59 protein-coding genes and 1 tRNA gene (1 of these 60 only partly in view) are annotated in these 56,325 nt (G+C 54.5%); 31 read left to right on the top strand and 29 right to left on the bottom strand.

Going from position 1 to position 56,325, the window contains the following annotated elements; translation table 11 throughout:
- The 3 genes from ACKVOS_RS06915 to msrA all read left to right on the top strand — a co-directional run.
- Positions 1–550, top strand: partial view of a pyridoxal phosphate-dependent aminotransferase gene (locus tag ACKVOS_RS06915; protein WP_409211281.1) — the 3' end only. The gene continues 656 nt to the left of window position 1, outside the view; 550 of the gene's 1,206 nt are visible here — the last part of the coding sequence; its start codon lies beyond the left edge, outside the window; it ends in the stop codon at positions 548–550.
- A 124-nt stretch (positions 551–674) separates the two neighbouring features.
- Positions 675–857, top strand: a complete 183-nt coding sequence (locus ACKVOS_RS06910) for a hypothetical protein (RefSeq protein ID WP_409211280.1) — start codon at positions 675–677, stop codon at positions 855–857.
- Positions 832–1,512 (top strand): peptide-methionine (S)-S-oxide reductase MsrA, encoded by a 681-nt coding sequence (gene msrA, locus ACKVOS_RS06905; RefSeq protein ID WP_409211279.1) that lies wholly within the window; start codon positions 832–834, stop codon positions 1,510–1,512. Before ACKVOS_RS06910 ends, msrA begins: the two co-directional genes overlap by 26 nt.
- Before the next feature lie 29 nt (positions 1,513–1,541).
- Here the strand turns inward: msrA and ACKVOS_RS06900 are convergent, their stop codons facing one another.
- The 14 genes from ACKVOS_RS06900 to rho form a co-directional block, all read right to left on the bottom strand.
- Complete coding sequence (locus ACKVOS_RS06900) at positions 1,542–2,318, bottom strand: molybdopterin-dependent oxidoreductase (protein ID WP_409211278.1); 777 nt, start codon at positions 2,316–2,318, stop codon at positions 1,542–1,544.
- Positions 2,315–3,175, bottom strand: a complete 861-nt coding sequence (locus ACKVOS_RS06895) for a cytochrome b/b6 domain-containing protein (protein WP_409211277.1) — start codon at positions 3,173–3,175, stop codon at positions 2,315–2,317. Before ACKVOS_RS06895 ends, ACKVOS_RS06900 begins: the two co-directional genes overlap by 4 nt.
- Before the next feature lie 1,082 nt (positions 3,176–4,257).
- Positions 4,258–4,626, bottom strand: coding sequence for a hypothetical protein (locus ACKVOS_RS06890; RefSeq protein ID WP_409211276.1), 369 nt, complete (start codon positions 4,624–4,626; stop codon positions 4,258–4,260).
- Positions 4,627–5,046: 420 nt separating this feature from the next.
- Positions 5,047–7,749, bottom strand: coding sequence for a collagen binding domain-containing protein (locus tag ACKVOS_RS06885; protein WP_409211275.1), 2,703 nt, complete (start codon positions 7,747–7,749; stop codon positions 5,047–5,049).
- 32 nt (positions 7,750–7,781) lie between these two features.
- Positions 7,782–8,636, bottom strand: a complete 855-nt coding sequence (locus tag ACKVOS_RS06880) for a molecular chaperone (protein ID WP_409211274.1) — start codon at positions 8,634–8,636, stop codon at positions 7,782–7,784.
- 185 nt (positions 8,637–8,821) lie between these two features.
- Positions 8,822–9,316, bottom strand: coding sequence for a DUF4402 domain-containing protein (locus ACKVOS_RS06875; RefSeq protein WP_373476599.1), 495 nt, complete (start codon positions 9,314–9,316; stop codon positions 8,822–8,824).
- Positions 9,317–9,590: 274 nt separating this feature from the next.
- Positions 9,591–10,523 (bottom strand): ParB/RepB/Spo0J family partition protein, encoded by a 933-nt coding sequence (locus ACKVOS_RS06870; protein ID WP_409211273.1) that lies wholly within the window; start codon positions 10,521–10,523, stop codon positions 9,591–9,593.
- Entirely contained in the window at positions 10,520–11,299 is a 780-nt protein-coding gene (locus ACKVOS_RS06865) for a ParA family protein (RefSeq protein WP_158901510.1), read from the bottom strand. The genes ACKVOS_RS06870 and ACKVOS_RS06865 overlap by 4 nt, the downstream gene beginning before the upstream one ends.
- The gene (rsmG, locus tag ACKVOS_RS06860) at positions 11,296–11,961 is read right to left on the bottom strand and encodes a 16S rRNA (guanine(527)-N(7))-methyltransferase RsmG (RefSeq protein ID WP_409211272.1); all 666 of its coding nucleotides are present in this window, start codon (positions 11,959–11,961) and stop codon (positions 11,296–11,298) included. The genes ACKVOS_RS06865 and rsmG overlap by 4 nt, the downstream gene beginning before the upstream one ends.
- Positions 11,958–13,838, bottom strand: a complete 1,881-nt coding sequence (mnmG, locus tag ACKVOS_RS06855; RefSeq protein WP_409211271.1) for a tRNA uridine-5-carboxymethylaminomethyl(34) synthesis enzyme MnmG — start codon at positions 13,836–13,838, stop codon at positions 11,958–11,960. The genes rsmG and mnmG overlap by 4 nt, the downstream gene beginning before the upstream one ends.
- Before the next feature lie 65 nt (positions 13,839–13,903).
- Positions 13,904–15,196, bottom strand: coding sequence for a tRNA uridine-5-carboxymethylaminomethyl(34) synthesis GTPase MnmE (mnmE, locus tag ACKVOS_RS06850; RefSeq protein ID WP_409211270.1), 1,293 nt, complete (start codon positions 15,194–15,196; stop codon positions 13,904–13,906).
- A gap of 8 nt (positions 15,197–15,204) precedes the next feature.
- Positions 15,205–15,465: a DUF6489 family protein gene (locus ACKVOS_RS06845; RefSeq protein WP_160354297.1), complete on the bottom strand. Its 261-nt coding sequence runs from the start codon at positions 15,463–15,465 to the stop codon at positions 15,205–15,207.
- A 186-nt stretch (positions 15,466–15,651) separates the two neighbouring features.
- Positions 15,652–16,380, bottom strand: coding sequence for a YjbE family putative metal transport protein (locus tag ACKVOS_RS06840; protein ID WP_409211269.1), 729 nt, complete (start codon positions 16,378–16,380; stop codon positions 15,652–15,654).
- Positions 16,381–16,398: 18 nt separating this feature from the next.
- On the bottom strand, positions 16,399–17,655 hold the full coding sequence (gene rho, locus ACKVOS_RS06835) for a transcription termination factor Rho (RefSeq protein WP_409211268.1): 1,257 nt from the start codon (positions 17,653–17,655) through the stop codon (positions 16,399–16,401).
- Between the two features lie 357 nt (positions 17,656–18,012).
- On the opposite strand from rho, the gene ACKVOS_RS06830 reads away from it, so the two are divergent.
- Positions 18,013–18,882, top strand: coding sequence for an OmpA family protein (locus tag ACKVOS_RS06830; protein ID WP_409211267.1), 870 nt, complete (start codon positions 18,013–18,015; stop codon positions 18,880–18,882).
- 35 nt (positions 18,883–18,917) lie between these two features.
- Here ACKVOS_RS06830 and ACKVOS_RS06825 read toward each other — a convergent pair whose 3' ends face one another.
- Both ACKVOS_RS06825 and hemE read right to left on the bottom strand, forming a co-directional pair.
- Positions 18,918–19,361, bottom strand: a complete 444-nt coding sequence (locus ACKVOS_RS06825) for a CopD family protein (RefSeq protein ID WP_409211266.1) — start codon at positions 19,359–19,361, stop codon at positions 18,918–18,920.
- Between the two features lie 18 nt (positions 19,362–19,379).
- A complete protein-coding gene (gene hemE / locus ACKVOS_RS06820) occupies positions 19,380–20,411 on the bottom strand; it encodes a uroporphyrinogen decarboxylase (protein WP_409211265.1) in 1,032 nt (343 codons plus the stop codon).
- Between the two features lie 297 nt (positions 20,412–20,708).
- Here hemE and ACKVOS_RS06815 point away from each other — a divergent pair, with 297 nt between their 5' ends.
- The 10 genes from ACKVOS_RS06815 to ACKVOS_RS06770 all read left to right on the top strand — a co-directional run bounded on the left by ACKVOS_RS06815 (position 20,709) and on the right by ACKVOS_RS06770 (position 27,220).
- Positions 20,709–21,539 (top strand): pyruvate, water dikinase regulatory protein, encoded by an 831-nt coding sequence (locus ACKVOS_RS06815; RefSeq protein ID WP_409211264.1) that lies wholly within the window; start codon positions 20,709–20,711, stop codon positions 21,537–21,539.
- Entirely contained in the window at positions 21,536–22,132 is a 597-nt protein-coding gene (locus ACKVOS_RS06810; protein WP_409211263.1) for a Maf family protein, read from the top strand. The genes ACKVOS_RS06815 and ACKVOS_RS06810 overlap by 4 nt, the downstream gene beginning before the upstream one ends.
- Positions 22,129–22,938, top strand: a complete 810-nt coding sequence (locus ACKVOS_RS06805) for a shikimate dehydrogenase family protein (RefSeq protein WP_409211262.1) — start codon at positions 22,129–22,131, stop codon at positions 22,936–22,938. The genes ACKVOS_RS06810 and ACKVOS_RS06805 overlap by 4 nt, the downstream gene beginning before the upstream one ends.
- Positions 22,935–23,540: a dephospho-CoA kinase gene (gene coaE, locus ACKVOS_RS06800; RefSeq protein WP_409211261.1), complete on the top strand. Its 606-nt coding sequence runs from the start codon at positions 22,935–22,937 to the stop codon at positions 23,538–23,540. Before ACKVOS_RS06805 ends, coaE begins: the two co-directional genes overlap by 4 nt.
- Positions 23,541–23,565: 25 nt before the next feature.
- Entirely contained in the window at positions 23,566–24,276 is a 711-nt protein-coding gene (gene dnaQ, locus ACKVOS_RS06795) for a DNA polymerase III subunit epsilon (RefSeq protein ID WP_409211260.1), read from the top strand.
- 12 nt (positions 24,277–24,288) lie between these two features.
- Positions 24,289–24,864 (top strand): ribosome hibernation-promoting factor, HPF/YfiA family, encoded by a 576-nt coding sequence (hpf, locus tag ACKVOS_RS06790; RefSeq protein ID WP_409211259.1) that lies wholly within the window; start codon positions 24,289–24,291, stop codon positions 24,862–24,864.
- A gap of 90 nt (positions 24,865–24,954) precedes the next feature.
- Positions 24,955–25,422 carry a PTS sugar transporter subunit IIA gene (locus ACKVOS_RS06785; protein WP_409211258.1) on the top strand — a complete coding sequence of 156 codons (468 nt, stop codon included), beginning with the start codon at positions 24,955–24,957 and terminating at the stop codon, positions 25,420–25,422.
- A complete protein-coding gene (locus ACKVOS_RS06780) occupies positions 25,419–25,763 on the top strand; it encodes a DUF1491 family protein (RefSeq protein ID WP_409211257.1) in 345 nt (114 codons plus the stop codon). Before ACKVOS_RS06785 ends, ACKVOS_RS06780 begins: the two co-directional genes overlap by 4 nt.
- A 225-nt stretch (positions 25,764–25,988) precedes the next feature.
- Positions 25,989–26,651: a cell wall hydrolase gene (locus ACKVOS_RS06775; RefSeq protein ID WP_409211256.1), complete on the top strand. Its 663-nt coding sequence runs from the start codon at positions 25,989–25,991 to the stop codon at positions 26,649–26,651.
- A gap of 80 nt (positions 26,652–26,731) precedes the next feature.
- Positions 26,732–27,220, top strand: coding sequence for an MmcB family DNA repair protein (locus ACKVOS_RS06770; protein ID WP_409211255.1), 489 nt, complete (start codon positions 26,732–26,734; stop codon positions 27,218–27,220).
- Between the two features lie 484 nt (positions 27,221–27,704).
- Here ACKVOS_RS06770 and ACKVOS_RS06765 read toward each other — a convergent pair whose 3' ends face one another.
- The 3 genes from ACKVOS_RS06765 to ACKVOS_RS06755 all read right to left on the bottom strand — a co-directional run bounded on the left by ACKVOS_RS06765 (position 27,705) and on the right by ACKVOS_RS06755 (position 31,599).
- Positions 27,705–29,642, bottom strand: a complete 1,938-nt coding sequence (locus tag ACKVOS_RS06765) for a DUF3604 domain-containing protein (protein WP_409211254.1) — start codon at positions 29,640–29,642, stop codon at positions 27,705–27,707.
- A 65-nt stretch (positions 29,643–29,707) separates the two neighbouring features.
- Positions 29,708–30,499 (bottom strand): sterol desaturase family protein, encoded by a 792-nt coding sequence (locus tag ACKVOS_RS06760; RefSeq protein WP_409211253.1) that lies wholly within the window; start codon positions 30,497–30,499, stop codon positions 29,708–29,710.
- Between the two features lie 5 nt (positions 30,500–30,504).
- Complete coding sequence (locus ACKVOS_RS06755) at positions 30,505–31,599, bottom strand: alkene reductase (protein ID WP_409211252.1); 1,095 nt, start codon at positions 31,597–31,599, stop codon at positions 30,505–30,507.
- 73 nt (positions 31,600–31,672) lie between these two features.
- Here ACKVOS_RS06755 and ACKVOS_RS06750 point away from each other — a divergent pair, with 73 nt between their 5' ends.
- Genes ACKVOS_RS06750 through ACKVOS_RS06720 form a run of 7 tightly spaced genes read left to right on the top strand, consistent with a single transcriptional unit; the run spans position 31,673 to position 38,121 of the window.
- Complete coding sequence (locus ACKVOS_RS06750) at positions 31,673–32,545, top strand: DMT family transporter (RefSeq protein ID WP_409211251.1); 873 nt, start codon at positions 31,673–31,675, stop codon at positions 32,543–32,545.
- 38 nt (positions 32,546–32,583) lie between these two features.
- Positions 32,584–33,249: a COQ9 family protein gene (locus ACKVOS_RS06745; protein ID WP_409211250.1), complete on the top strand. Its 666-nt coding sequence runs from the start codon at positions 32,584–32,586 to the stop codon at positions 33,247–33,249.
- Between the two features lie 39 nt (positions 33,250–33,288).
- Positions 33,289–33,540 carry a ferrous iron transport protein A gene (locus ACKVOS_RS06740; RefSeq protein WP_409211249.1) on the top strand — a complete coding sequence of 84 codons (252 nt, stop codon included), beginning with the start codon at positions 33,289–33,291 and terminating at the stop codon, positions 33,538–33,540.
- A complete protein-coding gene (gene feoB, locus ACKVOS_RS06735; protein WP_409211248.1) occupies positions 33,537–35,390 on the top strand; it encodes a ferrous iron transporter B in 1,854 nt (617 codons plus the stop codon). The genes ACKVOS_RS06740 and feoB overlap by 4 nt, the downstream gene beginning before the upstream one ends.
- A 35-nt stretch (positions 35,391–35,425) precedes the next feature.
- Positions 35,426–35,944 (top strand): single-stranded DNA-binding protein, encoded by a 519-nt coding sequence (gene ssb / locus ACKVOS_RS06730; RefSeq protein ID WP_409211247.1) that lies wholly within the window; start codon positions 35,426–35,428, stop codon positions 35,942–35,944.
- A gap of 46 nt (positions 35,945–35,990) precedes the next feature.
- Complete coding sequence (locus ACKVOS_RS06725) at positions 35,991–36,668, top strand: TVP38/TMEM64 family protein (RefSeq protein ID WP_409211246.1); 678 nt, start codon at positions 35,991–35,993, stop codon at positions 36,666–36,668.
- Complete coding sequence (locus ACKVOS_RS06720) at positions 36,661–38,121, top strand: dihydrolipoyl dehydrogenase family protein (RefSeq protein WP_409211245.1); 1,461 nt, start codon at positions 36,661–36,663, stop codon at positions 38,119–38,121. Before ACKVOS_RS06725 ends, ACKVOS_RS06720 begins: the two co-directional genes overlap by 8 nt.
- Before the next feature lie 8 nt (positions 38,122–38,129).
- Here the strand turns inward: ACKVOS_RS06720 and ACKVOS_RS06715 are convergent, their stop codons facing one another.
- Genes ACKVOS_RS06715 through ACKVOS_RS06705 form a run of 3 tightly spaced genes read right to left on the bottom strand, consistent with a single transcriptional unit; the run spans position 38,130 to position 39,787 of the window.
- On the bottom strand, positions 38,130–38,732 hold the full coding sequence (locus tag ACKVOS_RS06715) for a CDP-alcohol phosphatidyltransferase family protein (protein WP_409211244.1): 603 nt from the start codon (positions 38,730–38,732) through the stop codon (positions 38,130–38,132).
- 6 nt (positions 38,733–38,738) lie between these two features.
- Positions 38,739–39,269 (bottom strand): YceD family protein, encoded by a 531-nt coding sequence (locus ACKVOS_RS06710; protein ID WP_409211243.1) that lies wholly within the window; start codon positions 39,267–39,269, stop codon positions 38,739–38,741.
- Positions 39,263–39,787 (bottom strand): ubiquinol-cytochrome C chaperone family protein, encoded by a 525-nt coding sequence (locus ACKVOS_RS06705; protein WP_409211242.1) that lies wholly within the window; start codon positions 39,785–39,787, stop codon positions 39,263–39,265. The genes ACKVOS_RS06710 and ACKVOS_RS06705 overlap by 7 nt, the downstream gene beginning before the upstream one ends.
- A 110-nt stretch (positions 39,788–39,897) precedes the next feature.
- Between ACKVOS_RS06705 and ACKVOS_RS06700 the strand changes: the two genes are divergently transcribed.
- Positions 39,898–40,371: an outer membrane protein assembly factor BamE gene (locus tag ACKVOS_RS06700; RefSeq protein WP_409211241.1), complete on the top strand. Its 474-nt coding sequence runs from the start codon at positions 39,898–39,900 to the stop codon at positions 40,369–40,371.
- 38 nt (positions 40,372–40,409) lie between these two features.
- On the opposite strand, the gene ACKVOS_RS06695 is transcribed toward ACKVOS_RS06700, so the two are convergent.
- Positions 40,410–42,671, bottom strand: a complete 2,262-nt coding sequence (locus ACKVOS_RS06695; RefSeq protein WP_409211240.1) for an NADP-dependent malic enzyme — start codon at positions 42,669–42,671, stop codon at positions 40,410–40,412.
- A gap of 105 nt (positions 42,672–42,776) precedes the next feature.
- On the opposite strand from ACKVOS_RS06695, the gene mutS reads away from it, so the two are divergent.
- Positions 42,777–45,383, top strand: coding sequence for a DNA mismatch repair protein MutS (gene mutS / locus ACKVOS_RS06690; protein ID WP_409211239.1), 2,607 nt, complete (start codon positions 42,777–42,779; stop codon positions 45,381–45,383).
- Between the two features lie 5 nt (positions 45,384–45,388).
- Here the strand turns inward: mutS and ACKVOS_RS06685 are convergent, their stop codons facing one another.
- The gene (locus tag ACKVOS_RS06685) at positions 45,389–46,651 is read right to left on the bottom strand and encodes a NupC/NupG family nucleoside CNT transporter (RefSeq protein ID WP_409211238.1); all 1,263 of its coding nucleotides are present in this window, start codon (positions 46,649–46,651) and stop codon (positions 45,389–45,391) included.
- An 85-nt stretch (positions 46,652–46,736) separates the two neighbouring features.
- Here ACKVOS_RS06685 and ACKVOS_RS06680 point away from each other — a divergent pair, with 85 nt between their 5' ends.
- From ACKVOS_RS06680 to ACKVOS_RS06655, 6 genes are all read left to right on the top strand, one after another.
- Positions 46,737–47,393 carry a queuosine precursor transporter gene (locus ACKVOS_RS06680; protein ID WP_409211237.1) on the top strand — a complete coding sequence of 219 codons (657 nt, stop codon included), beginning with the start codon at positions 46,737–46,739 and terminating at the stop codon, positions 47,391–47,393.
- Between the two features lie 2 nt (positions 47,394–47,395).
- The gene (argB, locus tag ACKVOS_RS06675) at positions 47,396–48,286 is read left to right on the top strand and encodes an acetylglutamate kinase (RefSeq protein WP_409211236.1); all 891 of its coding nucleotides are present in this window, start codon (positions 47,396–47,398) and stop codon (positions 48,284–48,286) included.
- Between the two features lie 70 nt (positions 48,287–48,356).
- Positions 48,357–48,659 carry a YggT family protein gene (locus ACKVOS_RS06670; RefSeq protein WP_158901572.1) on the top strand — a complete coding sequence of 101 codons (303 nt, stop codon included), beginning with the start codon at positions 48,357–48,359 and terminating at the stop codon, positions 48,657–48,659.
- Positions 48,656–49,552 (top strand): bifunctional methylenetetrahydrofolate dehydrogenase/methenyltetrahydrofolate cyclohydrolase FolD, encoded by an 897-nt coding sequence (folD, locus tag ACKVOS_RS06665; protein WP_409211235.1) that lies wholly within the window; start codon positions 48,656–48,658, stop codon positions 49,550–49,552. Before ACKVOS_RS06670 ends, folD begins: the two co-directional genes overlap by 4 nt.
- 4 nt (positions 49,553–49,556) lie before the next feature.
- The gene (locus ACKVOS_RS06660) at positions 49,557–50,243 is read left to right on the top strand and encodes a hypothetical protein (RefSeq protein ID WP_409211234.1); all 687 of its coding nucleotides are present in this window, start codon (positions 49,557–49,559) and stop codon (positions 50,241–50,243) included.
- A complete protein-coding gene (locus ACKVOS_RS06655; RefSeq protein WP_409211233.1) occupies positions 50,240–50,860 on the top strand; it encodes a MarC family protein in 621 nt (206 codons plus the stop codon). The genes ACKVOS_RS06660 and ACKVOS_RS06655 overlap by 4 nt, the downstream gene beginning before the upstream one ends.
- Positions 50,861–50,877: 17 nt before the next feature.
- Here ACKVOS_RS06655 and ACKVOS_RS06650 read toward each other — a convergent pair whose 3' ends face one another.
- Together ACKVOS_RS06650 and ACKVOS_RS06645 are read right to left on the bottom strand one after the other, a co-directional pair.
- Positions 50,878–51,495, bottom strand: coding sequence for an LON peptidase substrate-binding domain-containing protein (locus tag ACKVOS_RS06650; protein WP_409211232.1), 618 nt, complete (start codon positions 51,493–51,495; stop codon positions 50,878–50,880).
- Positions 51,492–52,400 (bottom strand): tetratricopeptide repeat protein, encoded by a 909-nt coding sequence (locus ACKVOS_RS06645; RefSeq protein ID WP_409211284.1) that lies wholly within the window; start codon positions 52,398–52,400, stop codon positions 51,492–51,494. Before ACKVOS_RS06645 ends, ACKVOS_RS06650 begins: the two co-directional genes overlap by 4 nt.
- A gap of 212 nt (positions 52,401–52,612) precedes the next feature.
- Here ACKVOS_RS06645 and ACKVOS_RS06640 point away from each other — a divergent pair.
- Positions 52,613–52,687 (top strand) — tRNA-Gly (locus ACKVOS_RS06640).
- 316 nt (positions 52,688–53,003) lie between these two features.
- On the opposite strand, the gene ACKVOS_RS06635 is transcribed toward ACKVOS_RS06640, so the two are convergent.
- The gene (locus ACKVOS_RS06635) at positions 53,004–54,320 is read right to left on the bottom strand and encodes a hypothetical protein (RefSeq protein ID WP_409211231.1); all 1,317 of its coding nucleotides are present in this window, start codon (positions 54,318–54,320) and stop codon (positions 53,004–53,006) included.
- An 80-nt stretch (positions 54,321–54,400) separates the two neighbouring features.
- Complete coding sequence (locus ACKVOS_RS06630; protein ID WP_409211230.1) at positions 54,401–54,637, bottom strand: helix-turn-helix domain-containing protein; 237 nt, start codon at positions 54,635–54,637, stop codon at positions 54,401–54,403.
- A gap of 113 nt (positions 54,638–54,750) precedes the next feature.
- On the opposite strand from ACKVOS_RS06630, the gene ACKVOS_RS06625 reads away from it, so the two are divergent.
- Complete coding sequence (locus ACKVOS_RS06625) at positions 54,751–55,512, top strand: hypothetical protein (RefSeq protein WP_409211229.1); 762 nt, start codon at positions 54,751–54,753, stop codon at positions 55,510–55,512.
- Between the two features lie 133 nt (positions 55,513–55,645).
- Here the strand turns inward: ACKVOS_RS06625 and ACKVOS_RS06620 are convergent, their stop codons facing one another.
- On the bottom strand, positions 55,646–56,113 hold the full coding sequence (locus tag ACKVOS_RS06620) for a hypothetical protein (RefSeq protein WP_409211228.1): 468 nt from the start codon (positions 56,111–56,113) through the stop codon (positions 55,646–55,648).
- Positions 56,114–56,325 lie beyond the last annotated feature (212 nt).

The raw sequence follows: 56,325 nt of genomic DNA, 5'->3' as shown, positions 1-56,325 counted from the left end.
GACGATGCTGCAAGTGTGCCCCGATCTCTATGACCGCACGCTGACCATGAACGGCGCGTCCAAGGCCTATGCCATGACCGGATGGCGCATCGGTTACGCCGGTGGGCCTGCGTGGTTGATCAAGGCTATGGCTGATTTGCAGTCGCAATCGACCAGCAACCCTTGCTCGATCAGCCAATATGCCGTGCTCGCCGCGCTCAACGGACCGCAGGATTTTCTGCGCGAACGCAATGCCGCATTCAAGGAGCGCCGCGATCTGGTCGTTGCGATGCTGAACGATGCGCCGGGGCTGTGCTGCCCCACTCCGGAAGGCGCTTTCTATGTCTATCCTGACGCCAGCGGCGTCATGGGCAAAGTGACGCCGAAGGGGAAAAAGATCGAAAGCGATGCCGATCTGATCGACTATTTCCTCGACGATTACCGCGTCGCCGCGGTGCATGGCGGGGCCTTTGGCCTGTCACCCGGCTTTCGGATTTCCTACGCCACGTCGGCGGAAATCCTGAAAGAGGCGTGCACCCGCATCCAATCGGCGTGCGCCGCGCTCGTTTGAGCGCATATGAACGCATGATAACAGCCTGTTAAGCGCGGTTTAACGTGCAATCTGCATGAAACCTTTTGCGGGCGCGTAACGTATTTGTTCGTGCTGCCGAATAGGCGTTAACAAGAGAAACCAAATGGACCATATTTTCGACTTTGTACGATCGGAGCTTTTCCTCAGCCTTTTGGGCGGCTTTGCCCTGGGGGTAGCGGGTTTGGCGATGGTCGATCCGGCCAATGCGAACAGCAATGAAACCGAGGCAACAGGATCGATAGTGGTCGGAGCGTCTATACATGAAGAAATTGCATCACCTCGATAAGTTCGCCGCCCTTTTGGCGGCCCTTGCCTTTACAGCCGCCTGCGGTTCTGCCCCCATCGGGATGGCCCATGCCGCAGAAGGCATCAGCATCGCTGCCCCCAAATTGCCGATAACCGAACCCAAAACCACGCAAACCGCTGTGTTCGCTGGCGGCTGTTTCTGGGGCATCGAAGGCGTATTCGAACGCGTCAAGGGCGTAACCAGCGTTGAATCGGGCTATTCGGGCGGCACCAAAGCCAATGCCGATTATGACCTAGTCAGCGGCGGACGCACATCCCATGCGGAATCGGTCCGTATCCGCTACAATCCGGCGGTGGTCAGCTATAATGATCTGCTCCACATCTTTTTTTCCGTGACGCATGATCCCACGCAACTGAACCGTCAGGGTCCAGATAGCGGCAGCCAATATCGCACCGCCATTTTTCCGGCCAACACCGCCCAGCGCAAGGCCGCATCAGCCTATATCGCGCAACTGGGAAAGGCGGGTTACTGGAAAAAGCCCATCGTCACGAAAATCGAAAGCTTCAGCTTCTTTGCGGCCGAAGGCTATCATCAGGATTTCATGGCCAAAAACCCGTCACATCCGTATATCGTGACCTGGGACAAGCCCAAAGTTGCCAATTTGAAACGACTTTTCCCAACCCGCACGCGGTAAGGTTGCTTTTGATGTAACTGGTGCCGGCGTTAAATACCGGCATACCAGTCATAATCATGGGCATCTTCCCAATAGCCGCCCTTGCCCCCGAAAAATTTCCCGAGGTCATCGGTTGCTTCGACCCGCATGACATATTTTGCGTGCTTGTAACCCAATTGCCGTTCGACACGCAGCCGCAAGGGCGCGCCGTGCCGAACCGGCAATACACCGTCGTTCATGCCCCATGCCAATATCGTCTGCGGGTGGAATGCATCAATCAGATCAACGGATTCATAATAAGGAACGCCCGGCCCCCATTGATCAGCGCAATGAAAGACGATGTAACGCGCCTTGGTCGACAGATCCGCCTGCTTTAGCAACATGCCGAGCGGGGTTCCGCGCCATTTTCCAATCGCACTCCATCCTTCCACACAGTCATGCCGGGTAATCTGCTCACGCGAAGGCATCGCCATCAATTTCGCGAGGTCGAGGTTCAGCGGATTGCGTACCATGCCATCGATCCGCAATTGCCAGTCGGTAAATTTGGTTGCCAAATGGGCGGCATATTCCGCCGTGCCCCCCGTTATCGATCCATTCGCCTTGAAAACAGGCGACATGTCGGCTGCGCTAAATTCAGGTGCAAGCGCGCTTCGGTCGGAAATGAGTCGATGTGCGCCCTTATTCAAGGCCTCGCCTGTACGAAGAAAGGACCGGAATCCGGCATCTTCGGTGAGTGCATCACAACCGGACAAAAGCAAACCGCCACCGCCCAACGCCGCTGCGCTCAGGAATTTCCGGCGCGGCAAAATCATCTTGGTATCGCTCATGCTGGCTCTCCTTGCGGTTCTTGCGGTGCAGTGTTTGATTCAACTTTTCCGGGTAGCCGATATCTGCCGGTGATCATCGAGCGCACTTCGTTGATCGGCCCGGCAAGAACAACCATAGCAATATGGACAAAGAAAAAGGCCACCAGCCCGAACGCAGCAATAAAATGAAGCGAGCGGGCGGATTGCCGGCCTCCAAATATGTCCAGCAGCCACGGCCATGCCGCATTCATTGCAGGGGACATCGTCAAACCGGTGAAGATAATCAGCGGCAAAAGAACAAAGAGCACCCCGATGTAGCTAAGTTTCTGTAATATATTATAATCTTTTGCAGCCGCGCCGGTCGGAAAGCGCAGCCGGGCATGTTCTTTGATATCATGCAATATGTGCCGCGGGGACCATTCCCATTTGCGGATGTGCAGATCTTTGAAGACATGTCCGTTCCAAAGCGAACGCGCCATGTAAAGCGTCAGCGCAACCGCCAATATCCACGCAAAGGTAAAATGCCACCGCCGCGCCGCTTGCAGGTCATAAGCCGACGGGATGGTAACCCAGTGCGGAAAAGCGCGGCGCTTGATTTCGCCTTCAGAATTTTTCCAAATGCCCAGAACGCCAGTGGTTTCAACACGCACGCCCGCAATTTCAACGAATCCGGTGTCGCCCGCATCATCAATGATCAACCAGGCCTTGTCATCATTCGCGCCATAATCGCCCCAATACAGACGGGCATGGGCATTGAAGATCATCAATCCGCTCATGAGCATCACAAGCAATGTCAACGCGTTGGTCCAATGCCACAACCGCGTGGACAAGCGATGCCGCTTGATCACGTCCCCCGGTTTCAAGTCTGTATGATCCATCAGTCGCTCCCCTTTTGCAAATATTCTGCCAGAGAAGGTTCGGCGGGAATAGGGTTAAAGTTACAAGCCGCGGGGAAAAAATGCGCGCCCTCTCTCCTTCAGGCGCAGTGGGAGAGGGGGATTTCGCGCACGCACCGCACCGTCGAACCCCTCTCCGCTGCGACTAGCGAATAAATTCGCAAGTCTCGCTCCTCTCCCCTGAAGGGGAGAGGAGGGATTCTCACACAAAGACACAAAGCCGCAAGGAAGAACTGTGCATTTCATCCCCCAACCGTCACCCTGAAGCTTACCGCATGCTTCCTCTCTCCTTTAGGGGAGAGGTACGCAGTCTTATGGCGTTAGCTATTAGACGAAGTGGAGAGGGGGAGTTGAGGCACTGACCTCACCGTTGTAGCCCCTCTCCAACTGCGCCTAGGCCTTTGACCAAGGCTTCGTATCCTCTCCCCTGAAGGTGAGAGGGGAATAGTACAATTTTCTCCACAACCGCCACCTTCTCGGCGAACTCTGCGCTCTCTGCGTGAACGCCATTTACACAAGCTTTTTTGTTTCACGCAGAGAGCGCAGAGTTCGCCGAGATTGGAAATACCGTCACCCGGGACAAATGTCCGGTTTCAGGGTGTCCGAAAAGTATCCGTAACGTCTGGAATGTTGTGGTTAGTGGACATTTGCCCATACCCCGTGACCGAATGACAGCTCAGCCCGTCTCAGCGAAGCAAAAGTAATCGCAGCAACGAGCGTCCCAAGCAAATTTCCAATATTCAAATTCATTCCACCTTTCGAGATCCATTGGGCCATTGAGGCCGACACCAAAAAGGGTCAGGTAAAGTGATCGCTAGGTGTCGTTTTCTCATCGTCTTGAAACCACCACAACGGGGCAACTTTGAAGAAGCCCTGCATTCATTGCTGCTTTGGCGAGCATGGCTGGGTTTGTATTCGGGAATATTGCACGCGTCACCTTAATTCGAATTCGTGTCAACGTAATACCCACCGTAATTCCGTGCGAAGCCGGGATTAATGGTCCGCTCTGTGACAGTTCGCAAGATCGAGGGCATTACGATGAAAAGCAAACCAAAAAAAGAACATCAATCGGATTTTCCAATTCGAAATTTTACAATATTTGATTCATATTTATAAAGGTTATATCCTTCAGTCTCAAGTTTTGCACAATACAAAACATCAGTTTGTGAAGCAACATAATCTACAAAAATTATAGTATCTTCATTGATATTCTTTTTAAAGTCAGGCTCGTAATACATCCTAGAGTTTTTTCTACTGCAAATATATATGGAAACATAAACTTGTCCAGATCCTCTCGAAACGAGGCTATAATCATTTTTGGACATAGAAAAATACACACCACCTCCTTCATCCAATGGTGCAAGACCATAGTAGTTTAGATCAACCTTGTGACTCACAAGGTTGCATGAGCCACAAAATAAAAGAGCGGCCAATGTTGGTATTATTTGCAGGGGCTTATTGTGTCGATTGCGCATAACATTTTCTGTGCATGTATTGATTTCATCATATTAACAAAGTTATCGTGATTCGTGTCAACTTCCTTATGCCCGTTCTTCTCTCCAGTTTATTGATCAACTCAAAATCCGCTCCCAAACCGAGCCGAACGCCACGAATTGAAGCTAAAGATGCTTTGATTGAGAGGCTCATAGTTAATCGAACCTGACAGTGCGGCGCCTCTATGGTGCCTTGCTTGCTGATCTTAGCATTCAACCCAATGTCCGCAATGTTGTCGTATCCCGAAAGTCCGCTTTCAACAGACATTCCGGATTACCCGACATAAAAACGCCATCCCCGCCCCAAATGACGCGCGACGCCTTCTTCCTTTTTGCCTTATTCCTTCTAGCGAAAAAATCTCACGGCCCCTGTGCAGGCGGCGCCAGCCCGGCGACCCGCTGTGCCGCGCGTGCGGTTACAATTCCAAGGTCGATACTACCGCTATTCTTGCCAAGTTCCGCCACCTTAGGCAGCGCCATTTCGACGCCCACGACATTCGCCGAAAGCGCCGTTATTCGCAGGCTATAACGGCCATAAGGGACAAATTCGAACAGAAAGAAACCGTCATATTCGCTGCGCGTCGTCTTGACGACACGGCCGTTCCGGTCGACCAGTTCGATGTCGACACCGTTCAGAATTCGGCCGCCTTCGCGTTGCAAATTGCCCGAAATCTCGCCCGCTGAAACCAGTGGAAGTTCGATAATGACCGGAATGCCCGGACGCGGTGTTACAACCACCCCGCCTGTTGCCGGTTGGACGAACGGATCAGGCAGGGTCGATGCATCTATTCCGATCAATACGGGTTCATAGGGTTGCAGTCCGTCAATAACCGTCCGGCCCTGTGCATCGGTTGGCGGACCGCGCGCCGATAGACCTGCGGTCAATTCGACTTCTTTCTGAACAGTTTCGCCGGCCTGTCTTTTGCCATCGGCATTTTCGTCATGAAACACGACGGCAAAAGCCTGCCCGGCGGATGCCAGTTTTTCGGATGCGAAGCGCATTCCGCCTTTATGCGGGTCGGGCCCGATGCTGAACGCAAGGTTCACACCCGCCGCGACCGAACCGTCGCTGGCGACCTCCAACTGACCCGTGAGCCCGAAATGCCGGAAACGGCGCGTATGACCGAGCGCGAGGCGACCGCGGGAATCGCTGTTTGAATAGCCAGCCTCAACTTTCCAGTCCGAAGTCTCGCCCGCACGCCATTCGCCGGTTATTTTTGACTCCCTGAAACCCCGATCACCCATCAGACCAAGCGTAGCCTCTCCGCGCAATCGAAGACCGCCGATGCGACCGGACAGGCGTAGCGATGTGTCAAGGCGCGTTTCGGGTCCGCCACCGAACGGGCTGTAATCCTTTACCCATTCAAGTTCGATGCTGCTATTTATCTTTTTGATATTAAATGATAATCTCGACTCTGCTTCAAGCCGGTGGCCGCCATCCGTGCGGTCAATATAACGCAATTCGGCGCGCAACGGAAGATAATGGCGCCCGAAGCGCAGGCTGTGATCGACGGATAGACTGTTAAAGTGGCGCACATCGCGATCATATCGCTCGCTTTCATATCCACCGAGCAGCCATGCGCTTTCCCCGCTTACCAATGTTTCACCAACTTGCGCCAAAAGCTGGCCACGTACAGCGTAGCCCCCGACCAAATTTGCGGCGCTGGCCAGTTCGACCAAAGTTGGGCCGATCGCGCGGCGAACCGAACCTTCGAGATAATATTTCCGGTTACCGCGTAAAACCGAGGTGAAAAGCGATGCGGCGACTGACGTCTTGGGGTCAAGGCCTCTCTCAAGGCCAAATCCTCCGCGCACGCCCAGAAAATCGCTCGGGTCGACACTATCCAGATTGATGAGGTCCCGCCCGGAGTCCTGAACCGCGGCCCAATAATAAGTTTCACGCGGCGGTATGGAGCCGAGCCCCACAGGGATCATCTTCACATCGCGGCGGATTTGTCCCTGTGGACCGTAAAGGACAATTTCAAAGCGGTTCTGGCCATAAAACAACTGAACATCGAGAAATTCATAGCGGCCATCACCGCGACTTTGGACATAGCCGATCAATTGTTCATTACGATACAGCTCCGCGTCCCATCCATTGGGCAACTCTCCGCGAAAAACCGTGCGATCAAAACTGTCGGGGCGATTCAGCGGCCGGTTTGTGACATACGCACCGCGACCGGCCGTTGTTTGTATGCCCAGCGGCGTAACATTGGTCGCAACGTCTCCCAAAGCCCAATGCGTGGCTTTTAACGGACCAAGCAAGGCGCCATTCGGGTCGGTACGATATGCACGGACGCGCAAATTTTCGGCGATGCCCCGATCATCCGAGGATAATCGGGCATCAAAAGACGCACCGGCAATTTCTCCACTGGCGTAGATTTCATAGCGCGCCTCGATTCTGCGGCCCACCTGCTTGTCGTGGGCTGCACCGACAGACGCCACGACGTCGATCGACGGTGTGCGGAACATTTTATACGGATCACGCGCTTGTGGCAGGCTGGAAAGGTCAAATTCCTTTTGCGGACGCACTTTGCCGGCTCGGGACTTGCGCTCCTCGGCCAGTTCAAAGGGTAATTTGCGGTCTGCGCTGATGATGAGCAGGGCATTGGATAAATCGGATTTGATATTGACATTGAGCCAGGTGGCGAGGGTTTTGGTGTCGACACACCAGCCTTCGGGTACATCGCGAACATCATTTTCGGCAACCGCAGATGTTTTGTTCATGATTTGTACCAAACGCGATTCACGGTCGAGCGTGAAGGTCCGGCTTTCTTCAAATAACCAGCCAGTTGCGCGGCGCGACTTTTTGTCCAGACGTAACGGCAAATCGAATGCGATAATTACATCGGCGAGATCCACACAGACGCCCGAGTCCGTCTGATACCCCCGGACACCGTCGCCGACACGCCATTGGCCGACGCGGACATCGAACAGCAGCGCATCATCCTCATTCGGTTGCCAGGCCGCCGCATATGCAGAAGCAACGGGAAGAGCGAACATCCCCGTTGCCACGGCCATCGCCGTAAATGCCCTTGCGGCCTTTTGAAGAAATCTGTGCATAGCAGGCTAAAGAAAGAGCCTCAGCCCCTGTTTCAGCGCAGAACCGTGCGTATCTGTGCGATCAACCCGCCACCGGCTTCCGGCGCTTCATAATAAGAGATCACAACCTCGCCCTGCATTTTTGCCGCGACTTCGGGTGAAAGGGGGAGCGAGACAATACGGCTGGCAATCTCGGGATATATCGCAATGCCCTTGGCAACCGAAATGGGTTCGGACTGGCCGGGTTTCGTGACGTGTATTTCGCCGAAGATCGATTTATTGCCCTGACGCGCCATATCGAATTCAAGCGTCGGTCCTTCATTGTCCTTGCCCAGACGAACATTGGTCAACGCCGCAGTGCCTTGCAGATTTCCCTTACGGACAATCACCGGAATGCTGATCCCGTAAATGGGAATCAGCTGTATCCGCAGGCTGTTCGCTGTATCGGCGGTGCCGTCGGCGGCTGGTGTTTTGGGAATGGCGCGGAACAGCATATGGGCGCGATATTCGCCGTCGGGCAGGGCATCTATCGCTTGCAAGCCAATGCGGATCGACTGCGGCTGATTGGGCGGCAAGGTTACACGGCGCGGCGCATAGCGTATGACATCAAGCACTGCCTTTTCCTTGTCATTGGCCGCAACCACGTCGACATCATCAAGCCGGCCCTGATCGTTCATCCGCCGAAGTTCGAGCGTTATCCGGTAAGTCGCTTCTTCATCGCCGATATTGTTCAGGATAACCTCGGTCCCGCGGCGGCCATCGAGGATGACCCGCGTCGGCGCGATGAGCAGATCTCCTGCCGCATGTGCCGGTGCAACCGAACCTGCGGCCATGGCGACCGCCAAAAGTGCACCCAGATTGATCCGGGCAGCAAAGCAGGCAATTGCCTGAAAACGCCATTGGCGCATAAAGTTTCCCCATCCACATAATACGCGCGGAAATCGGCCTGGTCGCCTGTCCGCACTGGTCCATGCTTCGGGCATGCCAAAATATGGTTACCATCCGGCTAACGAACGGATTTTGGGCAAAGAAAAACCCCCGGCAGGGATGCTGCCGGGGGTGCTCTCCTCGTCTTCGCTTTTGGGCGCGACGTTTATTGATAGTCAGCCGAAACGTTGTACGTTCCGGTGTAGGTTCCTGCGGCCTGGTTTGCTGCAATCGCAAGCGAACCGCCAACGAAGAAAACCTCGGCGGCGCCGGTTGAGGTGAATGACGTGATCGATGGATCAAGGGTCAACGCGATGCTGTTGGCGCCTGATGTCAACGTGGTCGATGCAGGAACGGTGACGCCCACTACATAACCCGAAGTCGCGCCGCTTACGGTGAAGCGTCCGCGCAATGCTGTACCGACGCAGGTAACGCCGGCTGAACACGTACGTGCATTCGATGTATTCGGCAACGTAACAGTGCCAGCAGCAGCGCTCGAAGCAACAACACCAAAATCAAGCCCATCATTCTGAGCAAGCTGCACAGCTGCGAGGATATCAACTTCTGCCGTAGCAGTCTGGGTTGCGGCATTGGCGCCGGTCGAAACCAAAGCGGCAGCTGCGATTGCGCCAGCAAGGGCGATTTTCGACTTGTTCAACATATACTGGTCCTTTTGTGACGTAAGCAGATTAGAATGCCCCACTGCATTCAAGTGTCGCTTATGCACATCGAATCATAAGGCTTTGCTGCATGTCATGGTTAATAGAAGCTTACCATTTCAGCTGCGTATCAGACACCCATAGTAGTGGAAACCCGCAGAAGAGAGCCATTTTCGAAAGCTGAAAACAGCAATAGCCCCGCAAAGCGGCGGGCACGAAAGATGTAAATTTTGCAGGAAGAGTCGATCGGAGCCTTAACGCCCCGACCGGAAATTCTCAGAATTTTTCGCCGGTTAGCCGCTGGCACAACATATCGAGCTGGTCGAGACTGCCATATTCGAATGTCACCGACCCCGCCCCGGTGGCGTTGCGCTGGTTGATCTTGACCTTCAGGCCGAGCAAATCACCCAGATGCGTCTCAACCGCATGGATATCGGCATTGTCCGATCCGGCGGACACGCGAGACGAACCACCCTGCCCTTGCGGAGCGCGGCCCGTTTTGACGAGCGCTTCAGTGGCGCGGACCGAAAGGCCCTGCTTGATCACCACCATCGCCAGCCGCACAGCATCATCGCTGCCCAGCAAGGCCCGGGCATGGCCCATGGACAGCTTTTCCTCGATCACCAGGTCGCGAATCGGCGCGGGCAGATCGAGTAACCGCATCATATTGGCGACATGGCTGCGCGATTTGTGCACCAGATCAGCCAGAGCAGCGGCGCTATGCCCGAACAATTCGGTCAGCTTGCGATACGCTTCGGCTTCTTCGATCGGATTGAGGTCCTGCCGCTGGATATTTTCGAGCAGCGCGATTTCCAGAGTTTCGGCATCGTCGAAATTGCGGACAATTGCGGGAACTTCGTGAATCTGCGCACGCTGTGCCGCGCGCCAACGGCGTTCCCCTGCAACAATCTGGTATCCATCGTTCAAGGGCCGCACCACGATCGGCTGGATAATACCATGGCGGCGGATGCTTGCCGCAAGCTCTTCGAGCTTCTCATCGGCAAAATGGCGACGGGGCTGTTCGGGATTAGGCCGGATGCTTGCAACAGCAATCAATGCCACACCCTGTGTGATCAGATTCTCGGCCGCAGGTGCCGGCGCGCTGGAGGATTCCCCGCGAATGGCTTCACCCAACAGCGCGTCGAGGCCCCGACCCAAACCCATTTTCTTACGCAGCGGTGTCTTTTCGACCGATTCGTCCGGAGTCATGCAGCCAATTCCCGTGTCGGCATGCGCCCGATCAATTCGCGCGCCAAATTCATATAGGCTTCGGATCCCGAGCAGCGATGGTCATAGACCAGGGCAGGCAAGCCATGGCTGGGCGCCTCGGACAAGCGGACATTGCGCGGAATCACAGTTTCGAACACCAGAGCGCCCAGACAACTGCGGACATCATCGGCCACCTGGTCGGTGAGCCTGTTCCGGCGGTCGTACATGGTCAACGCCACGCCCATAATTGCCAAATTGGGGTTGAAGCGCTTCTGTATTCGCTCAACTGTTTGTAATAATTGACTTAATCCTTCCAATGCGAAGAATTCGCACTGCAAGGGTACCAATATCGAATCCACCGCGACGAGAGAATTGATCGTGAGCAGGCCCAGCGACGGTGGACAATCGATCAGGCAGATGTCCCAATGCGTATCCGACTTGTCGAAGGCCGCCTTCAGCCGTCCGGTCCGGTCTTCATATTCCACCAATTCGATTTCCGCTCCCGACAGATCAACGGTCGCGGGGACAATATCCAGATTGGGAATCATCGTTGGAATGGCGGCGTCTTTCAACGACGCGTCCCCCAGAAGAAGATCATAGCTGCTATGCACACGCTCGGCCTGCTTCAGCCCGAGACCCGTTGAGGCATTTCCCTGCGGGTCGAGATCGACCAGCACACAGCGCCAGCCACTTGCCGCCAGAGCCGTGGCAAGATTGATCGCGGTCGTGGTCTTGCCTACGCCGCCTTTCTGGTTCGCTATAGCAATTCGAATCATCGTCTCTGATGCCTCTTTGCCGCCGCAGCGGCGTGTTTTTCGTCTTTTACTGTCAAATGCCCGACCAAGATGCCGGCTTCGGCATCGGTCACACTCGACTCGATCCGAAATTCCCCTTTCCAGACCGATTTAACCCCTTCCCATTCCTTAGCCGCATTCCGGCCCTTTGGTAACAGCCATAACGTCTTATTTGTGGAAAATCGTGCGGCAAGATCGAACAACTTGTCCAATGGAGCAAAGGCCCGCGCACTGATGACCGAATATGGGGCAGTTTCAACACGCTCCAACGGCATGCCCGCAACGGTAACCTGCGATTCCAGATCGAGCAAGGCAATGGCGCGCTGGAGATATTCGATGCGCCTTCCACGCGATTCCACCAATGTCACCCGATGCGAGCTAAGCAGCGCAACGACCAACCCCGGAAAGCCTGCTCCGGAACCGAGGTCTATCCATGTCTGCGGACCGTCAGGACAAAAGCGTAAAAGCTGCGCACTGTCGACAATATGGCGATCCCAGATATGATCCAACGTCGATGCAGAGATAAGGTTCTGGCTCTCCGCTTCGCGCTTCAAAAAGGAGATAAAGGCTTCGAGCTTCTCCTCTGTTTCACGTGAAACAGAGAAATGCATTTCCAGCAAGTGGCGGGCTTCGGCTTCGGTCATGCGGCGACGTCGCTGATCTGTTGTGCCCGCTTTGCATGGACCATGATCGCAACCAGCGCCGCCGGAGTGACCCCGCGGACCCGTGCCGCCGCCGCCAGATTCTCCGGACGTGCTGCGTCCAGTCTTTCGACCATCTCGTTCGAGAGACCCGCAATGGCGCGATAGTCAATCCATTCGGGCAGCAAGACCTTTTCATTTGCGGCAATATCGCGAATTTCATTTTCTTGCCGGTCGATATAGGGGGCATAACGCCCGTCTTGCTCGATTTCAGCCAGCAAGGTCGCGTCCCCTTCCCAAGCTGTTTCACGTGAAACAGACAGAAGGTCTCGCAAGGTCACTGAAGGAAAACGGAGCCATTCATAGAGCGACATCCGGCCGGCATCGCGCTTCACATCCAGACCCTTACGGAGCAATTGGTCGGCCGAATATTGCTGTGCGAAATCGGCTTCCAGGGCCTGTTTCTCCCACAAGCGCTGGTTAAACCAAAGCGCACGTTCTTCGCCTACACATCCCGATTGCAAGGCCAATGGCGTCAACCGTGTGGACGCATTGTCGGCGCGAAGCCGCAAACGATATTCGGCGCGTGCGGTCAGCATCCGGTATGGCTCTGTAACGCCCTGCAGGATCAGGTCGTCCACCATGACAGCCAGATAGCTGTTCGATCGGTCCAGTGCAGGCATTTCACGGCCCAAGAGACGGGACGCGGCACCCATACCAGCGATCAGACCTTGTGCGGCCGCCTCTTCATAACCCGTTGTGCCGTTGATTTGTCCGGCACAGTAGAGGCCTTCAAAGCCCCGGACCGCCAGGCTGCTATCCAGCGCACGGGGGTCGATATGGTCATATTCTACCGCATAGCCTGGAACGACGATTTCGCACTGCTCCAGACCGGCCATTGACCGGACCATGGCCATCTGGATATCGGTCGGCAAGGACGTGGAAATGCCGTTGGGATAGATCAGGAAACTGTCCAGGCCTTCAGGCTCCAGAAATACCTGATGTCCGTCGCGATCCCCAAAGCGGAAGATCTTGTCTTCGATAGAGGGGCAGTAACGCGGCCCCTGCCCTGCAATGTCGCCACCGAAAAGCGGCGAACGATCCAAGCCGCTGCGAATGATGTCATGGGTTTCGCTATTGGTACGGCTGACGGCGCAAAAAAGCTGCGGGATATGGCGGCGCGTTGTGAGCGGCGACATGGTCCACGACCCATCATCGGACGGCTGCACATCCAATTTTGCCCAGCTTATAGTCCGGCCATCCAGACGTGGCGGCGTGCCGGTCTTCAGGCGGGCCATGGGTAATCCAGCGCCGCGGATCTGGTCTGCCAGTTTGAGTGCCGAGGATTCGTCTATCCGGCCACCTTCCAGACGCTCTTCCCCGCGGAATAATTTTCCACCCAGAAAGGTTCCGGTCGCCAATATGACGGCGAAACAGCCGATGCTACTGCCATCCGCCAGGTCGACACCGACGACGCGCTGGGCATTGTCCGGCGCAAAACGAAGCGCGGCGGCCTCACCTTCGACGATCGTCAAATTCGGTAAAGAGGCCAACTGACGCTGGATGGACGCCTTGAACAAAGCGCGATCGGCCTGGATACGCGGCCCCTGCACCGCCGCCCCCTTCGATGCGTTGAGCATCCGGTAATGAATCGCCGCATCGTCGGCAGCGCGGGCGATCAAGCCGTCAAAGGCGTCCACTTCGCGTACCAAATGCCCCTTGCCCAGACCACCGATGGCCGGGTTGCACGACATGGCGCCAATGGTTGTCTTGTCGAAATTGACCAGAGCAACACGCGCACCCATCCGCGCCGCAACCGCCGCGGCTTCGGTGCCCGCATGGCCTCCGCCAATAACCAATATGTCCACATCACTGCGCATGGCGTGCGCATAGCGCAGCGCGGCGGCGGGGTCAAAGTGGTTGGGGGTGTTTCACGTGAAACAGATTATTTTCCGACGCAGAATCGGCCAAAAAGCGAATCCAGCAGGTCTTCGGTGTGCGCCCGCCCCGTCAGCGCATCCAAAGCGAGACGTGCCTGACGGAGATGTTCGGCGGTGATCAGCCAGTCGTCGGCCTCCGCAGCCTGGGCCAGTGCGGACGCGCATTGGGCCAACAGGTCGCGCTGACGGGCATTGATCGCAAACTGATCTGGCGGGGGCAAAAGCGTCTTGGCCTTTTCGGTCAGGGTGGCAACCAGTTGGGCCATTCCCTCTTCGGTCTTTGCGGATACGGTAACCGCATCAGGTCCTTTGCGGGCATGGGTGGGATCGTCGGCTTTGGCTGCGATCTCCACCAAATGCGGGTGGGCGGGTCCTGTGCCCTCTTCCCCCAGCCATAACAAGATGTCGGCGTTATCCATCGCGGCCCGAGTGCGTTCAATCCCGATCGCCTCGATCCGGTCGTCGGTCGCATCGCGCAAGCCCGCTGTGTCGAGAAATAGGAAGGCTATGCCGCCGATCGACACCGGTACCTCGATCACATCGCGCGTGGTGCCGGCGATGTCGGACACAATGGCCGCGTCTCGGGCGACCAGCGCGTTGAGAAGTGTCGACTTGCCGCTATTGGGTGAGCCGCCCAGCACGATCTTCAGGCCATCGCGCAGTTTCTCGACCCCCGGGGCCTCGACAATTTGGCGGATGGCGTCATGAAGTTTGATACATCCTTCTGATATTACATGTTTATTCTGAATTTCGACATCGCCTTCATCCGAAAAATCGATCTCGGCTTCGGTTAGCGCGGACAGGGTCAATACCTCCTGCCGCCAGACTTCGATCCGCCGTGTGAATGCACCGCCCATCATGGCTCCTGCAGCGCGGCGTTGCCATTCAGTCTCAGCCGATAATAGGTCGGCCAACCCTTCTGCCTCGTTCAGGTCCATTCGGCCGTTGAGGAACGCCCGGCGGGTGAACTCACCCGCTTCCGCCCGGCGCACACCCAACAGCGCAGCCAACGCTGCCTCAACCGCGCGCACGACCGCCTTACTGCCGTGTAAGTGCAATTCGGCCAAATCCTCACCAGTCGCGCTGTTAGGTCCTGGAAAAGTTAGAACAAGAGCGCGGTCCAACTCGTCCCCTGCCGCGTCGCGTAGCACGGCCAGAGACGCCCGCCTCGCCGACGGCACGCGGCCGGCCAAAGCTTCGACCGCTCCAAATGCGTCCGGGCCACTTATCCGCATCAGGGCGATGGCCGTGGGAGGCGCGCCACTCGACAGTGCGAAAATCGTGTCCGTGGCTCGCATATTGAAGGTTACTTTTTGTCCTTTGGTGACACACCGGAAAAAGCTGCTTTTGCACCTGTTTCAATGAGTTGTTGGAACAGTTGCAAGCCCATCTGCCCCATGGGCGCGATCTGCTTACCCAACTCCTGCAGTTGCTCGATCCCGCCGGCGCCTTTCATCAACTTTGTGATATTCTGTACATAGGCTTCATTTGCCTCAGTCACATCGGGCAATCCCAACAAGGCGCGCGCTTCTTCGGGCGAACAATCAATCTCGATATTCATTTTCATGGGCGCTGGCCCTCCTTCCTCTTCCCTCAATTCACTTACACTATAGAGCGAAAGCATCATCACGCAATTACGCAGAAAACTTGGGGTTTCAGACCATATATGGGAAATACCGGAGAAGGACCATGTTACGACCTCCAATACCGGTCTAACCTGAAAAAAAAGGGCCCCGTTCAGGGCCCTTGATTTTTACATGCCGGCCATTGCCATCACGTGAGGCTGCACCTCATGCCAGCCTTCCCAGATCATTTTGCCTGCAACATAAACAATGACGACAAGTCCGACCCAGGCAATCCAGCGATAACGCTCAATATATTGGGCAATAATGTTCGCGGCCAGGCCCATCAGCGCGACGGCAAAGATCAGGCCTACAATAAGGATTCCTGGATGCTCTCGCGCTGCTCCGGCAACAGCCAAAACATTGTCCAGGCTCATCGATACGTCGGCGACCGCAACGCCCCAAGCCGCCCCGGCAAAGGTCTTGGTGGACTTAATGCCCGAATGTTCGTCGCCCAAAATTTCCGGCGACCCTGCTGATTCGCCCGCATGACCCGCAATATCGCGATACATCCGCCACGCGACCCACAACAGCAATAGGCCACCGGCCAATACCAGACCGACAATACCCAGCAACCATGTGACCATCAGCGCAAAGATAATGCGCAACACCAAAGCGGCCAAAACACCGATCAGAATAACCTTCTTGCGCTGGTCAGCCGGTAATCCGGCCGCAAGCGCACCCACCACAATTGCATTATCCCCGGCGAGTACCAAATCAATCAGAAGAACCTGAATAAATGCGGCAAAGGCAGCAGGTTCGCCAATGTTGGAAAAATCCTTGACGATAGCGGCCCATATTTCAGTTGGCCCACCCAGAGATGTCGCGGTCGTCGCGGTAGCAATCAGAAATTCAAACATAATATCCTGCCTTATGCCTTACTGATTCATCGAATCGAAGAAATCTTCGTTAGTCTTGGAATCCTTCATCTTATCGAGCAAGAACTCCATTGCATCGACCGTTCCCATTTGCATCAGAATACGGCGAAGGACCCACATTTTCTTCAGCTTGCCTTCCTCGACCAGCAACTCTTCCTTTCGGGTTCCAGATTTGCCGACGTCGAGCGAAGGGAAGATACGCTTGTCCGATACCTTGCGGTCGAGCACGATTTCCGAATTGCCCGTGCCTTTGAATTCTTCGAAGATGACTTCATCCATCCGGCTTCCCGTGTCGATCAATGCGGTGGCGATAATCGAGAGCGAACCACCCTCTTCGATATTCCGCGCAGCACCGAAGAACCGCTTTGGACGCTGTAAAGCGTTGGCGTCGACACCGCCGGTCAGCACCTTGCCGGAGCTGGGAACAACGGTATTGTAGGCGCGACCCAATCGGGTGATAGAATCAAGCAGGATAACAACGTCGTGCTTGTGTTCGACCAAACGTTTGGCTTTTTCGATCACCATTTCGGCGACTTGCACGTGGCGTGTGGCTGGTTCGTCAAAGGTTGATGATACCACTTCACCCTTCACCGAACGCTGCATATCGGTCACTTCTTCGGGCCGTTCGTCGATCAGCAAAACGATCAGGAAGACCTCCGGATGGTTGTCGGTAATGGCGCGCGCGATATTTTGCAGCAGGACAGTTTTACCTGTGCGAGGTGGCGCGACGATCAGGGCACGCTGACCCTTGCCCTGCGGACTGACAATGTCGATTACGCGCGCCGACTTGTCCTTGACCGTCGGATCAAGCGAGTCCAGCGTCAGCTTTTCATCGGGATACAGGGGGGTAAGATTATCAAAATTGACGCGATGCCGAACAGCGTCGGGATCATCAAAGTTGATTTTCAAAACCTTCGTCAGTGCAAAATATCGCTCGCCATCCTTGGGAGCACGGATTTCGCCTTCAACCGTATCGCCGGTACGCAGGCCAAATTGACGCACCATATTGGGCGATACGTAAATATCGTCCGGTCCCGCCAGATAATTGGCCTCAGGCGAACGCAGAAAGCCGAAGCTGTCGGGCAGGACTTCGATGGTGCCTAGACCCATGATCTGTTCGCCATCTTCAGCCAATTCTTTCAAAATGGCAAACATCAGATCCTGCTTTCGCAGCGTCGAAGCGCCTTCGACCCCCAGTTCTTCAGCCATCGAAACAAGATCGGCAGGGTTTTTGCTCTTCAGCTCTTTCAAATGCATAGATAATTCCATTGGTGGGACCAAAAAGCCCCTATGGTGGATGGACCAGTGATCCAGAATGACAACCGGATTCAAAAAGACAACCGGGTGAGAAGGAAAGGTGGGCGGTGCGGTTTTTGGTTGGATCGCACCTCACGCCCAGAACGGGCTTAGTTTCTGAATAGTCCCCTTGCCGGCTCACGTCAACTCTATTGGCGTGAGAAAGAGCCGCACAACGGTTTGCCGCAATATGAAGGCATGTTAACCGCAGAGTTTATGGTCTGGTTATATGCGTTCATGTACCAGAAAGGTTCAAGGGGGAAGGCGTAAGGTTGGGAAATAAAAATAACCGACCATATTCAAGTGAAGGAGTATTTCATGCGTATAAATTTCAAAAGAGCGGGAACAACCGTTCTGCTCGGCACGTTGTGTGCAACAACATCAACATTTGCGTCAGCGCAGCAACAATCCGACCCCACCATTGTCGTTGACGGGACGCCCATTGCAGATTTTTCGACCTTGACGAAGGGACCGGAAATAAAGGGCATCATATCTGCACGAAGCGGTGACAAGATAAAGGTGACAACTCCCTTAGGTGCCAGCACGATTATCATCGTAACGGATGCAACCCAGATTAAATCAGGTGGCGGATTTTTGAGCGGAAGTCGCGGCAAAATCGCGGCAAACGGGCTGCTCAATGGTCTTCCTGTGACAGTAAAGACATTACAGTCCGTATCCGGATTGGTTGCGAGCCACATTACATTCAAAAACAATGATATGAAAACCGCAACGATGATCCGCAACGGCACGGCCCAGCAATTTGACGAGCAAACCGCCGCGACCGAAGCATTGCGTGGCCGAATGGGTGATATCGATAAATATAACATAAAGAGCACGGCAAATGTGTATTTTGAAACGGGCAAGGCAATGCTTTCCGCCCAAGCCAAAGAAGATCTCTGCTCGACAGCAGCGGCGGCTGAGGCAACCGAAAATGCGCTGATGTTGGTTGTAGGCTACACCGATTCCGTAGGCAGCGAAGAATATAACCAGCAATTGAGCGAAAAACGCGCAAGCAGCGTTATCAATTATTTGCAACAGGCTTGCCGTTGGAAACCTTACCGCATGTTAACGCCAACAGGAATGGCGGAATCCGATCCGCTTGCCAGCAACGATACGGAAGAAGGCAAGGCCCAAAACCGGCGTGTATCGGTAAATATACTGGTTAGCAAAGGTCTAGATGGTCTTTAAGATACTTGAACAGGGGTGAGTTAAGGCTCACCCCGTCAAAAAGGCTTTGCGACCACCAATATCACGATTACCGCAGCCGTTACGCCAGGTACTTCATTGAGCAAGCGTAATTGTTTGCCGGTCAGGGTGCGTTCCCCTTGGGCAAGTTTTTTGGCATAGCTAACCATCCAACCATGATAAGCCGATAAACCAAGCACAAACAAAAGCTTGGCATGAAACCACGCGTCGGCCATCGCACCGATATGCCATGCCAGCAATAAACCGACGACCCAGACTATTATGATTGACGGGTTGAGAATGATTCTGATCAGCTTGGTTTCCCGATCCACCCATTTAGTGGATTCATCGGAGCCTTCGGCGCTTTCCTGATGATAAACAAAAAAGCGGGGAATCATGAACAATCCCGCCATCCAGAAAATAACAAAAATGATATGGGCGGATTTGAGCCAGAAATAGAGCATTGCGATAATTTCCGTCATTATGGCGGTATCCCCGGATTATCCCTTGCGGACCAGAGTAAGCAGCTTTTCAACATGTTCAATAGGAGTGTCTGGCAAAATGCCGTGGCCCAAATTAAATATATGAGGCCTGTTTGCGAACGCAGACAGAATATTTTCAACAGCCAAGGTTAAATCCGACCCACCCGCAATCAACGCCAAAGGATCAAGATTACCTTGTACCGGAAGGTGTTTAGGCAATTCACGGTTTGCCCAATGCGGATCAACGGTTTCATCAATTCCCAGCGCGTCTACGCCTGTACCTTCCGCATAGGCAGCCAATTTACCGCCAGCGCCTTTTGGAAAACCGATAATCGGGGCATCGGGATGCTGCATTTTTAACCTGCGGACTATTTCAGCATTAGGGGCAATTACCCATTTTTCAAATTGTGCCGGAGACAATGAACCAGCCCAGCTATCAAATAACTGCACAGCATCAACGCCTGCCTCTATTTGTCCGGCAAGATAATCAACAGTACTGGTAATTATGGCTTCGATCAAAGAACCAAAACGTTCGGGTTCGGTATGGGCCATGCGCCGTGCTTCGGACTGGTCCTTACTACCCTGTCCATGCACCATATAGGTCGCCACGGTCCAGGGGCTGCCTGCAAAGCCTAAAAACGTTGTTTCCCTGGGCAGGGTAGCGGCAACCTTTCGAACGGTGTCTAACACCGGTTTCAGACGCTCTGGCGCTGGAGTAAAATTTTCCAGCCTGTCTTCAGCCAGACGAGGAGCAAGACGTGGACCTTCTCCGGTCTCAAACCACAGATCTTGACCCATGGCATGCGGCACTACCAGAATATCGGAAAACAGGATCGCGGCATCAAATTCGAAGCGGCGGATTGGTTGAAGGGTAATTTCAGCCGCAGTTTCACTATCATAAGCAAGTTCTAGGAACCCACCTTTTTGCAACCGCAATGCACGATATTCGGGTAAATAACGCCCGGCCTGTCGCATAAGCCAAATCGGTGGCACTGCTTCCTGATTGCCCAATAAGACATTAAGCAGTTTTTTCGAATTTGGCGCGGACATCGATGTAAGAATCCAATCAAATATATTTATATAAGAATGATGAAAGATGATGGGCTGTTGATAGCTTGGGCCTTAAAAGCTTTTGCGGATATTGCCAACAGCTTGACCAAAGAACTTCATTTGATTGTCACGGATTCGCAATTTTCATCCCCGTTATTCACAAGCTGTGGAAACTGTTTTGCGGTTGTGGAAAGCCTGTGTTCGAATCGAGAGGAAAAATGCGGATAGCGAGGATGAAAATTACGCATAAACTTTGTCCCTTGATTTATCCTCAGCCTACCAACAAGACTGTACATCATGGCGCGCTATCATCTTCACCTTCTATCAGACTCAACAGGCGAAACGCTGGAAAATATTGCCAAAGCTGCGCTTGCACAGTTCGATGGGGTCGAAAATGTCGTCAAGCATTTCTGGCCAATGGTGCGTTCCGAAAGCCATTTGGACCGCATCATGGTTGATGTTGCGGCCAATCCGGGGTTGGTACTGTTTACGCTCGTCAATCGCGACACCCGGCGCAAGCTCGAAAACAAGTGCCGCGCATTGGGTTTGCCCGCAATTGCTGCGCTTGATGCCGTTAGTGATGCTCTGTCAAATATGCTGGGGCAAGAGGCAAAAGCGCGTCCGGGGCGGCAACACGCAATGGATGCGGCATATTTCGCACGTGTTGATGCAATACAGTTTACGATTGCGCATGATGACGGGATCAATGCGCAAAATTGGGAAGAAGCAGATATTGTATTAGCTGGCGTGTCGCGAACTTCTAAAACTCCGACCAGCATTTATCTTGCCAATCGCGGTTATAAGACCGCAAATATTCCGATTGTACCGGGATCTCCGCCGCCTCCGATATTGTTTACGCTGAAACATCCGATGGTTATTGGTCTGGTTACAAGTGCGGAACGATTGGTTCAAGTCAGGCGAAACCGACTATTATCCCTGAACCAGTCGCCAGATACCGATTATGTCGATGAAGAGAAAGTCAAAGCCGAGGTGGCCCATGCACGGCGGATGTTTGCCGACAATGGTTGGCCGGTGCTTGATGTTACACGGAGATCTATCGAAGAAACGGCCGCAGCGATAATCAACCTTTTCAACGAACGTGAATTGCAGCAGGCCGAAACGTCGTGACACTGATATTGGCGTCGCAAAGCGCAGGGCGCTTGGCAATGTTGCGCGCCGCTGGCGTTCCGCTGGAAACTGTGCCGGCCCTGGTTGACGAGGCAAGCATTAAGGACTCGCTTGCCGCGAATGCTGCGAAACCCCGCGACATTGCCGATGCGCTTGCCGAAGCCAAGGCACGCAAGATTTCACGTAGGTTTCCGGCGGCGCTGGTGCTGGGCTGTGACCAGATTGCAGTGACTGCCGAAGGACAGATATTGGATAAGCCCGAAAGCCCCGCCGACGCGCGCGCGCAACTGGCAAACTTGTCGAACAAAAGCCACCGCCTGATAAGCGCGGCGGTGATCTGTGAAGCGGGCGAGCCGGTGTGGCGTATTGTTGATAGCGCGCAGTTGGCAATGCGCCCGTTGAGCCCGGCCTTCATCGATCAATATGTGATAAGCTATTGGGAGCAGATCCGCCATTGCGTGGGCTGTTACCGGATCGAAGCCGAAGGCGCGCAATTGTTCAAAAGCATCAGCGGCAGCCAGTTCACAATCATTGGTCTACCACTCCTGCCAGTGCTTGACTATTTACGAATACGGGGTTTTTTGCCGTCATGACCAAATACGCCGAAGTCATCGGACATCCGATATCACATTCGAAATCCCCGCTGATCCACCGGTTCTGGCTGAATCAGATGGGGTTGGTAGGGGACTATCGCGCGCAAGACGTGTTGCCGGAAGACCTGAATGGCTATTTTCGTGATCGTGCGCTGGATCCTGTATGGCGTGGATGTAATATTACGATTCCCCACAAGATTGCTGCCCTTGAGTATGTCACTGATCCGGGCGATGTGCGTGGATCGATTGGAGCAATCAACACAGTTTTCCGGGGTGACGGTGGAGTGTTGGTGGGAACCAATACCGATGCCGGCGGTTTTTATGGTCCGATTGCCGATATGCCGCTGGCGGGGGAAACCGCTATTGTAATCGGCGCAGGTGGCGCAGCGAGGGCCGTTTTGTTTGCCTTGGCCCAGGCTGATATAGGCGATGTCATCCTGCTCGCTCGTAACGGTTTGAAAGCAGCAGGTTTGCTGGCGCATTTCGGGCTGAAGGGACAGGTTTTACCGCTTGATGCGCGCCTGCCTGACGCGGCGTTGCTGGTCAATGCCAGTCCCCTGGGCATGAAAGGGAAGGAAGCTTTGGAAATCGACCTTGCTCCGCTGCCCGATCATGCGTTGGTCTATGATCTGGTATATGCTCCAATTGAAACCTTGCTCCTCAAACAGGCTAGAGCTCGTGCGTTGGAAGTGGTCGATGGGTTGGAAATGTTGGTAGGACAGGCGGCGATTGCTTTTGAACTGTTCTTTGGAGTTGCGCCGCCTGATGACGGGGAAAATAACTTGCGTGAGCTGTTGTTAAAATGACCGGACCGTTCGTTATCGGTCTCACTGGTTCGATAGCTATGGGCAAATCGACCGTTGCGGCGATGTTTGCCGATGAGGGCGTGCCTGTTTTTGATGCCGACTCGACTGTGCACGAGTTACAAAGGCCCGGTGGTGCGCTGGTACCTGCGATCGAGTCCGCTTTTCCCGGCACGACGGGCGCCGAAGGTGTGGACCGAAAAGCGCTGGGCGCCGCGGTGTTCGGGGATAGGGACAAGCTTGCAAAGCTCGAATCTCTCATCCACCCCGCTGTTGCCGAGCGGCGCGCTGCTTTTCTGGCTGATAACGCAGATGCGGATCTGGTGCTGTTCGATATTCCCTTATTATTTGAAAAAGCTGGACATAAGAATGTCGATTACATCGTGGTTGTATCCGCGCCTTACGCCGTTCAGCGCGAACGGGTTCTTAAGCGGCCGGGTATGACGCCGGAAAAATTTGACCAGATACGGGCGTTACAAATGAATGACGCGGACAAGCAGAGGCAGGCGGACTATGTTGTGAAAACCGGTCAATCTTTAGAAGAAACGCGACACAATGTCCGCGAGCTTGTCAAAAAGCTGCGTGCGGGACTTGCAAAACACTGAAAACAGGCTCACCTTCACTCACAGAATGCGCGAGATTATTTTCGATACAGAAACGACTGGCTTTGATCCCCTCACCGGGGATCGGATGGTGGAGATAGGATGTATTGAAATGATAGGGCGGGTGATGACCGGCGTTACCTATCACGCTTATTTCAATCCCCAACGCCCGATGCCCGCCGCCGCGGAACAGGTCCACGGCTTGTCCGACCGGTTTTTGTCCGACAAGCCGCTCTTTGCCGAAAAAGCTGATGAATTGCTTGCCTTTCTGGACGACAGCCCGCTGGTTGCGCATAACGCCAGTTTCGATTTCAGTTTTCTCAACACCGAATTGCAATTATGCGGGCAGTCACCCTTGGATTTGGGGCGGATGATCGACACCGTCGCGCTGGCACGTGTTAAGCATCCCGGCGCAAAGCTCTCACTTGATGCCCTATGTACGCGTTACGGCATTGACCGCAGCCATCGCGTCAAACATGGCGCATTGCTCGATGCGGAATTATTGGCGCATCTGTATGTCGAACTGACCGGAGGGCGGCAAATTGGCCTTGGTCTGGTGGATGATGGCGGCGCGGATCAGGTTGCGACCAGAGCAAATGCCCCTCAGTCCGAAATTTCAAAACCATATCGCGAACCGCGTCCCCACAGTGCCTCTTTTGAAGAACTGGAGCGGCACCGTGAATTTATCAGCAAAATCAAGGATGCGCTGTGGCTCGAAACCGGGTCGGCGCTTAAATAAAGGAGTTAGGCTATGGATATCAGGGTTTCAGGGCATCAGGTCGAAACCGGTGAAGCGTTACAGAGCCATGTTGAAAAACGGCTGAACGCCATTGCGGGAAAGTATTTTTCCAAGGCCTTATCTTCCCACGCCACCTTTGGCCGTGGTCCGCATGAACGATTTACGAGCGATATCGTGATGCATGTGATGCAAGGCCTGGTGTTGAAGGGTCGCGGCGAAGCACAGGACGCGCATGTCGCGCTCGATCAGGCGGCTGACCGGATTGAAAAGCAGCTGCGCCGCTATATGCGCCGTCTTCAGGACCGGCACGCACAGTCTGCTTTTGCCCTGCGCGAAGAAGAAGCCGCCTATACCGTTTTCGACGGAGGGGATTTCACGGAAGATTCGCCGCCGCCCGAAGCGCCTGTAATTGTTGCAGAAATGAGCGTAGACATTCCTGAATCTACCGTTTCGGACGCTGTTATGTTGATGGATTTGCGGAACACACCGGCATTGTTGTTCAAAAACACTGGCACTGGCCGCCATAATATGGTTTACCGCCGCGAAGACGGCACGATCGGGTGGGTTGAACCAAAATCCGTACCTTAGAATTCGGCCTAGATCTTAACCGATATGTAAACTTATTCAGATATTTGGGGTTTGCCTCGCGGCCCCTGGCCAATTGCAATTGAACAAGATATGATTCGAATTTCCACTAGGCTCGTCGAAGGGGCCGTTGTTGCGAATCTGGTTTGCTCGGGCAAATCCGATTTACTGGCACGACTTTCGACAATAGCTGCAGAAAATTATATGCTGGATGCCAATGCGGTCCATGACGGCTTGGTCGAACGCGAACGCCTTGGCCCAACCGGGTTTGGCGGTGGCACAGCAATTCCGCATTGCAAAGTGTCGGGCATTGATATGCCGGTTGCCGTATTCGCGCGCCTCGGAAAGCCTGTTGATTATGACGCGGTCGACGATGAACCGGTGGATCTGGTCTGTGCATTGGTATCACCGGTGCAGGATGGCGCCTCACATTTGCGCGCATTGGCCGAGGTTTCTCGCCTGTTTCGGGACGAAAAATTCCGTTCTCAGCTGCGCGGAGCTTCTGATTCCGGCGCCATGTTTGCCTTGCTGACATTGTCTGAAGAGCGCGACGCCGCTTGACGAAGCCCCGGCTGACCAGCCAGTTTCGTATTTCGGCATTGAAAAAGCTGGCCGAAGTGGATGGTGGCTTTGCCACCTTATTACGTAAGGGCGATCTGACCTCGGGCGCGATACTGATAATCGGCCAGATAAGGGGTGGCGATCCTATTCTTTTTGAACGCTATCCTGCGATGGATGGCACTTTGGCGTGGCACCGCGTAACACTACCGATTGGGGGTGACGACGCTGAAATAACAAAATATTGGAAAAATCGGATATTGCGCGATCCTGATTTATGGGTTTTGGAACTGGACGTCGCTTCGACAGAACGGTTGGACCGACTTTTAGCCGCCGACTCTTGACTGTGTTGCGCCGCACAATAAGTGGGCGCAACGATTAGCGAAGGTTGTCAATCGGGGCACAAATGGGGTGACCGGGCAAACACGCGAGTCGGATGCAACAAACGAAGAGCCAGAGCAAAATATGAGAAGCTCTTCCGCTGCTGCCGCCGCATTATAGTATGTTTCATGTTGAAAATTGTTCGGGCTGCCTCTGCGGTGGCTATTTCTTGTACCCTTGCATCCGCCGTGTTGACCGCAGACGCAGGTTTCGCTTTTGGCAATGACCAAAGCACAGCGCTCGGCGCTTCCACTATCATTATTGATGCCGCCCAAATTGCGGCAGATCAGCAAAATGTCGACCGCCTGATAAGTGGTGAGGTTACGACACAGCTGGCAGATAATGGTGATATTATTTTTATTCCTGGCAATGGTGCGGCACCTGCCGTCGAAATCGGTTCGGATATCGGTTTGGACGAAGATGACGAAGTTGTATCTGCATCATCACTGACCGAATTGGTCCACAAGCAAAATGTTGCCAATACTTTGAGCGCCGAAGAACGCTGTCTTGCCGGTGCAGTTTATTTTGAATCAAAGGGCGAATCGCTGGCTGGTCAGCTGGCCGTAGCTCGCGTGGTGATTGCCCGGTCGAAATCGGGACGATTTCCTTCCACATTATGCGGCGTGGTGTATCAGAAAAGCCAGTTTTCCTTCGTTCGCGGCGGCGGAATGCCTCCTATACCTCAGGCAAATACACACTGGCATAACGCCGTTGCGATCAGCAAAATTGCGTTAAATGACAGTTGGAAAAGCCCTGTCGAAGGCGCATTGTTCTTTCACGCCCGCCATGTTTCACCCGGCTGGCGGTTGACGCGGATCGGATCGATCGACAATCATATTTTCTACCGCTGACCCCCGGGAAACAGCAGGAAGAGATGAGGGCTCCGAAAAGGGGCCTTTATTTTGTTCCGCATACGTTCTATATCCTGGGCATGGCCCATGCTGCTTCCCTATCGATCATTACCGGCGCCTCTGCCGTCGGGCGCGGAGTATCCCGCCTGTTCCTGCGTAACCAGATCATGGTTCAACCGGAGGTGTCTTTGCGCAACAACCGGCGTGCTGACCTGATGGGTATCAATGCGAAAGGCGAGATTATCATTGTCGAGATAAAATGCGCACGCGCGGATTTGTTGGGTGATCAGAAATGGCCCGAATATCTCGATTTTTGTGACCGTTTTTTCTGGGCTGTGCCCACCGGATTCGACGTCGGCCCTTTGCAAGGGGAGGCGTTCATGCCCGAACGCGCCGGGCTGATCATCGCAGATGCCTATGACGCCGAAATCGCCCGACCGGCCGCACTCGTCCCGTTGGCGGCGGCACGGCGCAAGACCGAAACCCAGCGTCTCGCCCGCCTGGCCATGCGCCGCCTGATGGCCATCGCCGACCCCGATCCGCGATTTGCGGAGATTGAGGTGGAGTGAACTTTTGAATTTGAAGGGTTGGGAATTTTTTCGTCAGAAGGAAGAAGCGAATAAGGAAAAGGATGTATTCTTCTTCCTTAAAGAAGAGAGAGGGGGGCATGCCGCAGGCGCGCTATGGGACCTCACCGACTCACCCTCCCCCAGCCCCTCCCGCAAGAGGGAGGTGGGATTCTAAAAGCCCGCGCCCACCACGTCACCCTGAACTTGGTTCAGGGTCCATCGCGCCGCACACCCTGTGCACGAAACCGCACCCAACGGTGCCGTGGCTACTTCGTGTACTACGACAGAGCAGGAACGGGCTTAGAAATAGACCCTGAAACAAGTTCAGGGTGACGGTTATATTTAAGGTGGGGTTGAAGTCCCTCACCCGCCTGCGGGAGGGGTTAGGAGAGGGTATGTGCGGCGTGCAGACGAGATTGGCCGTACCGCGCATTCTTCCTTATTTCCCTTTTACGGGAACTGATTTTTCAATGACTTGCAAATCCTATCCTGCGCTGGACGGGTTATACCAGATTGGCGATGAGTATGCCCTTTCTTGTGATTTCAATTCGGTGCCAGGTAATAATTTCGCGCCATATCGAATGGCGTCGAACACGACCCAGCGCGGGGTCGGGATTTCCAGGACGCGCAGATAATAAAAGGACTTCTGCTTCGCGTTGAACTCGGGGTCGCGCCACACCGTTTTTAATTCTGGGTCACCAATGCTGTTGGCATAGCTCGCCTTGGCGATATCGACCGTGTCGCCAACCGCCGGAACCTTGCCATTTACCCCGCGTGGCCGTCTGTCGGCATCCCCCCAGGCTACGTCGAAAACTTTTTCCTGCATTTGGCCGGATGCATCAACCCAGCCCTTGACCATCTGCACCCGGTCGAGATTGGCGCCCATCGGATCTTTCAGTGCGGAAATGAGGAAAGTCGGCGTACCTTGTCCTGACTTCAGATCTGCGCCCATAGGTACGCCTCGCTTATACCCGGCCATCACCCAGTTCCCGGTGAAATCTTCGGGCTTGAAATCCCAACCGCCAAAGAAACGCACCGTCATGCGCGGTCCGGTCGTGGCATAAATTTCCTTGCGCATCATCGCATCGAAAATGGCCGCCCTTGTGTTGGCCGTTGCCCACACGGCGGCATAGCCACCGGCGAGATAGTGCCAGCCAAAGCGTCCCTCACGAGTGCCCAGATTTTGCGCTTCGGACGCGCGCGCTGAATCGGGCTCGCCGCCTGAATGCTTGCCGAAAAAGTTGTTTTCATCTGCGGTGGCAAGGGAAGTGTGGCTATCGGTCGATCCGATGACACCGAACTTATATGGGTTCACGCCGGTCTTTGCCTCGATAGCAAGTCCGCGCTTCAATGCCTCACGAATATATTCGCCTGCCAAATCCTGTGGCTTTTTGGCCGCCTGCATCGTCAGATTACCTAAGTCCCAGCCCGCGGTGCCATAGCCTGCAAATTCGTCATTGGGGGACAGAAACGGATGTGCCTCGCTATCGCCCTTGATCTGGGTGATTTCCACTACCGGTTCGCGGGCGGCGCGGCGGCGGGCATAATCGGCGGTCATTGGTCCGCCACCAGGCCCGACCAGCTCAAACATCAGGCCGTTGGATAGGTTGCTGTTATGCGGAATGGCGAGCACTTTGCCGCCGGTGCGCTTTTCATAATTGTCCATATAGTCCCATAGCTGGCTGACGGGGGTATCGCCCTGTCCGGGATCATAGGGAAGCACCTGATCTGTGCGGCTTTTACCATCGCGGAACATGACCACACGATGCAGATTGTTACCGCCGGGCATCAACGTATATTCGAAACCCACAAAGGCCGTGAATTTGCCCGGTTCATTATAGCGTTCGACCAACGTGCTGTGACCGGTCCAAATGTTGGTTGTGGTCTTGCGCTGACGCTCCGGATTGGTAAGCGATTTGGGTAAGTCATTCCTGCCCGCCCGGTCAATCAATTCTGCTGTGATCCTTTGCATGCCTTCAGGACCCTTATGCATTTCGTCGTGCCAGCGACGCAGCGTCGGGTCGCGGATTAGAAAACCGGGCGTGTCATACAGCGCCTTGGTTGCGCCCAGCCCGCCGGAGTGATCGGCGATGACCAGAAAATCAAGCGGCCTTTCCAGCTTCGCTTTCAAACCCCAGGTGGACTTGATTTCTTCCCCACGGGCAAAGCGCAGCGCGTCTTCCGGCCCTAGCTTCACTCCAAAACCAAAGGCATCGATAGAATTCGAAGTATGCAAATGGGTATCGCCCCAAAGCAACTTCATCGCAGGCCCTGATGTAACCTCCTGGTCCGACGCCACTTGCGCAGTGCGCGAATCGGCGAGAACGCTTTTTTCCTGCCACTGACGCCAGCCATAGGTCAGCCCGACTCCGACAGCGATGACCGCCACAGTCCCCAGAATAATAACGCGCTTTTTGGCCATATATTGCTCCCCCCGGAAGAAAACTGCGCCGGATTTCCCGATGCGTCAATAGGCCGCGGATAACGCTACGTCACAGGGAGCTTCATACTCCACAGATAATTAGCGGGACGATTGTCCACCGCTTCAGCCAAACCGATTTCCTGATGATCGCGGCCCATCGCTGATTCATCAGCATAGGTCCCAAATAACCGGTCCCACCAAGTCAAGGCAAAACCGTAATTGCGATTTTGTTCGGCTACATCAGTGCTGTGGTGTACCAAATGCATGTCGGGCGTCACAAGAATAGTGCGGATAATCCGGTCCATCTTGCGCGGCAGACGGATATTGCTGTGGTTGAAAAGTGCGTTGCAATTCAACCAAAGTTCAAAAGCAAGCGCGACCATTAAAGGCACCCCCAGCAAGGCGATACAGGCCGATTTGAACAATGTAGAAACAATCAGTTCAAGGGGGTGGAACCGCAACGCCGTTGTTGCATCCAGATCACGGTCGCTATGATGCACCTTGTGTATCCGCCACAGAAATCGGAACCGGTGCATCGCATGATGCTGCGCCCAAATAGCCAGGTCAAGCAGGATGAAGGCCAGTAAAGTCACCACCCACAAAGGCCAATCGGTCCGGTTAAACAGGCCGAAATCATGCGTATCAGCCCAGATTGCGGCACTACCGACCACCACGACCATCGACAATATCCGGCCGACAACGGCATTGGTCAGGAAAAACAGCGCATGGGTCCGCCATCGCGGGTACCGGCCAAGCACCAGATCGCGCCGGGGCCTGAGCCATTCGGTCACCAACATCAACGCCAGCATCGCGGCGGGGATGGCGATTGCATAAAGGCCCAGCCCCGCCTCGATCATTGCCTTTACGCGTCGGCGCTTTCGAGGAACGGATAGTCGGTATACCCCTCCGCACCCGGTGAATACCATGTCTTGTAATTATCCGGCGTCAACTCTGCCCCGATGCGCAGCCGTTCGACAAGGTCCGGGTTCCCGATATAGGGCCGTCCAAAGCTGATTGCGTCGGCAAGACCAGAAGCGAGATCGGCGTCGGCCAGTTCGCGTGTATATTCTTGGTTCAAGACCAGCGGACCTTTGAATACCTCGCGAATATGCGGGGAAATGCGGGGCACGTCGGTCCGGCCGAAATTGCCATAGGGCTTGACTTCGCGCAGTTCGAGGAAGGCAATGCCAATATCCTGCAAAGCGGCGGCGGCGGCGGTGAACAGGGCGACCGGGTTGCTGTCATCTGCGCCCTGGGTTTCACCATTGGGCGACAGGCGCACAGAAGTGCGGTCAGCGCCCACGGTATTGACCACAGCTTGCGTTACTTCGCGAAGCAGGCGGATACGGTTTTCGATCGAACCGCCATATTGATCGGTCCGGAAATTTGAATTGTCGCGCAGGAACTGATCGATCAGATAGCCATTGGCGGCGTGAATCTGCACCCCGTCAAATCCGGCTGCGATAGCGTTTTTGGCAGCGTTGACATAGTCCGCGACAATGCGTGGAATTTCGGAAGTTTCCAAGGCGCGGGCCTCGGTATAGGGCTTTTTCCCTTCGGCGGTGTGCGCGTCGCCAGGTGCGGTGGTCGCGGATGCGGATACAGGCTGCGCTCCGCCCAGAAAATCAGGGTGCACCAACCGGCCCATATGCCATAATTGCAGGATGATCCGGCCGCCTGCTTCGTGCACTGCTTCGGTAACCGGCTTCCACGCAGCGACTTGAGTATCGTTCCACACACCCGGTGCCGATGGCCAGCCCAGACCTTCCTGCGAAATTCCCGTGGCTTCGGCGATAATCAGGCCTGCACTGGCGCGCTGGCTATAATATTCTGCCTTCAGTTCGGAAACGGCTACATGGCCGGTGCTGCTGCGTCCACGGGTCAAGGGGGACATTAGAACGCGATTCGGTGCGGTGATTGCGCCAAGCTGGATGGGATCGAACAAAGTTGCAGTCATAAATCTTCCTGTCATTAAGGCTTTGGTTTTCAGCCAAGATGCGGATAAGCGTTGCAAATTGCAACGGGGGTTTATGCCGACAAAGATTTTCCATCAGCAAAGCCCCAAGGCCTTGGCCTTTCTGGCGCTGATTGCCGGGAATATTGCCATAGCTTTTGGCCCCCTGCTCGTGCGCTATGCGGATAGCGGGCCGATTGCGACCGGATTTTGGCGGCTGGCGCTGGCGACGCCTTTTCTGTTTCTGGTCGGTCATCGATTCGGCTTTCGCCTGACAGCCGTGCGGCCGCAGACCTTTCTTTTCATCGCTATTGCCGGTGTTTTTTTCGGGATCGACATCATTGCCTGGCATATCGGCATTTTCCAAACGAAGCTCGGTAATGCCACGTTGTTCGCCAATTGCGCCAGTCTTTTGCTGGTGATTTACGGGGTGGTGGTGGCCCGCAAGCTGCCGGGCAAATGGCAGATCGTTTCGGTTGTGTTGGCCTTTGTCGGCGCGGCGTTGCTAATGGGGCAAAGTCTTGAACTGTCGCCGGTGCATTTCACAGGCGATCTTCTATGTCTAGGCGCGGGGCTGACATACACAGTCTATCTGTTGATGATGATGCAGGTTCGGGAAAATACCGAAAGCTGGGGTGCGCTTGCCATGGCCAGTACCGTTGCTGCACTCGTCTTGTGGCCTTCGGCATTATTTGCAGGTGAGCAGATTATTCCGACGGTCTGGTGGCCGGTCCTGTTGCTGGCCTTTACCTCGCAATTTTTGGGCCAGGGGTGCCTCACTTATGCGTTGCCGCATTTTAGTCCGCTGGTCATCGGTCTTGCACTGTTGCTGCAACCGGCCCTGTCGGCGGCGGCGGGCTGGTTTGCATTTGGTGAAGCATTGACCATGCTGGACTTGACGGGGAGCCTGCTCGTGATGGCGGCTCTCGTAATGGTTCGTAAGCAATAACCCTTTTATTAGACCGAACTTGCGCTTACATTTCGGATATGACCGAAAACATGCTTCCCACCGACCCGACACTCGATGAAATCCGCAATGCGCTGGCCCCGCTGATTGCCCGCAATGCCGGCTTTGACGGATGGTGTGCGGCTGCCGTCAATTCGGCGGCGGCAGAATTGGGTGTCGATACAGAAGTGGCCGCTCTGGCATTCAAGGGCAACGCTATGGCGATGATCGACGGTTGGATAGAATCGGTCGATATGGAACTTGCCCGTCGCCTGCCGCCGGAAAAGTTGGCGGCCATGAAAATCCGGGAGCGGATAACCCTGCTGGTTTCGACCCGGCTGGAGATTATGAACCCGGACCGCGAAGCCTTGCGCCGGGCGATGGCCATTATGGCGATGCCCCAAAATTTGGTGCACTCAGCAAAAATCGGTTGGCGCTCCGCGGACAGAATGTGGCGGCTGGCGGGCGATAACGCGAGTGATTTCAATCATTATACTAAACGCGCAACATTATCGGCCGTATATGGCAGTACGTTGAGCGTGTTTGTGAATGACGAAAGCACGGATTTTGCCGATACCCGTGCCTTTCTCGACCGGCGGATCGACAATGTCATGCAGTTTGAAAAGGCAAAGGCGCAAGCGCGCGCGCGTCAGGATTATGTGCCAAGCCTTTCGCGCTTCATTGGTCGGCTGCGGTATCCCGCCTAGCAGCGATTATATCTTGATGTTATTGCGAATCGGTTGCAAATGACGCGGGTGCAACTAGATCACCTCCCGCTTAAAAGACACGCAACGGTTCAGGCCATTGATTGGACCGCGATTCCCGAAAGCGAGGGTCATAGACTGCGTTCGCTGGGGCTTGAAGAGGGCGTCGAGATTGAGGCCTTGCACCAAGGCATATTGTTTTGGCGAGACCCGATTGCAGTGCGCGTGGGGCGGATGCGGATTGCGCTTCGCAAAAAGGTGGCTTCGGCCATTTTCTGCGAGATGAAACCATGAGTGCTACGCTGCCGCTGGTCGCTTTAGTGGGAAACCCTAACAGCGGAAAAAGTTCCCTTTTCAATGCGCTTACGGGGGCACGGCAAAAAATTGCCAATTATCCCGGTGTCACGGTGGAGCGTAAATCGGGACGAGCGTCTTTACCCGACGGCCGACCGGTTGAACTGCTTGACTTGCCGGGCGCATATAGTCTGCAACCCGACAGCCTTGACGAAGCAGTGACCCGCGATGTTGTTTTGGGCAAGCTTGCCGGACAACGCAGACCTGATGCGCTCGTTATCGTTGTTGATGCCGGCAATCTCGACAATCATTTGCGCTTTGCGATCGAGTTGATCGGGCAGGGGCTTCAGGTCGTGATTGCGCTTAACATGGTTGATCTTGCCGAACGCGATGGCCTCGAAATTGATCCGACTGTGCTTGCAGATGAATTGGGCGTTCCGGTTGTGTCGACCGTAGCCGTTCGAAAGCGCGGGCTGGATCGACTGCTTGGCGTGCTTGGCGATGTCATTTCCCAACCCCGGACTGAAGACATTGAGCCGCTCGAAAGTCGCAAGCAGATTACCGATCGCGCACACCGAATTGCCAGACGCGCAATCATTCGGGAAACGCAGGGGCGGCAATGGACAAGACGTCTGGACGCAATCCTTTTGCACCCGGTGGGCGGCGTTGCCATCCTGCTGGCTTTGCTGTTTGTTATGTTTCAGGCGGTCTATGGCTGGTCAGAAGCGCCGATTGGCTGGATCGAGGCTGGATTTGCCGCGTTGACCGACGCCATTAACGGACAATTACATGACGGGATATTGCGTTCTTTCCTGACCGACGGCGTCATTGCGGGCGTCGGTGCGGTGGTTGTTTTTTTACCGCAAATTCTGATTTTGTTTCTCTTCATACTGATGCTGGAATCCACCGGCTATATGACGCGTGCCGCTTTTGTTATGGACCGCATGATGGTCGCCGTCGGATTGTCAGGGCATAGCTTTATTCCGCTTTTGTCCTCTTTTGCCTGCGCGATCCCGGGCATCATGGCGACGCGCAGCATCATGGACCAGAAAGAACGGTTGGCAACGATATTGATCGCGCCATTGATGACCTGTTCGGCACGCCTGCCAGTATATACGCTGATCATCGGCGCATTCATTCCGGCGCAGACTGTCGGTCCGGGCATCGGGTTACAGGGATTGGTGTTATTGGGGCTCTATCTATTTGGGATCGTAGGCGCGATGCTTGCTGCTGCGGTTATCCAGCGCTTTGTCACGCAAAGCCGCAGCAGCAGCTTCCTGATTGAAATGCCGCGTTATCAAATGCCGCGATTGAGCGATATTGCGCTGGGTCTGTGGCAACGCGCATGGGTGTTTTTGCGCCGTGCGGGCACCATTATTTTTGCAGCTTCGATTATATTGTGGGTGCTCCTGAGCTTTCCGAAAGTTCCCGTAGGTGCCGCGCAGAGCCAGGTGGAATATTCAATCGCAGGCAATATTGCCGATGTAATTGAACCGGTTGTTCGCCCCATCGGTTTCAATCACGATATTGCACTTGCCCTCATTCCGGCGATGGCCGCGCGCGAGGTTGCGGTATCCGCGCTTGGTACTGCTTACGCTATTGATGCGACCGATGAAGAGCAGGCAGCCATGAGCCTTGGCCCCAAATTGGCGGCCAAATGGTCGTTGGCCACGGCCTTGGCCTTTTTGGCATGGTTCATTTTTGCCCCGCAATGTATTTCCACAATCGCGGTAACGCGGCGTGAAACCAATGGCTGGAAATGGCCGATATTCATGGTGACATATCTGTTTGCACTTGCCTATATCGCGGCAGGGGCTACCTATTGGACCGCAATCGCGCTTGGCCTTTAAACGCCAGCGTTTCCAAAAAGACTAAGGGGTAGGACATGGCGGGTAGCGTCAATAAAGTAATAATCGTCGGCAATCTGGGCGCGGACCCGGAAGTAAAATCCTTCCAAAATGGCGGTCGCATCTGCAATCTGCGCATTGCGACCTCCGAAGACTGGAAAGACCGCACCACCGGCGAAAAGAAAGAACGCACCGAATGGCACAGCGTCGTCCTGCAAAGTGACGGGCTGGTCGGGGTCGCCGAACGCTTCCTGAAAAAAGGCAGCAAGGTGTATATCGAAGGCCAGCTGCGAACCCGCAAATGGCAAGACCAGTCGGGTAATGACCGCTACACCACCGAAATATCTGTGGCCGGATTCGATGGAAAGCTTGTGATGCTCGACGGCGCGCGTGGCGGCTCAGGCGGCGGTGGCAATGATGGCTGGTCGGGCGGTGCATCCTCCGGCGGCGGTCAAGGTGGCGGCGGTCAGGGCGGTGGCAACAACTGGAGCGGCGGTTCGTCGGGCTTTGGCGGCGGCGATTTTGACAATGATCTCGACGATGATGTACCATTTTAATGGCAATCAACGGTAACCGGCGCGATATTACCAACGAACAGGGACAATGATGAAAAAAGCTCTGTTGGTGGTTTTGGCGATATCGGCGTTGGTCGCTTATTTTGTCTTCGATCTCGGCCAATATCTCAGTCTTGAAAATTTCAAGGCGCAGCAGGCCGAAATCCTTGCGGCAAAAAATGCGCAGCCGGTGCTCTATATTGCCGGCTTCTTCCTGATCTATGTCGCGGTTACCGGGCTATCCATTCCCGGCGCGGCGATCATGACTCTGATTGCTGGCGCGCTTTTCGGACTCGTGTTCGGTACGATCCTTGTCTCTTTCGCCTCGACCATAGGCGCAACGCTGGCCTTTCTGGGGTCGCGCTATGTCTTGCGGGATTGGGTGCAGTCGAAATTTGGCGAACGGCTAAAGGCGGTTGACGACGGTTTGGCCAAGGACGGGGCTTTTTACTTGTTTACTTTGCGTCTGATTCCGGTGTTTCCCTTTTTCGTCATCAACCTGCTGATGGGTCTGACACGCATTCGGACATGGACCTTTTTCTGGGTTAGCCAATTGGGGATGCTTGCTGGCACGATTGTCTATGTGAACGCCGGAACCCAGATCAGCCAGATAGAATCGACCTCCGGCCTGTTGTCGCCGATGTTGATTGGTTCTTTCGTGCTGCTGGCTTTTTTCCCTTGGGCGGCCAAAGGCTTGATCGCATTTGTGAACCGGCGTCGTGGCTAATTCAGGAACCAAGCCAAAGCGGTTTGACCGCAATTTGATCGTTATCGGTGCAGGGTCCGCCGGTCTGGTGTCCGCCTATATTGCGGCCATGGTACAGGCTAAAGTCACGCTGATTGAAGCGCATGAAATGGGCGGCGATTGCCTCAATACCGGGTGTGTGCCGTCCAAGGCGCTGATTAAAAGTGCGCGGGTGGCGCATCTCGTTTCCGGCGCGGCCCGCTTTGGCGTCAAAACGTCCGCACCGACCATCGATTTCCCGATGGTCATGCAACGGATCCGCGACGTCATAACGGCGATTGAGCCCCATGACAGCGTTGAACGCTTCACCGGTCTTGGTGTGGATTGTATGAAGGGGTATGCCCGCTTCATCGACCCTTGGACTGTCGAAATAGACGGGAAAGCACGGCTAACTGCGCAAAGCTTTATCATTGCAACTGGCGCGGCGCCGCTCATCCCGCCTTTGCCCGGTGTCGAGGCGAGCGGCTATTTGACGAGCGAAACCTTATGGGACGAATTTGCCAAGCGTCCAGCCGCACCGGAGCGGTTGGTCATATTGGGCGGCGGACCGATTGGCTGCGAACTCGCACAATCCTTTCAGCGGTTGGGCTCACAGGTTGTTATCGTGGAAATGGCCGAACGACTTTTGTTGAAAGAGGACGCCGATGCCGCGGTCTTGGTGACCGGGCGTTTGCAGGCCGAAGGCGTGCAGATTTTGACGGGTCACAAGGCTATCCGCTTCGAAAGCGGTAACACCCTCATCATAACGGGGCCACAGGGCGAAAGCTCGCTATCCTATGACGACGTGATTATCGCAGTCGGCCGTAAACCGCGCATTTCCGGTTTTGGTCTGGAAGAATTGGGTATTGTCGTGAACGGCAAATTGCCGGTCGACGGGTTTCTGCGGTCAAATATGCCCCATATTCTATGCGCAGGCGACGTCGCGGGGTATCAACAGCTCACGCACGGTGCGTCGCATGAGGCCTGGTTTGCAACCGTCAACGCACTTGCCCGCCCATTCAAGAAATACCGGGCTGACTATCGTGTGCTGCCGCGGGTTACCTATACCGAACCCGAACTGGCTGCGGTGGGCATGACGGAGGTGGATGCGGTCCGGCAGGGCATTGCCTTTGACGTGACGCGCTATGATCTGGACGATCTGGACCGCGCTATTGCCGAAGGAGAATGTGAGGGTTTCCTGAAAATCCTGACCGCCAAGGGCAGTGACGAGATTTTAGGGGCTACCGTCATCGGCGAACATGCCGGAGAAATTTTGGCGGAAATCACGTTTGCGATGAAGCACAAAATGGGACTTCGCAAGATTTTGGCGACTATTCATCCCTATCCCACATGGTCAGAAGCGACCAAATATGCCGCCGGTCAATATGGACTGGCGCGTAAGCCGGCTGGATTGTTGAAATGGGCCGAGCGCTGGTTTCGTTGGCGTCGCGGTTAAGCCCTTTTCTATTGAAAATTCTTGGCGGCGAGCGCGACGCGCTGGGCAATTGTTGCGAGGCAGAGCGCTGCAAATGCCAAAGCAAGTTCTGGAAAATACGTCGGTAGCAGGCAGAATAGCAGGAAAAACAGGATCGTTTCCCCACCTTCCATGAGACCCGAAGAATATATGAATGCCTTGCGACCCGGTTCGGTCTCGGTCGGCACCTGATGTGCGGCAATAGCGGCATAAGCGAGGAAGCTAACCGCGGTGAGAGTAAAACTCGCAATCAAAAGCAAGGCCGGAACAAGATGTGTCGGGCTGGCAAGTCCAAAAGCAACAGGAATTGACACGTAAAACACATAGTCTGCCAGACTGTCGAGATAGCCGCCCCACGCAGTCGGCCCATTGATACGGGCAACGGCGCCGTCGAGGCCGTCCAGAATACGGCTTGCCGCGATGAACGCGATGGCAAGGGGCATATGATTTTCAACTATGGCAAGCGCAGCCGCGAGCGCAACCAAAGCTCCGGAGAATGTAAGAGCGTTCGCCGATAAGCCCGCGCGCGCCACGCGAACGGCTATTATGTGCAATGGCTTGTCAACCAGCCGCCGCAAAACTGCGTCAAACATGGCCGGTCACTTCTTCGCCAACTTTTCCCTCAGCGCGGCAAGCACGCTGAACGGACCGGATTCATCTTCGTCTTTCACACCCGCCGCTTTCAGCACGGTGTCAGCGTTGGAACTGCGTGGATAAGGATCAAGTGCCAGGCCAAGCGATTGCGCGACTGCTTCGCCAAGATCAATTAACTGGCCATCATGGAACATAACATCGCAGTCTTCGGCGGCGAGTTCAAATTCGGTTTCTTCGTCGATATGCGGTTCGGGAATGAACCTTATGGATATCTGTTCGGAGACATTGACCGCAATAGGATCGCGTGTTGCGACACAAATCTGTTCAAGTTTTGCCGTGATCTGGCCTGTTGCCAGAATTTCTGCTCCGTCGGTGGTGACTGTTATGTCTGCCTCGAGCATGTCCAGCGTCGCGAGATCGAAGCGTTTTGCCAATGCTGTGCGGGACACCGGGTCGGCGGACAAATGGATGCTCCGTGTTTTTCCGCCCAATTCCGATATCTTCAGTTCATGACTAAATTCGTTGCCCGTCACCATATTGCCTTGCCTGCTGCCAATTCACCCGCAGAAACCAGGGACAAAGCTTGTGCGATTGCGGTCAGGCCTTGTTTGACATGGGCTATTGCCTCTTTATCAACGCCGCCGCCGCGATAGATATTGCGCGTTATTACCTCATCCAGCTGCCCTGTATCGGTAAACGCTTCACGAAAAGCAGTAATGCGACCGCCGACTGCGCCCATCATCTTGCCGATATGTTTGCCGACAATCATGTCGCCTATGCCAACTTCGCGCAATTGTCCGTCCATATCATCGACCAGAACCTCGGTCAGGTGCGCCATATTCTGGGCTTGGGCGGCATCTTGCTCTAATCGAAGCAAAACGAGGGAAAAAACGGCCGCGATCATGTCGAAACGGCCGTCGATACTGTCAGGCACCTGACCTTCTTCATACCAATGCGGCGTCCGTGCATTGGCAACGATCTGGTTATAAAGCGGGATTAGTTCGAGTTTCGGGTCAGCCTGCGTTGGTCGAAATATTTTTTTCCAAAAAGTCATGCGCGCTTGTCCGTTCTACTCATCGGCTATTCATCTGCCATTGCATATTGATCTTGCGTGCCAAGGATGCAATGGCAAAGCCTGAGTTTCGTGCAATAGTGGAGAAGTTTATGTCCAAGTCGCAAATCATGATCCTGGGCACGCTTGTTACCACTTTGGTAATGACGTCCGGCTGCACCCGCTTGCGCGCGCATCAGGGTTATATTGGCGATCAAACCTTGTTGGCTTCGGTGCAGCCGGGCGTCGATAACAAGGAATCGGTTCAGGCGTCGCTTGGACGCCCGACTTTCGTGGGCCAGTTCGACGCAAATGACTGGTATTATTATGCGCGGGATACCCGCCAGCTTGCCTTTGCCCAACCTAATGCAACGGCCCAATTCGTATTGAAAGTTCGCTTCGACCAGTCCGGAAACGTGGCGTCAGTGTCGCAAACCGGAAAGGAGCTGATCGCAAATATCAGCCCGGTTGGTGATAAAACACCAACGCTGGGACGTAATAAGAGCTTCTTTGAAGAAGTGTTCGGGAATATCGGTTCAGTTGGCGCAGGCAGCGGTCAGGGCAGCACACCAAACAGCCCGAATTAGGACCTGACCCTAGGTTCTGAACTTTTAACGGCGATTGGCTATTCCGTTACGGCGGCGGCGGCCAGCACGGCCAATGTGACCAGGTCACTGGTGCTTGACGCCATTGTTGCAACTTGAATCTGCCGCTCCATGCCGATCAGCATTGGCCCGATAACGCGATCACCACCCAGTTCACGCAGCAATTTTGCGGACAGATTGGCCGATTGCAAGCCCGGCATAATCAAGACGTTGGCAGGGCCGGAAAGCCGGCAAAACGGGTAATTTTTCATCAATGCCGGATTGAGCGCGACATCCGGTGGCATATCGCCTTCATATTCAAAGTCGGGCCTGCGGGCATCCAGTAACGCCACAGCGTCGCGGATATTATCGAGCCATGTCCCGTGCGGATTTCCAAATGTCGAAAAAGACAAAAAGGCAACCCGGGGGACATGCCCCATACGCCGCGCTACCACGGCTGTTTTTTCGGCGATATGCGCCAGTTCTGCCGCACTCGGGCGTTCGTTGACTGTGGTATCGGCGATAAACACTGTATGCGTTTTTCCGACCATGACATGGATGCCGAACGGAATCTCGCCCTTTTTGGAATCCAGCACGCGGCGTAATTCCCGCAACGTTTGCCCAAATGTGCGTGTAACGCCGGTGATCATGGCATCTGCTTGATCCATTTGTAGCAACAAAGCGCCAAAAATATTGCGGTCGCGGTTGACCATGCGCTGGATATCCCGCCGCAAAAAACCACGCCTTTGCAGTCGGTTATACAAGCGATCGACCATTTTTTCGACCAATGGGCTTTGGGCACTGTTGTGGATTTCATAATCCTCGGCATCAGCGCCCAATTCCCGCAGCATCTCCTTTACCCGTGCTTCCCTGCCGACGAGCACAGGGACGCCATAACCGTCCTGTTTGAATTGCACGGCTGCACGCAGGACGACGTCTTCTTCAGCCTCGGCAAAAATGACGCGCTTTTGTTTGGCGCGTGCGGCTTCATAAACCTGCGTAAGTACGGATGTGGTGGGGTTCAGACGCGCACGCAATTCTGCGCGATACGCCGCCATGTCGAGTATCGGCTTTTGCGCCACACCCGAATCCATGGCCGCTTTGGCAACGGCGGAAGCGACAATTTCCATCAGCCGGGGGTCGAAGGGGGAAGGTATGATGTAATCACGGCCAAATTTGTGCGACATTCCGCCATAAGCTGCCGCGACCTCTTCGGGAACGGTTTCGCGGGCCAGCTGTGCCAAGGCATTGGCCGCCGCAATTTTCATCGGTTCGTTTATCGTGGTAGCCCTGACATCAAGCGCACCCCGGAACAGGAAGGGGAAGCACAGAACGTTATTGACCTGATTGGGAAAATCCGACCGCCCTGTTGCGATGATGGCGTCGGGACGCGCCGCCCTTGCCACCGGTGGCGAGATTTCGGGGTCAGGGTTGGCCATTGCGAAAATAATAGGTTGATCCGCCATCGACTTTACCATGTCCGGGCTTAAGGCGTTGGCAGCCGATAGGCCGAGAAACACATCTGCGCCGACAATGGCCTCGGCCAGCGTGCGGGCGCTGGTCTTGGCGGCATGCGCGGATTTCCACTGGTCCATGCCTTCGGTGCGGCCCTGGTAAATCACCCCGGTACGGTCACACATGATGACATTGTCATGCGGGACCCCCATTGCTTTGATAAGCTCGGTACAGGCGATTGCGGCGGCTCCGGCACCGTTGCAGGTTACTTTTACATCTTTCAAAGATCGGCCGGTCAATTCGCAGGCGTTGATCAGGCCTGCTGCCGCGATAATAGCTGTCCCGTGCTGGTCATCGTGGAAAACCGGTATGTTCATCCGCTCACGCAGTGTTTGTTCGATGATAAAGCAAGATGGTGCGGCAATGTCCTCGAGATTGATCCCGCCGAAAGTGGGTTCCAAAAGCTCAACTGCATCAATGAAGCGGTCTACATCTTCTGTCTTCACCTCAATATCGATCGAATCCACATCGGCGAAGCGTTTGAACAGGACGGCCTTGCCTTCCATGACCGGCTTGGATGCCAAAGCACCCAGATTGCCCATGCCCAATATTGCGGTGCCATTGGAAATAACGGCAACCAGATTGCCCTTTGCGGTATAATCATAGGCGGTTGCAGGGTCGTCATAAATGGCTTGAACAGGAACCGCGACGCCGGGTGAATAGGCCAGACTTAAATCGCGCTGTGTCGCCATCGGTTTTGTCGCGATGATTTCAATTTTACCGGGGCGTCCCTGAGAATGGAAATCAAGGGCTTCCTGGGCGGTTAGTTGGACATCACTGTCGTTCATATTTTGCACTCGCCCCTTATTTGAAACCTAGATCATCCCTAACGTGCCGATGAAGGTAGGGCAAGCATTGCCCCGACGCCTATCGTTCGCTAACGCACATGGCATATGGCAGGGGACGGCAAACCGACACCGATGATGGTGCAATATTTGGGTCTGAAGGCTAAGGCTGGCGACTGCCTACTCTTCTACCGGATGGGCGACTTTTTCGAATTGTTTTTCGATGATGCGCGCAAGGCTTCGGCTACGCTTGATATCGCACTTACATCTCGCGGTGAACATGACGGCCGACCCATTCCCATGTGTGGCGTTCCGGTCCACGCGGCAGAAGGCTATCTGGCGCGCTTGATAAAGGCGGGGCATCGCGTTGCGATTGCCGAACAGACCGAGAGCCCCGAGGAAGCAAAAGCTCGAGGTGGATCCAAGACTCTTGTGGCACGGGACATTATCCGTTTTGTCACGGCAGGTACGTTGACAGAGGATAGCCTTCTCGACAGTTGGTCATCGAACATGCTCGTGGCGTTGGCGGCGGTGAACGACAATGTGGGTATCGCTGCGGCCGATATATCGACGGGCCATTTTGAACTGGTCACAGTATCTTTCGGTGCCTTGGAAGCTGAACTGGCTCGGCTTGTGGCCAGCGAAATCGTCGTGGCGCAAGGGTTTGAAGGTGCTCCATTCGGGGCCATTCCCCGTCCTGCCGCTGAATTTGACAGCCAATCGGGTGAAGACAGTCTGAAGCGGCATTTCATGTTGCCAACACTCGATCCTATCGGTCCTTTGACCCGGCCGGAACTGGCTGCCGCAGGTGGTATGCTGGCATATCTGGCCCATGTTGGTCAGGGAAAAATGCCTTTCCTGAAAATACCGTTGCGGCGCGAAGTCCATGACCATTTACTGATTGATCAGGCAACCCGTGACAGTCTGGAAATCACGAATTCCTCCAAAGGTGGACGAGCAGGAACATTGCTGGCCGAGGTCGACCGAACAATTACAGGAGCTGGCGCGCGGCAATTGGCGGCGGACCTGGCAGCGCCGCTGATGGACAGCGAAAAGATCGAAGCGCGCTTGTCGCTGGTGCAATGGTTTAACGAAGCGCCTTTGCTGCGCGAAACCATTCGGTCTGCATTGCGGCAGCTGCCCGATATCGCCCGGGCATTGGGCCGGGTTGTGGCGGGACGGGGCAGTCCGCGTGATCTGGGACAGATTCGCGATGGCCTGTCGGGTGCCCGCAATTTACGCGAACGACTTGGTGCAATGACCGACCGGCCAGCTCTTATGGATCAGCTGCTGCCGACGCTCGACGGCCATGGTTCAATGGTGGACCTTTTCACCCGCGCATTGGTCGGTGCGCCACCAACCGACACGGGGCAGGGCGGCTATATCGCCGAAGGTTATGATGCCGCGCTTGACGCCTTGCGGCTGGCGGGGCGTGATGGCCGTCTGGCAATTGCCCAGTTGGAAGCACGATATCGGGAGGCGACGGGAATCACGGCACTGAAAATCCGGCATAACGCTGTGCTTGGCTATTTTGTGGAGGTTCCGGTCAGGCATGGTGATGCGTTGATGGCACCTGGTACAGGGTTTACACACCGCCAAACGATGGCCGGTGCCGTGCGATTCAACTCGCCCGAGCTGCACGAAGAAGCCATGCGGATCACGCAAGCCGGAGGCCATGCCCTGGCAGCAGAGTCAGCGCATCTCGAAGAGCTGATCGCGCATGTCCTTGATCGCCGGGACGCGATTTCGAAGAGCGCTGACGCGTTGGCGCGGATTGATGTTGCCGCGGCGCTCGCCGAACGTGCAGCAGAAGGCGGCTGGTGCCGTCCCATCTTCATAGATAATGCCGAATTGCACATCGAAGGCGGTCGGCATCCGGTGGTGGAAAGCGCTCTTGCCAAATCAGGCGATCGCTTCATCGCCAATGACTGCACTCTTGCGCCGGAAAAGCGGCTATGGCTGGTCAGCGGTCCCAATATGGGCGGTAAATCGACCTTTCTGCGGCAAAATGCGTTGATTGTGGTGTTGGCGCAATCCGGCAGCTATGTGCCCGCGACATCCGCGCGATTGGGGTTGGTTGATCGCCTTTTCAGCCGTGTAGGGGCATCCGATAATCTGGCGCGGGGCCGCTCTACATTCATGGTCGAAATGGTCGAAACTGCTGCAATTTTGGCACAAGCGACACACCGGAGCTTTGTTATTCTGGACGAAGTCGGGCGCGGGACATCCACCTATGACGGGCTTGCTATTGCCTGGGCGGTGGTCGAGGGCATTCACGAATCCAACCGATGCCGCTGCCTGTTTGCAACACATTATCATGAACTGACCCGTTTGGCTGACAGCCTCGATGCGCTTTCGCTCCACCATGTGCGCGCCAAGGAATATAAGGGCGATCTGGTGCTGTTGCACGAACTGGCCAATGGCCCCGCCGACCGCAGTTACGGCATCGCTGTTGCGAAACTGGCAGGCTTGCCACCACCTGTTGTGGCGCGCGCAAAAGCGGTTCTGGAAAAGCTTGAAAAAGGCCGCGCCGAAACTGGTGGGTTGGCAGCGGGTTTGGGCGATTTACCCCTTTTCAGCGCGGCGCTTGATGCCGCCGAAGCCAAGGTCGATGCCTTGCGCGAAAAACTGACGGGTCTGGATATCGATTCGCTTAGCCCACGGTCGGCGCTGGATCTGCTCTACGAATTGAAACGTGCGGCTGGGGAGGGGTGACACACTTACACAAGGCTTAGAAAAAGCCCCGCCAGCGCCGCACTCATCAAGTTGGACAATGATCCTGCGGCCAGTGCCTTCAGCCCGAGTTTTGCAATCATCGGGCGTTGGTTAGGGGCCAATCCGCCGGTTATCGCAATCTGAATGGCGACAGAAAGGATGTTGGCAAAACCGCAAAGCGCAAAGGTTACGATAGCAACAGTCGGGGCCGAGAGCGTATTGGCAGCACCCAGCTCGATAAAGGCTACAAATTCGTTCAAGACAATTTTGGTACCGAAAAGTCCGCCTGCTTGAATGGCTTCGTTCCAAGGAACGCCCAACAAAAACATGAGCGGCGCAAAGACATAACCGACAATTTGCTGAAAACTAAGTTCGGGCTGACCGAACCAGCCGCCAATTCCGCCCAATATACCGTTTGCCAACGCGACAAGTGCGACAAAGGCCAACACCATTGCGCCTACCGCGACCGCAAGCTTGACGCCGGTTTGCGCGCCTTGAGTCGCGGCCATGATGATATTCGCAGGCTTCTCTTCCTCGTCATGGACGATAACAGGTTCGTCATCCGGGTGTGGATTGCCGAGCGCCAGATCGCCTTCGTTGACGGGCATGGGCGGGATGTCCGGCATCATTAACTTGGCCATCAATATCCCACCCGGCGCCGACATGAACGCTGCGGCCAGCAAATAATCAATGCGTATTCCCATTGAGGCATAAGCAGCCAGGATGGTTCCTGCGACTCCTGCCATGCCGACCGTCATAACGCAGAAAAGTTGCTCGGGCTTGAGCCCGGCGAGATAGGGCCGGATTACCAATGGCGATTCCGACTGGCCGACAAAGATATTCGCCGCCGCGCACAAGCTTTCAACCTTTGAAATGCCGGTTATTTTCTGCAAACCGCCGCCGATCCAGCGGATGACATATTGCATGATCCCAAGATAATAGAGGATTGAAATCAGTGAAGCGAAGAAGATGATGACCGGCAATGCGGCAATCGCAAAGCTGTTGCCGCCGATTTCGGGCGAGGCCAGTGGCCCGAAGATGAATCGCGTACCTTCACCGGCATATCCCAGCAAATTTGAAACGCCGTTCGACATGAAACCCAGAACCGTTTTGCCCCAGGGGACGTAAAGAACAAGCGCGGCAAGGCTTGCTTGCAGAGCGAAGGCGGCACCTACGACACGAAATCGGATGGCGCGTCGGTTAGAGGATAAAATGACTGCAATAGCCAAAATGACAATCATGCCCGCAAGGCTCATCAAAATTTGCATAAAATCCCCGACCCAGAATTATTTACCCACCACCTAGCGCCAAGCACGGTCTTGCGCCAATAAAATTAGACGCTAGTCAGTGTCCATGACTGAACAGACCATATCGGGCACCTCTTCGAGTGCCATTCCGCGCTCGCTCTTTCTGTTTGCCATTTTTTATGGTGGCATGGTTCCGCTGGGCGGGTTTTTGGGGGCAAAACAGGTTGCCATCGGTCCATTGGCGGTTGAAGCCGGGATTTTCCCGTTTTTGACGTTGATTGCCGTATCAAGTGCGATCGCCGAACTGCACGGGCGCGAGGTCGCCGACAGGCTAGTCCGCTTTGGATTTGTGCCCTTGTTTATCGCGATTGGCCTGTCCTATTTCGTGCTGCAACTTCCCACTGACGCCGGAATGTACGAGCCGGCTAAGGACGCTTTTCCGATCATCATTGGGCAAAGCGGCCGGATGATGGCCGCAGGCATATTGGCTTATGGCGTGTCGGTATCGCTGAATGTCTGGCTGTTCGCCAGGCTTAAGGGAACGTCGGGGCGGTTTCTGGCGATCCGCGGTTTTATTGCTGCGGCGCTTTCGCAAATTGTCGATACGCTGATTTTTATTACCGTCTCCTTTTATGGCGTCCGTCCGATTGCTGACCTCATGGTGGGGCAAATGATCGCCAAGATTGTTCTGTCGGCCGTGATGGTGCCGCTGGTCATTGCACTGGTGGTGCGGATCGGCCGCAAGCTGGACGAGGCTGTCTGACCATGAGCATTGACCCGATCAATCTTGCCAAGGCGGAAACGTTAACCGAGGCCCTTCCCTACTTGCAGCGCTATGCGGGCAAGACTTTTGTTGTCAAATATGGTGGCCATGCAATGGGCGATGCGGCTTTGGCACGCGATTTTGCATCGGATGTCGTCTTGCTGAAGGCGGTCGGTATCAATCCGGTCGTTGTGCATGGCGGCGGGCCGCAAATTGGTGCAATGCTCAAAAAACTGGGCGTCGAAAGCGAATTTGTGGATGGCCTGCGCGTCACCGATGCCGAAACCGCTAAAGTGGCCGAAATGGTATTGTCGGGTGCGATCAACAAGGAACTGGTCGGCTGGATTAACGCTGCCGGTGGCCGGGCGCTGGGAATTTCCGGCAAGGATGGCGGATTTGTGACCGCGACCAAGGTGCAACGGACCCAAAAGGACCCCGACAGCAATATCGAACGCAACATCGATTTGGGCTTTGTCGGCGAACCGCAAAAAGTTGACCGTAGCGTTATTGATACAATCAGCGGCGCCGGAATGATCCCCGTCATCGCACCGATTGGCGTGGGCGAGGATGGGCACACCTATAATATCAACGCCGACACTATGGCCGGTGCCGTGGCGAGTGCGCTGGGTGCATCCCGCCTTTTCCTGTTAACCGACGTCGCGGGCGTACTGAATAAAGCAGGGGAACTGCTGACCGATCTCGATCCCGAAGCAATTGCCGCGTTGCAAGCCGATGGGACGATCAGTGGCGGGATGATCCCCAAGATCGAAACCTGCGTCAATGCGGTGGAGGCCGGGGTGGATGCGGCGGTCATATTGGACGGGCGTGCAAGCCATGCGATGCTGATCGAAATGTTCACTGACAAGGGCGCGGGCACGTTGATCCATAAATAGTGTTTTAGGGTGTTGATACAGCGCGCCGCCTCGGCTAATCGCACCTACCTGTCTTCTATCGGAGAAACCCATGCTTCTCGCGCTTATTTCGATCATTGGTTATTTGATGACGATCTTGTCGACCGTCGTCATCGTTCAATTCATCCTTAGCCTGTTAATCGCTTTCAATGTGGTCAGCCTGTCGAACAATTTCGTATCCTCGATCTGGCATGCCCTGAACATGATATTGGATCCGTTTCTAAAACCGATCCGCAAGATTATGCCGGATACAGGCATGATCGACTTTTCTCCCATGGTGCTGCTGATCGGTTTGCGCATCCTGCAAATGCTGTTGATGGGTCTGGCCAATGACATTGCTTCGGCGGGCATGTGAGCACGGATAATATCATTGATGGCAAGGCATTCGCCGCGGATCTGCGCGGACGTATTGCGGTATCTGTGCCGGACTTCGTTGCACATAGCGGCCGCAAGCCCGGGCTGGCCGTTGTGCTGGTCGGTGACGATCCCGCAAGCCAGGTCTATGTAGGCTCCAAGAAAAAGGCGACGATTGAAGCTGGAATGGCCAGTTTCGAATATCGCCTGCCCGAAGATACCGCACAGGCCGACCTGATTGCTTTGGTCGAACGGCTCAACGCCGATGAACAGGTTGATGGTATCCTCGTTCAATTGCCTTTGCCCTCGCATATGGACGACAAGGCCGTCATTGCCGCACTTGATCCAGCCAAGGATGTGGACGGTTTCCACGTCGTCAACGCCGGACGGCTTGCCGTGGGCGAAGATGCCTTTGTTCCCTGCACGCCTTTGGGGTGTCTGATGCTTCTCAAGGACCGGTTGGGCGATTTGTCAGGCAAAAATGCCGTAGTGATTGGTCGTTCCAACATTGTAGGCAAGCCGATGGCGCAACTATTGCTGGCCGAAAATTGCACCGTCACGATCGCGCACAGCCGGACACAGGATTTGGCCGATGTCGTGCGCCGAGCCGATATCATCGTGGCCGCAGTTGGCCGCGCGGAAATGGTGAAAGGCGATTGGATCAAGGACGGTGCCGTGGTCATCGATGTTGGTATCAACCGGCTCGCGCCTGCCGAAGGCGAAACCAAAGGTCGTCTGGTCGGCGATGTTGCCTTTGCCGAGGCGGCGGTGCATTCTGCCGCCATCACACCGGTACCGGGAGGGGTTGGCCCCATGACAATCGCCTGTTTGTTGCGCAATACACTGGTGGCGGCATATCGCCGTGCCGACCTGCCACAGCCAAAGGGGTTTTGATGCGATGATTCGGATTGGCTTAGTTGGCGCAGCGCTGTTGTCTCTCTCGGCCTGTGCCGGGGGACCGCGCGCACCGGCGGGGTTCGAACCGCGGATCGCCAATCCGAGCGCGATCATCTCGGCTGAAATAGCCTTTGCCCGGCTGGCACAAGAAAAGGGGCAGTGGACCGCCTTTCGCGCGACAGCGGCGAAGGATGCCGTAATGTTCGACCCGGAACCCAATCTGGCCCAGGCCTGGCTCAAAGGCCGCGCAGACCCGCCCGCTGCGGTCAAGTGGCAAACGCACAAGGCGTTCATGTCATGCGATGGTAAAATGGGTGCGACCACAGGTGCTTGGCAGCGCCCGGACGGTAGCTTTGGCTATTTTACAACAATTTGGCAGTTTATTCAAAGAAACGAACGCGGCGAAGGCGAATGGAGATGGGTCGTCGACCATGGCGATGCACTGTCTGCACCGCGAACACCCGCCGAAATGATAGAAACCAAGGTAGCAAGTTGCAAAGGCACAGCGCCTGCGCTTTTGCTGGCCCCTGCCGAAGGTGCGCAGATGAAAACCGGTTTGTCGCGGGACCAGTCGCTCAGCTACACATGGGTCGTTCAACCTGATGGCAGCCGGACGGTCGAAGTAAAGCTGTGGAACGGACTCGCATCCGAAACTGTTATCTTGGACCGGGTCGCGGCCAAACCATGATTGATCTGTTTCTATCTGCATTCATTACGTTCTTTGTCGTCATCGACCCGCCGGGTTGCGCGCCGATCTATGCCAGCCTGACAAAAGGCGCGAGTGCCGCCCAGCGGCGCAATATGGCGTTTCGGGCTATTTTTGTGGCGTCGATTATATTGCTTGTATTCGCGCTATTTGGTGAAGAATTATTGGCGGCGCTTCATATCGAACTGAACAGTTTTCGGATTGCTGGCGGGATAATGCTGTTCCTGATTGCCATCGACATGGTTTTTGAAAAGCGTACCGAACGCCGTGAAGAACGGGCGCAAAAAATTATCGACACTCCGGAAATCGAAGATGTTTCGGTATTCCCGATGGCGATGCCGATGATCGCCGGGCCCGGGTCAATCGCTTCGGTCATGCTATTGATGTCGCAAAATGAAGGACTCGAAAGGGCCAGTATCATCCTTTCCGCCTTGCTGGCTGTTCTGGCGCTGACCTTGGTAGCGTTGATGGCCGCCGGACCGTTGATGCGGATTCTCGGCGCGCAGACAGAGGCGGTAATCACTCGGTTGCTGGGCGTATTGTTGGCCGCGCTGGCGGCACAATTTGTCATTGACGGTTTGCGCGAAAGCTTTCTCTAATCACGCCCAATCTTCAGTTATTGCAAGGTCACGCGATCATCCGAGCTATCGTGTCGTCCGAAAAACTGCATCAGTTGGACAATCAAATCCGCGCGCATGGAAAGACCGCGTGCCTCTAACAACGCCTGTTTTGCGGCAAAATCAAAAGGCGCGATTTGCGCGATTGCATTGACCAGCGAATAATCGTCCAATTGGCCAACCGCTGCCCAGTCCACGGCATAGCCTTGAATATCGGCAAAGCGCCGTGATTCGATTTCCAGCGAAGCGCGTTCGGCAATGGACAGTGCGTCCGATGCCTCATCTTCTTCCCAAAGGTCTGCTTCCACTTGTCTGAAGCTTGTGGATACATCCAGTTCTTTGCGAATCGAAAACCGCTGAAGACCTTCCAATATAATATTGTAGCGGCCGTCCTCCATCGCTTCGACATCGCCGATCCTGCCGAGGCAACCCACTTCAAATACGGCGGGGCTATTTCCCTGTCCTTTGGGCTGGACCATACCGATCATCCGGTCCCGCGCGAGCGAGTCGCCGACAAGATCGCGATAGCGTTGTTCGAAAATGTGCAACGGCAATTGCATGCCCGGAAACAAGATTGCGCCGGGTAAGGGAAAGATGGAGATGCGGCGGATGGTCATCCGAACAAAACAGCTGACAATTTGCGACGGGTGGCCGCAACCCACGGGTCTTCCAACCCGATCATCGCGAAAATTTCGAGCAGGCGCGCTTTTGCCGCGCCGTCATTCCATTCCCGGTCGGCCGCTATGCTGTGTAACAACGCATCTGCCGCTTCATCCCGCTGTCCCGCCGCCATCAGCGCATTTGCCAGAGCCAGCCGTTTTGCATGATCGTCGGGGGCTGCATCGGCCGATGCCCTGAGTGCTTCCAGTTCATCGGGGGCAATGGCGGCTGCGGTAATGCTCAGTAACGATCCTGCGCGAACCAGCGCGGGATCGGATTTCAGGTCTTGGCTAAGGCTGTCGAAAATCGCTTGGGCCTCGTCCGCGCGCTCCATCACCGTTAAAGCGCGAATCAAACCCGACAGGGCTGCGGGATGCTCGGGCATGATCGCCAGCGCATCGATAAACAGACCATAAGCCTGCTCGGCGCCATCATGATCCAACAGCTCTTCTGCCGCATCCAGCAATGGCGCGATCTGCGCGGCTGGGTCGGATGCATCATTGCCGCCGGTGATTGGCAGTTTTTCCAGTATCTGGTCCAACATCTGCATCAACTGCGGTTCAGTGCGCGCCGGGGTCAGGTCGGCCACAGGCTGGCCCTGAAAAATCGCATAGACGGTGGGAATCGAGCGGACCTGAAATTGTGCGGCGATAAACTTGTTTTCGTCGACATTCACTTTGGCCAATACCACGCCACGATCGGCATAGTCTGCGGCGACTTTTTCAAGCACTGGCGTCAACTGCTTGCACGGTCCGCACCATTCAGCCCAGAAATCAAGAATCACGAGCTTGTCCATGGACGGCGTCACCACCTGTTGGCGGAACTGTTCTACAGCTTTTTGTTCTTCGGTGGTCAGGCCCATCGTTGCCAATGTTATTCTCCATGCTTTCAAAGCAGAATCGATAATGCCCTATGTGCCCAAAGCCACGCCATATACAAGATAGGCAAACACCCGTTTGAATAAAAAGCATTGATTAAGGGGTTGCGGGGGGAAAACCCCCATGCTAACGGCGCGCCTCACCTGTCGGGGAATCGCGATGGCCACTAGGTCAATCACGGAACCCGACCGCCAGAGCGGGCGTAGCTCAGGGGTAGAGCACAACCTTGCCAAGGTTGGGGTCGAGGGTTCGAATCCCTTCGCCCGCTCCAATAAAATCAATGACTTATAAACATATCTTAGCGCTGGGCCGCATAGCGCCCCACTGCATCCCCACAATTGAGCTTGCTAAATCCAGCATCCCCATAGCTATTTTCGCCTTGCAAAGCCGCTCTGTTCTTGGCGGGTGAAAATCTGAAGGCAAGCCCCCGAAGGGGTGGGGGGGGGGGGTAAAAATCGAGTACGTCGCAGCCGTATGATATTCGGCCTCTCGGGCTAGAGAAAAATTTTAAAAAACTTAGGTGGGTTACGAAGTTCTTTTGGCTTTGGAATTGGCATTCAGTCCGTGGGTAGTTGCTGCAATTATGGTCATTCATTGAGGCAGTGGACAACCAGTTCAGCAAACGCATCCCATAACGCCGTTAGGTGGTCGGCAGCTGGGGCAAGGCTTGATGAATGAACATATTTGTTAAGTGTATCGACCGAGACGATTGCGTCCATTGTCCGCGCTTTTCTTACTACCTCGACATATCGCTTATTTATCTTGCCTAGAGAATGCAGATTCTCTGCTGCACAGATGAGCTTTTTCAAAAGCGGATCGCTCTCCGACGTAGTGGTCAGGTTGGCTTGATTGATGTAGTTGTCAACCGAAAGCTCAAGAAGCACACGGCATAAAACCGCGATTGCATTAGGATGTTCGTCCAACTCCAGCTTAAATTGCAATTCCTCCCAAATCGCCCGTTGTCGCTGAAGGCGGCCAGCCCAAGCAACGCCATATTCAACCTGAGGAATTAGAGTTGTACGTCTATCTGGCTTCTGAGCTTTTTGCTGCGACTTTCCAGAGGTTGCCTTGGGAGATTTTCCGCCACTTCCTTTAGACTGTTTCTGGATTGCATCAGCCGCTGTAGGTAACAGCCCCTCGGATTCCAGCTTATCAAGATATTCAGATTTGCGATCTACGTCCCAAACGTCGTCAAGAGTTATCCGGCGATGGGCGAGGTCGTCAGCAATCCGCGCTAGAGCCTTTAACGATACGTCTTCCTTACGGATAAACTGAAACCGCCCTTTGGCAGTCGATATACCGACACGGCTTCTGAATGCCTCAGCTGATAGGAGGCGATTAAGGTTGCTTCGAGGAATGCGCTTTCCTTTTGGCAATAGATTTGCTGCTTTCAGCCGCTCCTCTATTTCATCGGCTACATTGAGTTTTCCACCCTTGCCCGTTCGATTAACGAACGTGGTCTTCATGCGATCGTTCCAATTACTCTGGCCGACGCCACCCTGACTCCCAGTGTGTCGCCGAAATAGAATTTCATCGATTTCATCACGATCAGATTCAACACGACAAGTTATCGTTGTTGGGAAATTACCTCGCCAGTGCCCACGTAAATCAGCAAAGAACTTCTGTAGGTCCGAATCCGGCGCTCGCTTGGGGTTGGCCAACAACTTCAGACAAGTTGTTCGTCTATTTCCATCGTAAACGATAAAATTTGAGCTGTCGGGATAAACCAATGGCGGCTCATAAAGTCCGCCCGCTTGGACAACATCACGCGCAAGTTTCTTCATCTGAGATAGATGATTTGAAAACAACCAAGCGATTGCCGTAGTTTCATTTTCCAACTCTCCGTGTCGGTCGTTCTCTCTATTTACCAACAATTTGTCGAGCGGGATTGACTTGTAGCTCATTTAGGAAGCCCCCTAACGGCCAGCTAACCTCGAACTATATAAAATTTCAAGTGAATCTGCGTAAGGACGTTACTAGAGGTTCATATCGGGACGTTAGGCGGTAGGTCCCCTGTCAGCCGGGCAACATCGCATTGGAGGGCAATAGATAGGCGGCATAGCACCGTAAACGTGACATTGCGCTCCCCGCGCTCCACAGCCCCATAATATGAACGATCCACATTAGCAGCCAGAGCGAGAGTCTCCTGCGTTAGGCCAATGCTTTTGCGTTGCGCCCTGATCCTGTTGCCCAATTCTTGAAGGATTGCCTTCTCGTCCATCGCACAGGTTAGGCAATGAATGATGACTTTCAGTCCACGGGCAATTGTATACCATTTTGCAAAATTTTAACTTTCGCCGACTATAAAGATCGCAGTTATTAGGAAGGGCAATCATGAGAAAAGCAACTCTGGCAATTGCGCTCTGCCTCGGCATGGCAACAAATGCTTATGCAAAGGCGCAATATCGCCTCGAAATTCGTCCGACAAATGGCCAGGTTGAAAACTGGCAAAATGGCATGCAATCCGTGGATGACCCCCGGTTAGGATCGACCGTCAGGGTGGTGAGCAGCCAAGACGCGCTTCCGGATAAGCAATCCACATTCCGCATTATTGTCCTGAATCGCTCAGATAAGCCTGTTGCTTTTGGTCCAGAGAATATCACCATCGAATACGCAAAGGGCAAAACCGTCCAAATAGCGACACATGAGGAACTCGTTGGAAAGCTGAGAAGGGACATTAAGCGGCGGCAAGCCCTTGCTGTCCTCGGTGGCGCACTCTCGGCTGGAGGAGCCAATGGGTACACATCGGGGAGCTTCAATTATTCAGGCATAACTAACAGCGGCGGCTATGTCAGCGGTAGCGGCACTTACTCCGGATATGATCCGGCGTTAGCGCAGCAACAGCAGCTAGCAGCGCAACGGCAATCTTTGGCGGTCGCTCAGGCAATCAATGGCCGCCAACTAAGCGGATCACAAGCTTTGGAAAGCGTAGTTCGTAGAACCACGATACCTTCCGGCGGACTAATGGGGGGTGTTGTTGCCTACACGCCACCATCTGCATTCAATAAGCTATCCAGCAACGATCTGGTCACGATAGTTGTTACCGTTGGAGCGGAAAAGCACATCGTCACCGCAAGGGTTTCAAAAATACGGTAGATATTTTGACAAAATCATATTCTTTTATCAGAATCATAATCAATAAATAGAAAAGTTATAAAATGACAGGGCTTCAAGTGGGTTATGGGTTCCCTTAAATGAAGAGTTTAGTAGATAGTACTATCTAATAATATCAATTTATAACTGGATTGAATCCAAAGCATTGTCGATAGGCTTCTATCATTTGTTCTTTTAATTCATGTAATTTTTCAGTTTTAGCGATAAAGGAGTCATGAATAGGTAGGGCCAAAATGCCTTTGTCTTTTAACTTCGTGACAATCTCTAATGCTAAATCCGAATCCTTCCGTTGAAGCATGATTCCTGCACCTGAACCAAAAGCTCCAGCTATTGCTGCATGTTTTTCCTCAATCATTTGCATTACCTGATCTCTGGTGAAACGTGGAGAGAACGAAACCCCTTTGGGTAAGTCGCACATCATATCGCTATCCCTTTTTGAGCCGTTTATGAGCGCTTGGGTTAGCATTTTGAGGGCATCACGATAATGACCACGGATGAAACCCTGAGAGGCTTCATGGTCTGAAATAAGAGGCAGCTGATATGGGTCATCGATACATTCCAATCCCCGCTGATGATACAACATTCGGATAGCGCAGCCTGAATAGTCTAGTTCTATCGTAGGTTTTCCGTCGATGGTGATGTGTTCACGTAAAGCCTTTGGACAATTGATCTGTCCGTCGTCAGATAATTTGAGACATATGCCAGCTTAAAACAGGTGAGTGTTTGGGTCCATTGGTTGGTTGATATTATGCGGCGAGCTTGCGGTGATGCAAGCGCCGATGTTCGATTGTTTTT

This window comes from Sphingorhabdus sp. (assembly GCF_046154385.1).
Taxonomy (GTDB): domain Bacteria; phylum Pseudomonadota; class Alphaproteobacteria; order Sphingomonadales; family Sphingomonadaceae; genus Sphingorhabdus_B.
This window is presented reverse-complemented; position numbering and strand designations above follow the sequence as displayed.

Coding starts and splice junctions, on each gene's coding strand:
- ACKVOS_RS06815 (WP_409211264.1), top strand. CDS start 20,709: ATGGCGCGCTATCATCTTCACCTTCTATCAGACTCAACAGGCGAAACG.
- ACKVOS_RS06670 (WP_158901572.1), top strand. CDS start 48,357: ATGCTTCTCGCGCTTATTTCGATCATTGGTTATTTGATGACGATCTTG.
- ACKVOS_RS06910 (WP_409211280.1), top strand. CDS start 675: ATGGACCATATTTTCGACTTTGTACGATCGGAGCTTTTCCTCAGCCTT.
- ACKVOS_RS06840 (WP_409211269.1), bottom strand. CDS start 16,380: ATGTTTGAATTTCTGATTGCTACCGCGACGACCGCGACATCTCTGGGT.
- ACKVOS_RS06755 (WP_409211252.1), bottom strand. CDS start 31,599: ATGACTGCAACTTTGTTCGATCCCATCCAGCTTGGCGCAATCACCGCA.
- ACKVOS_RS06625 (WP_409211229.1), top strand. CDS start 54,751: ATGAGAAAAGCAACTCTGGCAATTGCGCTCTGCCTCGGCATGGCAACA.
- ACKVOS_RS06880 (WP_409211274.1), bottom strand. CDS start 8,636: ATGCGCCAATGGCGTTTTCAGGCAATTGCCTGCTTTGCTGCCCGGATC.
- ACKVOS_RS06705 (WP_409211242.1), bottom strand. CDS start 39,787: ATGACTTTTTGGAAAAAAATATTTCGACCAACGCAGGCTGACCCGAAA.
- ACKVOS_RS06870 (WP_409211273.1), bottom strand. CDS start 10,523: ATGACTCCGGACGAATCGGTCGAAAAGACACCGCTGCGTAAGAAAATG.
- ACKVOS_RS06750 (WP_409211251.1), top strand. CDS start 31,673: ATGCCGACAAAGATTTTCCATCAGCAAAGCCCCAAGGCCTTGGCCTTT.
- ACKVOS_RS06900 (WP_409211278.1), bottom strand. CDS start 2,318: ATGAGCGATACCAAGATGATTTTGCCGCGCCGGAAATTCCTGAGCGCA.
- ACKVOS_RS06770 (WP_409211255.1), top strand. CDS start 26,732: ATGGCCCATGCTGCTTCCCTATCGATCATTACCGGCGCCTCTGCCGTC.
- hemE (WP_409211265.1), bottom strand. CDS start 20,411: ATGTCCGCGCCAAATTCGAAAAAACTGCTTAATGTCTTATTGGGCAAT.
- hpf (WP_409211259.1), top strand. CDS start 24,289: ATGGATATCAGGGTTTCAGGGCATCAGGTCGAAACCGGTGAAGCGTTA.
- ssb (WP_409211247.1), top strand. CDS start 35,426: ATGGCGGGTAGCGTCAATAAAGTAATAATCGTCGGCAATCTGGGCGCG.
- ACKVOS_RS06680 (WP_409211237.1), top strand. CDS start 46,737: ATGACTGAACAGACCATATCGGGCACCTCTTCGAGTGCCATTCCGCGC.
- argB (WP_409211236.1), top strand. CDS start 47,396: ATGAGCATTGACCCGATCAATCTTGCCAAGGCGGAAACGTTAACCGAG.
- ACKVOS_RS06745 (WP_409211250.1), top strand. CDS start 32,584: ATGACCGAAAACATGCTTCCCACCGACCCGACACTCGATGAAATCCGC.
- rsmG (WP_409211272.1), bottom strand. CDS start 11,961: ATGACCGAAGCCGAAGCCCGCCACTTGCTGGAAATGCATTTCTCTGTT.
- ACKVOS_RS06650 (WP_409211232.1), bottom strand. CDS start 51,495: ATGACCATCCGCCGCATCTCCATCTTTCCCTTACCCGGCGCAATCTTG.
- ACKVOS_RS06710 (WP_409211243.1), bottom strand. CDS start 39,269: ATGGTGACGGGCAACGAATTTAGTCATGAACTGAAGATATCGGAATTG.
- ACKVOS_RS06655 (WP_409211233.1), top strand. CDS start 50,240: ATGATTGATCTGTTTCTATCTGCATTCATTACGTTCTTTGTCGTCATC.
- ACKVOS_RS06725 (WP_409211246.1), top strand. CDS start 35,991: ATGATGAAAAAAGCTCTGTTGGTGGTTTTGGCGATATCGGCGTTGGTC.
- ACKVOS_RS06765 (WP_409211254.1), bottom strand. CDS start 29,642: ATGGCCAAAAAGCGCGTTATTATTCTGGGGACTGTGGCGGTCATCGCT.
- mnmG (WP_409211271.1), bottom strand. CDS start 13,838: ATGCGCAGTGATGTGGACATATTGGTTATTGGCGGAGGCCATGCGGGC.
- ACKVOS_RS06895 (WP_409211277.1), bottom strand. CDS start 3,175: ATGGATCATACAGACTTGAAACCGGGGGACGTGATCAAGCGGCATCGC.
- ACKVOS_RS06635 (WP_409211231.1), bottom strand. CDS start 54,320: ATGAGCTACAAGTCAATCCCGCTCGACAAATTGTTGGTAAATAGAGAG.
- ACKVOS_RS06885 (WP_409211275.1), bottom strand. CDS start 7,749: ATGCACAGATTTCTTCAAAAGGCCGCAAGGGCATTTACGGCGATGGCC.
- ACKVOS_RS06845 (WP_160354297.1), bottom strand. CDS start 15,465: ATGAAAATGAATATCGAGATTGATTGTTCGCCCGAAGAAGCGCGCGCC.
- rho (WP_409211268.1), bottom strand. CDS start 17,655: ATGCATTTGAAAGAGCTGAAGAGCAAAAACCCTGCCGATCTTGTTTCG.
- ACKVOS_RS06660 (WP_409211234.1), top strand. CDS start 49,557: ATGATTCGGATTGGCTTAGTTGGCGCAGCGCTGTTGTCTCTCTCGGCC.
- ACKVOS_RS06865 (WP_158901510.1), bottom strand. CDS start 11,299: ATGATTCGAATTGCTATAGCGAACCAGAAAGGCGGCGTAGGCAAGACC.
- ACKVOS_RS06785 (WP_409211258.1), top strand. CDS start 24,955: ATGATTCGAATTTCCACTAGGCTCGTCGAAGGGGCCGTTGTTGCGAAT.
- ACKVOS_RS06875 (WP_373476599.1), bottom strand. CDS start 9,316: ATGTTGAACAAGTCGAAAATCGCCCTTGCTGGCGCAATCGCAGCTGCC.
- ACKVOS_RS06830 (WP_409211267.1), top strand. CDS start 18,013: ATGCGTATAAATTTCAAAAGAGCGGGAACAACCGTTCTGCTCGGCACG.
- ACKVOS_RS06695 (WP_409211240.1), bottom strand. CDS start 42,671: ATGAACGACAGTGATGTCCAACTAACCGCCCAGGAAGCCCTTGATTTC.
- ACKVOS_RS06740 (WP_409211249.1), top strand. CDS start 33,289: ATGACGCGGGTGCAACTAGATCACCTCCCGCTTAAAAGACACGCAACG.
- ACKVOS_RS06620 (WP_409211228.1), bottom strand. CDS start 56,113: ATGTTGTATCATCAGCGGGGATTGGAATGTATCGATGACCCATATCAG.
- dnaQ (WP_409211260.1), top strand. CDS start 23,566: ATGCGCGAGATTATTTTCGATACAGAAACGACTGGCTTTGATCCCCTC.
- ACKVOS_RS06825 (WP_409211266.1), bottom strand. CDS start 19,361: ATGACGGAAATTATCGCAATGCTCTATTTCTGGCTCAAATCCGCCCAT.
- ACKVOS_RS06760 (WP_409211253.1), bottom strand. CDS start 30,499: ATGATCGAGGCGGGGCTGGGCCTTTATGCAATCGCCATCCCCGCCGCG.
- ACKVOS_RS06645 (WP_409211284.1), bottom strand. CDS start 52,400: ATGGGCCTGACCACCGAAGAACAAAAAGCTGTAGAACAGTTCCGCCAA.
- msrA (WP_409211279.1), top strand. CDS start 832: ATGAAGAAATTGCATCACCTCGATAAGTTCGCCGCCCTTTTGGCGGCC.
- coaE (WP_409211261.1), top strand. CDS start 22,935: ATGACCGGACCGTTCGTTATCGGTCTCACTGGTTCGATAGCTATGGGC.
- feoB (WP_409211248.1), top strand. CDS start 33,537: ATGAGTGCTACGCTGCCGCTGGTCGCTTTAGTGGGAAACCCTAACAGC.
- ACKVOS_RS06630 (WP_409211230.1), bottom strand. CDS start 54,637: ATGGACGAGAAGGCAATCCTTCAAGAATTGGGCAACAGGATCAGGGCG.
- mnmE (WP_409211270.1), bottom strand. CDS start 15,196: ATGCGAGCCACGGACACGATTTTCGCACTGTCGAGTGGCGCGCCTCCC.
- ACKVOS_RS06700 (WP_409211241.1), top strand. CDS start 39,898: ATGTCCAAGTCGCAAATCATGATCCTGGGCACGCTTGTTACCACTTTG.
- ACKVOS_RS06715 (WP_409211244.1), bottom strand. CDS start 38,732: ATGTTTGACGCAGTTTTGCGGCGGCTGGTTGACAAGCCATTGCACATA.
- ACKVOS_RS06685 (WP_409211238.1), bottom strand. CDS start 46,651: ATGCAAATTTTGATGAGCCTTGCGGGCATGATTGTCATTTTGGCTATT.
- ACKVOS_RS06805 (WP_409211262.1), top strand. CDS start 22,129: ATGACCAAATACGCCGAAGTCATCGGACATCCGATATCACATTCGAAA.
- mutS (WP_409211239.1), top strand. CDS start 42,777: ATGGCAGGGGACGGCAAACCGACACCGATGATGGTGCAATATTTGGGT.